Annotated in this window: 26 protein-coding genes and 2 pseudogenes (2 of these 28 cut by a window edge); 15 read left to right on the top strand and 13 right to left on the bottom strand. The window is 66.7% G+C overall.

Annotated features, from left to right (window positions below; translation table 11 throughout):
- Window positions 1–605: the end of an AsmA family protein gene (locus B4M43_RS08335; protein WP_296265976.1), read on the top strand. 1,459 nt of this gene lie to the left of the window's left edge; the window shows 605 of its 2,064 coding nt (coding positions 1,460–2,064); the start codon falls outside the window, past its left edge; it ends in the stop codon at window positions 603–605.
- Window positions 606–1,104: 499 nt separating this feature from the next.
- On the opposite strand, the gene B4M43_RS08330 is transcribed toward B4M43_RS08335, so the two are convergent.
- Complete coding sequence (locus tag B4M43_RS08330) at window positions 1,105–1,635, bottom strand: ferritin-like domain-containing protein (protein ID WP_296265974.1); 531 nt, start codon at window positions 1,633–1,635, stop codon at window positions 1,105–1,107.
- A gap of 51 nt (window positions 1,636–1,686) precedes the next feature.
- On the bottom strand, window positions 1,687–2,028 hold the full coding sequence (gene osmE, locus B4M43_RS08325; RefSeq protein ID WP_296265972.1) for an osmotically-inducible lipoprotein OsmE: 342 nt from the start codon (window positions 2,026–2,028) through the stop codon (window positions 1,687–1,689).
- A 228-nt stretch (window positions 2,029–2,256) separates the two neighbouring features.
- Here osmE and B4M43_RS08320 point away from each other — a divergent pair, with 228 nt between their 5' ends.
- On the top strand, window positions 2,257–2,511 hold the full coding sequence (locus B4M43_RS08320; RefSeq protein ID WP_414707833.1) for a PsiF family protein: 255 nt from the start codon (window positions 2,257–2,259) through the stop codon (window positions 2,509–2,511).
- Between the two features lie 365 nt (window positions 2,512–2,876).
- Complete coding sequence (locus tag B4M43_RS08315) at window positions 2,877–3,884, top strand: AI-2E family transporter (RefSeq protein WP_296265969.1); 1,008 nt, start codon at window positions 2,877–2,879, stop codon at window positions 3,882–3,884.
- Window positions 3,885–3,926: 42 nt separating this feature from the next.
- On the opposite strand, the gene B4M43_RS08310 is transcribed toward B4M43_RS08315, so the two are convergent.
- On the bottom strand, window positions 3,927–4,346 hold the full coding sequence (locus B4M43_RS08310; RefSeq protein ID WP_296265967.1) for a polyribonucleotide nucleotidyltransferase: 420 nt from the start codon (window positions 4,344–4,346) through the stop codon (window positions 3,927–3,929).
- Window positions 4,347–4,428: 82 nt separating this feature from the next.
- On the opposite strand from B4M43_RS08310, the gene hrpB reads away from it, so the two are divergent.
- Window positions 4,429–6,948, top strand: a complete 2,520-nt coding sequence (gene hrpB / locus B4M43_RS08305; protein WP_296265965.1) for an ATP-dependent helicase HrpB — start codon at window positions 4,429–4,431, stop codon at window positions 6,946–6,948.
- Between the two features lie 155 nt (window positions 6,949–7,103).
- Here hrpB and B4M43_RS08300 read toward each other — a convergent pair whose 3' ends face one another.
- The 5 genes and pseudogenes from B4M43_RS08300 to B4M43_RS08280 form a co-directional block, all read right to left on the bottom strand.
- On the bottom strand, window positions 7,104–7,481 hold the full coding sequence (locus B4M43_RS08300) for a hypothetical protein (RefSeq protein ID WP_296265963.1): 378 nt from the start codon (window positions 7,479–7,481) through the stop codon (window positions 7,104–7,106).
- Window positions 7,482–7,766: 285 nt separating this feature from the next.
- A pseudogene (locus B4M43_RS08295) lies at window positions 7,767–8,007 on the bottom strand (transposase); the annotation flags it as partial.
- Window positions 8,008–8,157: 150 nt separating this feature from the next.
- Window positions 8,158–8,721, bottom strand: a complete 564-nt coding sequence (locus B4M43_RS08290) for a TetR/AcrR family transcriptional regulator (RefSeq protein WP_296265961.1) — start codon at window positions 8,719–8,721, stop codon at window positions 8,158–8,160.
- Between the two features lie 152 nt (window positions 8,722–8,873).
- Window positions 8,874–9,575 (bottom strand): glutathione S-transferase family protein, encoded by a 702-nt coding sequence (locus B4M43_RS08285; RefSeq protein WP_296265960.1) that lies wholly within the window; start codon window positions 9,573–9,575, stop codon window positions 8,874–8,876.
- A 291-nt stretch (window positions 9,576–9,866) separates the two neighbouring features.
- Window positions 9,867–10,523, bottom strand: a complete 657-nt coding sequence (locus B4M43_RS08280) for a YciC family protein (RefSeq protein WP_296265959.1) — start codon at window positions 10,521–10,523, stop codon at window positions 9,867–9,869.
- A 155-nt stretch (window positions 10,524–10,678) separates the two neighbouring features.
- Between B4M43_RS08280 and B4M43_RS08275 the strand changes: the two genes are divergently transcribed.
- The 6 genes and pseudogenes from B4M43_RS08275 to B4M43_RS08250 form a co-directional block, all read left to right on the top strand.
- Window positions 10,679–11,425, top strand: a complete 747-nt coding sequence (locus B4M43_RS08275) for a DUF2076 domain-containing protein (RefSeq protein ID WP_296265958.1) — start codon at window positions 10,679–10,681, stop codon at window positions 11,423–11,425.
- Window positions 11,426–11,584: 159 nt separating this feature from the next.
- Window positions 11,585–12,064 carry an NYN domain-containing protein gene (locus B4M43_RS08270; protein ID WP_296265956.1) on the top strand — a complete coding sequence of 160 codons (480 nt, stop codon included), beginning with the start codon at window positions 11,585–11,587 and terminating at the stop codon, window positions 12,062–12,064.
- Between the two features lie 284 nt (window positions 12,065–12,348).
- Window positions 12,349–13,272, top strand: coding sequence for a drug/metabolite exporter YedA (gene yedA / locus B4M43_RS08265; RefSeq protein ID WP_296265954.1), 924 nt, complete (start codon window positions 12,349–12,351; stop codon window positions 13,270–13,272).
- A 54-nt stretch (window positions 13,273–13,326) separates the two neighbouring features.
- Window positions 13,327–14,649 carry a DEAD/DEAH box helicase gene (locus B4M43_RS08260; RefSeq protein ID WP_296265952.1) on the top strand — a complete coding sequence of 441 codons (1,323 nt, stop codon included), beginning with the start codon at window positions 13,327–13,329 and terminating at the stop codon, window positions 14,647–14,649.
- A 51-nt stretch (window positions 14,650–14,700) separates the two neighbouring features.
- A complete protein-coding gene (locus tag B4M43_RS08255; RefSeq protein ID WP_296265950.1) occupies window positions 14,701–17,103 on the top strand; it encodes a DUF3772 domain-containing protein in 2,403 nt (800 codons plus the stop codon).
- 188 nt (window positions 17,104–17,291) lie between these two features.
- Window positions 17,292–17,543: pseudogene (locus tag B4M43_RS08250) on the top strand (RHS repeat-associated core domain-containing protein); the annotation flags it as partial.
- Between the two features lie 635 nt (window positions 17,544–18,178).
- Here the strand turns inward: B4M43_RS08250 and B4M43_RS08245 are convergent.
- Both B4M43_RS08245 and B4M43_RS08240 read right to left on the bottom strand, forming a co-directional pair.
- Window positions 18,179–18,436, bottom strand: coding sequence for a hypothetical protein (locus tag B4M43_RS08245; RefSeq protein WP_296265948.1), 258 nt, complete (start codon window positions 18,434–18,436; stop codon window positions 18,179–18,181).
- A 378-nt stretch (window positions 18,437–18,814) separates the two neighbouring features.
- A complete protein-coding gene (locus tag B4M43_RS08240; protein WP_296265946.1) occupies window positions 18,815–19,072 on the bottom strand; it encodes a hypothetical protein in 258 nt (85 codons plus the stop codon).
- A 752-nt stretch (window positions 19,073–19,824) separates the two neighbouring features.
- Between B4M43_RS08240 and gabP the strand changes: the two genes are divergently transcribed.
- The 4 genes from gabP to B4M43_RS08220 all read left to right on the top strand — a co-directional run bounded on the left by gabP (window position 19,825) and on the right by B4M43_RS08220 (window position 41,693).
- Window positions 19,825–21,219, top strand: coding sequence for a GABA permease (gene gabP, locus B4M43_RS08235; protein ID WP_296265945.1), 1,395 nt, complete (start codon window positions 19,825–19,827; stop codon window positions 21,217–21,219).
- 272 nt (window positions 21,220–21,491) lie between these two features.
- The gene (locus B4M43_RS08230) at window positions 21,492–28,064 is read left to right on the top strand and encodes a non-ribosomal peptide synthetase (protein ID WP_296265943.1); all 6,573 of its coding nucleotides are present in this window, start codon (window positions 21,492–21,494) and stop codon (window positions 28,062–28,064) included.
- Window positions 28,057–38,250, top strand: coding sequence for a non-ribosomal peptide synthetase (locus tag B4M43_RS08225; protein ID WP_296265941.1), 10,194 nt, complete (start codon window positions 28,057–28,059; stop codon window positions 38,248–38,250). Before B4M43_RS08230 ends, B4M43_RS08225 begins: the two co-directional genes overlap by 8 nt.
- A complete protein-coding gene (locus B4M43_RS08220; RefSeq protein ID WP_296265939.1) occupies window positions 38,247–41,693 on the top strand; it encodes an amino acid adenylation domain-containing protein in 3,447 nt (1,148 codons plus the stop codon). Before B4M43_RS08225 ends, B4M43_RS08220 begins: the two co-directional genes overlap by 4 nt.
- 252 nt (window positions 41,694–41,945) lie before the next feature.
- Here the strand turns inward: B4M43_RS08220 and B4M43_RS08215 are convergent, their stop codons facing one another.
- Both B4M43_RS08215 and B4M43_RS08210 read right to left on the bottom strand, forming a co-directional pair.
- A complete protein-coding gene (locus tag B4M43_RS08215) occupies window positions 41,946–42,218 on the bottom strand; it encodes a bacteriocin immunity protein (protein ID WP_296265937.1) in 273 nt (90 codons plus the stop codon).
- 1 nt (window position 42,219) lies between these two features.
- A complete protein-coding gene (locus tag B4M43_RS08210; RefSeq protein WP_296267285.1) occupies window positions 42,220–44,079 on the bottom strand; it encodes an S-type pyocin domain-containing protein in 1,860 nt (619 codons plus the stop codon).
- Between the two features lie 567 nt (window positions 44,080–44,646).
- On the opposite strand from B4M43_RS08210, the gene B4M43_RS08205 reads away from it, so the two are divergent.
- Complete coding sequence (locus tag B4M43_RS08205) at window positions 44,647–47,202, top strand: TonB-dependent siderophore receptor (protein WP_296265936.1); 2,556 nt, start codon at window positions 44,647–44,649, stop codon at window positions 47,200–47,202.
- Between the two features lie 406 nt (window positions 47,203–47,608).
- Here B4M43_RS08205 and B4M43_RS08200 read toward each other — a convergent pair whose 3' ends face one another.
- A protein-coding gene (locus tag B4M43_RS08200) for a non-ribosomal peptide synthetase (protein ID WP_296265934.1) crosses the window boundary here: on the bottom strand, window positions 47,609–57,671 show its 3' portion. It continues 1,772 nt past the right edge of the window; the window shows 10,063 of its 11,835 coding nt (coding positions 1,773–11,835); its start codon lies off the right edge, out of view; its stop codon occupies window positions 47,609–47,611.

The following is a 57,671-nucleotide window of genomic DNA, read 5'->3' as shown; positions in this document are numbered from 1 at the left end:
AGACCAGTTTCGGCGAGCTGAACGGCGACGCCGACCTGACCGGCCGGGGCAACTCGGTGTCTGCCCTGCTGGGGACGGCCAACGGCGACCTGCGCATGCTGATCAACGATGGCGCGATCAGCCGTAGCCTGATGGAAATCGCCGGGCTGAACGTAGGCAACTACATCGTCGACAAGCTGTTCGGCGACGAAGACGTGAAGATCAACTGCGCCGCAGCCGATGTGGGCATCAAGGACGGATTGGGCAGTACCCGAGTGTTCGTCTTCGATACCGAGAACGCGATCATCTATGTCGAAGGCACGGCCAACTTCGCCACCGAGCGCCTGGACCTGAAGGTCACGCCCGAATCCAAAGGCTTCCGTCTGTTCTCGCTGCGTTCGCCACTGTACGTACGCGGTGCGTTCGCCAAGCCCAGTGCCGGCGTGCAAGCCGTACCGCTGGCCTTGCGCGGTGCTGGCATGATCGCCTTGGGCGTGGCGGCCGGGCCGGCTGCCGGCCTGTTGGCGCTGATCGCGCCGGGCGACAACGAAGACAACCAGTGCAAGCCGCTGTTGCAGCAGATGCGCTCGGGCAAGGCGCCGGCTGCGGTCAAGGGCAAGAAGTAAGTGGGGCGGTTAAGCAGGTCGCTGGGGCTTGGCTCCGGCGTTCTGCATCGCCGCTTGAATCAAGCACAGGTAGGGGCCGGCGCTGCCGGCCATCGCGGCTGAAGCCGCTCCCACATGAGCCCGCATGAACGACGAAAGTTACCCTCATACAAAACTTTAGGAGGGGGCGGTTCGGCGTTCCGATTAGCCGCGATGGGCTGCAACGCAGCCCCTGACCCAGGCAGCGCCGGATCTCCAAGCAAGCCCCAAGATTCCGAAATCCCGCATACAAAAAAGGGCCGCATTAGCGGCCCCAATCCAAGTAGAGCCGAGTCTCCAAGCAAACCCTACTTGTAGGAGCGGCCGGTTCGGCGCTCCGATCAGTCGCGATGGGCTGCAACGCAGCCCCAACCCAGGCAGCGCCGAATCTCCAAGCAAGCCCCCAAGATTCCGAATTTCCGCATACGAAAAAAGGCCGCATCAGCGGCCCTTTTAGGTACGACGTGGAAACACCCGACGCTTACAGCCCTTCGAGCAGATCCGCCATGTCGTCGGCGTGCTCTTCTTCCTGGGCCAGGATGTCTTCGAAGATACGGCGGGTGGTCGGATCCTTGTCGCCGATGTACTGAATGATTTCACGGTAGCTTTCGACGGCGATGCGCTCGGCCACCAGGTCTTCCAGCACCATCTCTTTCAACGTGGCGCCAGCGACGTATTGAGCGTGGGAGTTCTTGCTCAGGTTGTCGGGGTTGAAGTCCGGCTCGCCGCCCAGCTGCACGATGCGCTCGGCCAGTTTGTCGGCGTGCTCGGACTCTTGCTGGGCATGTTCGAGGAACTCGTCGGCAGCGACGGAAGCTTTGATGCCGCTGGCCATGAAGTAGTGGCGCTTGTAGCGCAGCACACACACCAGTTCGGTCGCCAGCGAGCCGTTCAGCAGACGGATGATCTCTTCACGGTCGGCTTTGTAGTCCTGGGTCACCGGACCGTCTTCGACGTTCTGGCGGGCGCGTTGGCGCAGGGTTTGCACATCGGTCAGTTCGGCGTGGCTCATGCGTATCTCCAAAAAGCTCAGGAATAGGTTTCAGGTGAGGGGGTGAGAGGTTCAGGCGCCAGGTGTGTTGCGGCGTTCCTCTTCGCGTTGTTTGCAGGTCTTGAAGCCCTTGGCATCGACATGCCCGGTGGCGTCAAAACGCACGTAATAGGGTTGCTGATTACCGTCGCGGTTGAGGATGTAGTCGTTGCAGGTGCCGCCGTTGGGCAGGTCCACCACGGTCGATGGGCTGCCGCCGATGGCGATGACCTTCTGCATGGTCATACCGTCTTCGACCTGTTTGACCAGCGGCTCGTGACGGAAGGTGACATGGTCCACCGGGTTTTGCGGATGGCTGCTGCAGGCGGCCAGGGAAGCGCCAACCAGGAGAAGTGCCAAAGTGTGTTTGTACATGGGTCCTGCTCCGTGATGAGGTCTATGTGTGTTTGGAACCGCACGGCGCGACGGGAGTTCGATCGAAATAGTGGCCCTTTGGTCAAACCCTTTAGATACCAAGCGTTTGGGGAAGGTGTTGCAAATCTTGTCTACACTCATTCTCAGCACGCGCATCCACGCGCGGCCTTCAGGAGACTCGCCATGAATCGGACATTCGCCCCCCAAGCCCTTGCCATCTCCGCGCTGATGCTGGCCATGCTCGCCAGCGCGCCCAGCAACGCGGCGACCCCGCAGCAGGAGAAAATGAAAACCTGCAACGCCGACGCCACGGCCCAGTCGCTCACGGGCGACATGCGCAAGGCCTTCATGAGCAAATGCCTCAAGGTCAAACCGGCCACCCAGCAGGAGAAGATGAAGACCTGCAACGCCGACGCCAGCGCGCAGACGCTCAAGGGCGATGAGCGCAAGGCCTACATGAGCGATTGCCTGAAGAAGAAGTGAATGTCCGGTCGCGGTTCCGGTACTGAATATCGGTAGGGCGCCATTCGGTGCGGCCGTAGACGCTAGCCGCCCTATACCTTCGACGCAGTGCCGACCGCAGCGCGAATTGGCGGTCGTCGGTGCGTACCGGTGCCACTGCCTCTGAAACGCGCACACGCCACACTCTCGCGCTTGGATCGCCGACAAGCTTTGCAGGCTTTGCGCAGGTGCCTCTCTGCAACATCGACCCAGTACGTGCGCGCACTCGTCGCACATGTCGCCAGACCCCGCCACATGACTTTCGCCCCAGCGTCCGGTGCTCACTATGTTTGCGGCCAGAACGCTGGCAGACTGCGGGTCTTTCCGATGTCTGCCGTCGAGGCTGTATGACCTTCACCCCCCGCCAGATCACCATCGCCAGTTGGCTCATCGTCTTCGCCGGGCTGTTGCTGGCACTCCCTTTGAAACTGCTTCCCAGCCTGCTCGCCGGACTGCTCGTCTACGAACTGGTCAACATGCTCACCCCGCGTCTGCAACCGTTGCTCCCCGGTCGGCGCGCGCGCTGGCTGTCGGTGGCGCTGCTCGGCACGCTGGTGGTGCTGACCCTGTCGCTGCTGATCGCCGGCGCCTTCAGTTTCCTCTTGCACGAAGCGGAGAACCCCGGCGCGTCGCTGGACAAGTTCATGGCCCTGGTGGACCGCGCACGTAGCCAGTTGCCGCCCTTCATCGACAGCTACCTGCCGGCCAGCGCGGCCGAGTTCAAGGTGGCCATCGGCGATTGGCTCAAAGGCCACCTGAGCGAGCTGCAACTGGTCGGCAAGGGCATGGCGCACATGTTCGTGACCCTGCTGATCGGCATGATCCTGGGCGCCATCGTGGCTTTGCAGAGGCTGCCCGACATTTCCCGACGCAAGCCCCTGGCCGCTGCCCTGTTCGAGCGCCTGAGCCTGCTGGTGCAGGCGTTTCGCAACATCGTCTTCGCGCAGATCAAGATTTCCCTGCTCAACACCGCCTTCACCGGCATCTTCCTCGCCGTGGTGCTGCCGCTGTTCGGCGTGCACCTGCCGCTGACCAAGACGCTGATCGTGCTGACCTTCCTGCTCGGCCTGTTGCCGGTGATCGGCAACCTGATCTCCAACACGTTGATCACCATCGTCGGCCTGTCGCTGTCGATCTGGGTGGCGCTGGCGGCGTTGGGCTACCTGATCGTCATCCACAAGGTCGAGTACTTCCTCAACGCGCGCATCGTCGGCGGGCAGATTCGCGCCAAATCCTGGGAGCTGCTGCTGGCGATGCTGATCTGCGAAGCCGCGTTCGGCCTGCCGGGGGTGGTGGCCGGGCCGATCTACTACGCCTACCTCAAAAGCGAGTTGCGGCGCATCGAGCTGGTCTGAGCCGCAGGCGGGCGCTTGACTCAGCCAGCTCGGCCGGGTGGATCAGGCGGCGGGCACCAGGCCATAGGCGGCCAGTTGCTCGACGCTGCCGCGGTGCTCGACCAGGCGCGGGTCGTTCAACGGCAGGCGCTGGCCCAGCTCGCTTTCCAGGATTGCCTGGAGCTTGGCCCGATTGACCTTGCCGTCGGCTTCGACGGCCTGACGCAGTTTCTCCGGCGCCACCTGCGCGGTCTCGCCGTCTTTGTAATAGACCGCGCCCGTGGCGAAGTCGACGCCCAGGGCGATCAGGCCCGGAATCACATAGAACAGCAGGCCCACGGCATCCAGCGCCACGATGCCCGGATCGATTTTGCCGTCGATCTGGCCGCGCCGGTCCGGGTAGAACAGCGTGCCGCAAGCGGTCAACTGGGTCAGCAAGGTGGCGATCACAACACCACCGACGAAACGAGCACGAACGCGCATACACACCTCCAAATTCGAAAACCTTACCCCAGGCATAGGCCTTGGTTGGCCGTTATACTCGCTGGCCCGCCCGAGGACCACCATGATTTCGTTGCCCATCGACGCCGTACTGCCGGCACTGCGCCAAGCCCTCTCCGACCGCCACGAGGTGGTGCTCGAAGCGCCGCCCGGCGCTGGCAAGACCACCCGTGTGCCGCTGGCCCTGCTGCACGAGCCATGGCTGGCCGGGCAGAGCATCCTCATGCTCGAACCGCGCCGGCTGGCCGCCCGCGCCGCCGCCGAGCGCCTGGCCAGCGAACTGGGCGAACGGGTCGGGCAGACGGTCGGCTACCGCATCCGCCTCGACAGCAAGGTCGGCCCCGACACGCGCATCGAAGTGGTCACCGAGGGCATCCTCGCCCGCCGCCTGCAGGACGATCCGGCGCTCGAAGGCGTGGGGCTGGTGATCTTCGACGAATTCCACCTGCGCAACCTCGACGCCGACCTGGCCCTGGCGCTGACCCTCAACGGCCGCGAGATGCTGCGCGACGATCCGCCGCTCAAGGTGCTGCTGATGTCGGCCACCCTCGAAGGCGAGCGCTTGTCGCGCCTGCTCGACGACGCGCCCATCGTCACCAGCCAGGGCCGCATGTTCCCAGTGCAGACCCGCTGGGGCGCGCCGTTCCAGAGCGGCGAGTTCATCGAACCGCGCGCAGTCGCCACCTGTTTGCAGGCGTTGGACGAGCAGCCGGGCAGCGTGCTGGTGTTCCTGCCGGGCCAGGCCGAAATCCGCCGCGTCCACCAAGGGCTGGCCGAAGCCTTGGGCGAGCGCGCCGACATCCTGCTGTGCCCGCTGCACGGCGAACTGGACCTCGCCGCCCAGCGCGCTGCCATCGAACCGGCGCCCGCGGGCGTGCGCAAAGTGGTGCTGGCGACCAACATCGCCGAAACCAGCATCACCATCGAAGGCGTGCGCGTGGTGGTCGACGCCGGCCTGGAGCGGGTGCCGTGCTTCGACCCGCGCAGCGGCATGACCCGCCTGCTGACCCAGCGCATCGCCAAGGCCAGCGCCACCCAGCGCGCCGGCCGCGCCGGGCGCCTGGAGCCGGGGGTGTGCTACCGGCTGTGGTCCGAAGCGCAACACGAACAACTGGCCGCCTATGCCGCGCCGGAAATCCACCAGGCCGACCTCGCGGGGCTCGCCCTTCAGCTGGCGCGCTGGGGCGTGCGGCCCGACGACCTGCGCTGGCTCGACGCCCCCCCGGCCGCCGCCTTCGCCCAGGCCCGCGACCTGCTGCGGCGCCTCGGCGCGCTGAAGGCCGGCGGCGGCCTGACCCGCCATGGTCAGGACATGGCGCACCTGCCGGCCCACCCGCGCATCGCCCATCTACTGCTGCGCGGCCAGCATCTGGGCCTGAGCGCCCTGGCCTGCGACCTGGCCGCGCTGCTCGGCGAGCGCGACATCCAACGCGGCGCCGAGGGCGCGGACATCCACAGCCGCCTGGCCCTGCTCGGCGGCGAACAGCGCGCGCAACGCGGCGAGCAGGGCGGAGTGCAGCGCGCCCGGCAACTGGCGCGCCAGTACCGCAGCCAATTGCGCGGCACGCCTGGCACCCCAGTGCCCGACCCGCAGCACCCGCGCTGGGTCGGCGCGCTGCTGGCCTTCGCCTACCCCGACCGCATCGCCCAGCAACGCCGGCCCGGTGGCGGCGAGTACCGCCTGGCCAATGGCCGCGCCGCGCTGTTCGCCAACCCCGACGCGTTGATGAAACACCCTTGGCTGGTGATCGCTGACCTGGGTAGCCGGCAGGGGCAGCGTGAAGAGCGCATCTACCTGGCGGCCGATTTCGATCCGCAGTTGCTGGACGCTGTGTTGAGCGAGCAGGTCAGCCAGGTCGACGAGCTGGAGTGGGACGAGCGCGAAGGCGTGCTGCGCGCCGAGCGCCAGCGCAAGGTCGGCGAACTGGTGCTGTCGAGCGAGCCGCTGCGCGACCTCGACACCGCCACACGGGTGCAGGCGCTGATCAACTACGTGCGGCGCAAGGGCCTGGAGCTGTTGCCCTGGACCCCGGAACTGCGCCAGTGGCAGGCCCGCGTGGCGCTGCTGCGCAGCCTGGAGCCGGAAGAGGCACGCACCTGGCCGGACCTGAGCGACGCTGCCCTGCTGGCTACCCTGGAACACTGGCTGGCGCCTTACCTGGAGCGCGTCGGCCGGCTCAGCCATTTCGGCCAGCTCGACCTGTCCAGCATCCTGCGCAACCTGCTGCCCTGGCCCTTGCCGCAACAGCTCGACGCCCAGGCGCCACAGACCTTGCCGGTGCCTTCGGGCTCCAACATCCGCATCGATTACAGTGAGCAGCCGCCGGTACTGGCGGTGCGCTTGCAGGAACTGTTCGGCCTTGCCGACACCCCACGCATCGCCAACGGCCGCCAGGTACTCAAGCTGCACCTGCTGTCGCCGGCACGCCGACCGGTGCAGGTGACGCAGGACCTGGCCAACTTCTGGCGCACGACCTATGCCGAGGTGAAGAAGGATCTGAAGGGGCGGTATCCGAAGCATTACTGGCCGGACGATCCGTTGGTGGCGGAGGCGACGGCACGGGCGAAGCCGAGGAAGGGGTGACTAGGCTTGAGCTTTACCGAGGTCATTTGACGGCGTAAGTAGTCAAATCCCGCGACTCCCTTCCTCTCGACAGGTGTCTACGAAACGAGGGGCGATTCAGTGATGAGTCCTCATTGCCTCAAGACAGCGGTGTTAATAGCCTACGTAGGGCTATATCAAAGCTCAACAGGGTACAAGGTTACATTGTCCGTGCTTGTGAAAAAGCAAACGTGTCTACTTGTGCTTGGTGCAGAGCTTACATTGAGAAATATTACGTCGCCGCCTAGGGAGATCGTTAATATCCTGTCGCTTTCGTAAGTTAAAGCCTGAGCAACAAAAAATAGGGTGCTGCCCACCGTCTCGATGGCGGAGGTAGCCTCCAACGCATCCTGTATATTTATTCCCCACTCAAAATCGTCATCCACATCCCATTCAACGTCATAGCAAGCACCTATTACCGGCGATTCAACACCCCACTTAGCCCACCCTGTGCCGAGTGGACAGGAAAATTTCACTTGATTTCCCTCGGTGTCAATTATCTTTATGCGCGTCATTTTAATATCGAGATCCTTACAATAACGTTGTCCGTATGCATTGAATTATGTGGGGATTCAATGTCCCTGTTTCCTCATGGCCGCGATGCTGGGTGGGTGTCCTGTTGATCTGATGGGTGCTGTAGCGAATGCTTCTTCTGCCATCAGTTGATACTGTCCTGGTTTGATCTGGTAGTCCCGTTCCTGGATGGGTATTTGTATGTGGGGCGGCCAAGCAGGCGCTGCACGTTTTTGAAAGTGGCCAGGGGGCAAGCAGTAGTTACTGCTTGGTGACAGGCCTGGGATCTAGGGTTTGTCTGAACAGTCAGCCCGCAAGCACTTCTCGATGCAAGCCAGCGTGACCATGGCGTTGAAGCTACTCGTCAGCTTGTCGTATCGGGTGCAGATCCGACGTTTTTCCTTGAGCCAACTGAACGCGTTCGATCACGTTGCGCTTTTTAGACTGCGGCCTGTCGAACGGCCGGGGCAGGCCCGGTCGAGGTTTGCGATGCATATTGCGCAAAGGAATGATCGGCTGCATGCCATAGCCCTTCTAGCAACCAGAGTGGGTCATTTTAGCCAAAGCGACTTTTCAGACAAACCCTAGGTCGGTTCTGTGTCCGCGCCAACACTCGGCAACATCTAGCGTGTCACTGCTGGCTTACGTCTTCATGAGACAGACGCTCAGTCAGCTCCCTTAGGCAACCAACGGCCCTGACACGCGGTATGCATTTATCAAGGTATCGAACAGTGAGATGTCTGACCGACTCCTGGCAATGAGTTGAGCGCCGGCGACGGCTGCAAATATGGCGCATGCCCGTGTCTGCGCGTCTTGCGGACTGCACACTCCAGCGGTCGTAAGAAGCTTGGCTATCCAGGCGATATTGACGTCCGCAAACGCCTGAATTTCCTTGGTCATTTCGCTTGGAAGATTGTCAGTCTCGGCGCCCACGAAGCTGGCGAGGCAGAGGCGATTATCAGCTTCGAGCGATCGACGAAAAATCTCGGGAAAGCGACGCAGGGCGTCCATCGGGTTCGGGTCTTCTGCAGAGATCGTCTCCAGTGCCGCTGCGCCATCCTGCCAATAGCGCCTGGCAACCTCTACGCCCAGATCGGCTTTGCTGGGGAAGTGATAGTAGATGCTCGCCGCTTTGATCCCGACAGCTTTGGCAAGGTCGCGAAAGTTCAAGCCGTTGTAGCCCTGTGATTGGGCAATTTTGGTAGCGGCCAACAGGATGGTTTCTCGGGCATTGCTACTCATTGTGATGTCTTTGCCATGGGGACGATGTCTGGAGGATTTTGCAGCAATGCTATCTCAAAAGCCTACCGTTGGTTAGGTAGATGCCAACGCGGTGCCGTCAGGAACGCCATGGGGCAGCGATCCCGACGGTTGCGCAAAGCCGCACCAAACCGTTATTCGACAGGCGAATCCAGTTCCGGAATGCCACTGTTGCGATCTGCGTAGGCAGCCTGGAAGCTAGGACGTTTTTGCCAGCGCTTCCAGTAGGCGTCCAAGAACTCGAAACGCTCGTCCAGCGGGGTCGCGTTGACCGGGAACTTGGAAAAGGCGATGGCGGTGGCCAGGGTTATGTCAGAGAAAGTTGGAGCTTCCCCCCCCAGCAGCCATTCGCGTCCGTCGGCCAGATGACGGTTGACCAGCGCCGCATGGGTTAATGCTTCCTTGCGGCAATGCTCGCCCCAGGCCTCGTTTCTGGTCAGTTCGAGCTTGAACCCCAGCCCGGTGTGAAGCACATGAAATGCGGTGACGATGCGGTACAGGATGTGTACCCAAACTCGGTTGTCCCACATGTTATCGAGCCCTTGCTCCAGCGCGCTCTCGCCCATGATCTTGCGGCCGGGATGGAGTTGGTCGAGATAGCGAACGATGGCGGCAGTCTCAGAAATGAAGCTCCCATCTTCCAGTTGCAGCGTAGGCGTCTCGCCCCACGGATTCATATTCAGGTGACGCCAGCCACGCTGCTCGCCCTTCGGAGACATGTCGTAGATAGTCTCGTCGAACAGATGAGCGATGCCTTTTTCGTGCATGAACAGGCGCAGACGCTGTGGATTAGGGAAGGCCGACGGAGACGTGAAAAGCTGGAGTTTAGTGGTCATGGGGCATCCTCTTCAGGGGTGGGCTAGATATCTGGCTAACGTTAGTTAGGTTGACATTAGCTGTGGATCCCCGTCACGTCAACAGTCTGCCTAACGTTCGTTAGATTCTTTGGGTCGGCTCGAGGTCGATTGAGGGTTCAGAGGATTCGGTCAGGGCGACCAGCTTGGTAGACAGATGATGGAATTGAACGCAGCTTGCCCAGCCGCAGGTACGATGGAAGCCGAGAAAAGCGTGTAAACGGCAGGCCGGCGTCGTAGCTGGGTGGTGGAGCCGGCCCTGTCGACGAACCGTTACGCCGGCAACTGCGCCTCGCGCAACATGAACAACCGAAACAGCACCACCGTGCTGAACAACTGCAAGAACCCACCCACACTGTCGATCGCGATCATCACCCCAGCCTGCGCATCGGGAAACGCCATCAGCAGCAAGCCGTCGATCAACCACAGCGGCGCCAGCACCGAGAGCATGCAGATCAGGATCGTCAGCAAATGCCCGCTGGTCAGGTTGGCGCTGTCGCGCATCGCTTGCAGCACCGGCCGCCCGCGCAGCACCACGAGGAAATCGGCGAAAGCCAGTTTGAGCATGATCCACACGCCCGGCAGGATGAACAGCGTCAGCCCCGCCATGATCAGCAACGAGCCGAGCAGCACCAGCAGCGCCATCTGCGGCCACAGGTGCACGGCGCGGGCGAACAGGTTGCGCAGGGCGATTTCCTGACCCTGGCTGCGGGTGTCGAGGTAGAGGATCAGCCCGGCGGTGTACAGCGGGTAGAACAGCAGGCTCACCAGCATGCCGTAGCCGTAGCCGGCGTTTTCGCCCAACTGTTGCAGCACCAGGTGCGTGCACAGGGCTTCGAGAAACACCACCGGCAGGCACAGCTTGGCGATGCCGAGCAGGTGCAGGCGGAAGAAATACAGGGAATCGCGCAGAACGGTGAAGGGTTTCATCAGTCGATATCGCATGGCCGAAAGCAGGCGCCACTTTAGCCCACCGGGGCCGGCGGCTGAAGAAAGTTTCATCGGCCGGGCGATTGAACCGGTGGGCATTACCCCCCACCTTGAGCGGGTCCGACAGCCCACTCAGTTTCTGTGAGGTAGCCCAGATGAACAGTGAAGAACAACGCCTGATCGACGGTCTGTTCGACCGTCTGCGCCAGGCCGAAGCGGCCGCCGAGCCGCGCGACGCCCAGGCCCAGGCGCGTATCGAAGAGCACCTGCGCCGGCAACCGGCCGCCGCCTATTACATGGCCCAGGCGATCCTGGTCCAGGAAGCGGCGCTCAAGCGCTTGGACGAACAGAACAAGCAGCTCGAAGCCGACCTGCGCCAGGCCCGCGCGCAGTCCGGCCCAGCTAGCGAGAGTGGCAGTGGCGGCGGCGGTTTCCTGTCCAGCTTGTTCGGGGGCAGTACCAAACCTGGCAACCCTCCGGCGCAGTCCCGTCCCAACAGTCCGCCCGTGGGCGCTGGCGGCTGGCGCGAACCGGTGCCCGGCAGCGCCCCGGCGCAACCCTATGCCAACCCGGCCCCCGCCGGTAACGCCGCTCCGGCCCGTGGCGCTGCGGGCAGCTTCCTCGGCGGCGCCATGCAGACCGCCGCCGGCGTGGCCGGTGGAGTGCTGCTGGCGCAGGGCATCAGCAGCCTGTTCGGCCATGGCTCGCAGCCGCAGGACGTGGTCGAGGTGATCGAAGAGCAGCCCGCGCCGGCCAGCGATGGTGGCGGCTGGCAGGACTCGGGCGGCCAGCAGCAGGTGGCCGACCAAGGCGGCTACGACCAAGGCAACGACGGCTTTGCCGACGCCGACTACGGCAGCGACGACGGCGGCGGTTTCGCCGACGACGACTCGTTCATCTGACAGGTCTGGCATACTCCCTGGCCGTTTGCGGGCGCTTGGCGCCCGTTCGATTCGTGCCAAGGCTGCCCCACGAGCCGGTAAGGTCGGGCGACCCACAGCGCAAGCCGCCACAGGTCGCCCAGCCCCGGCGACCGCAGCCCCCGCCCCAGGAGCCCCCAGGTGAAGAAGATCGCGCTGTTCGCCGATGTGCAGAACCTCTACTACACCGTGCGCCAGGCCCACGGCTGCCACTTCAACTACGCCGCGCTCTGGGCCGAGCTCAGCCGCGAGGGCGAGATCGTCGAAGCGGTGGCCTACGCCATCGACCGCGGCGACGCCAAGCAGCAGCAGTTCCAGCAGATCCTGCGCAACCTGGGGTTCCAGGTCCGCCTCAAACCCTACATCCAGCGCAGCGACGGCTCGGCCAAGGGCGATTGGGACGTGGGCATCACGTTGGATGTGGTCGATGCCGCTAGCCGGGTCGACCAGGTGGTGCTGGCCTCGGGCGACGGCGACTTCGATTTGCTGCTGGACCGGGTGATCCAGCGGCATGGCGTGGAGGCGGTGGTGTATGGCGTGCCAGGGTTGACGGCGATGTCGTTGATTCGGGCCGCGAGCCGCTTTCAGCCGATCGAGGGACGGTTGTTGTTGCGGCATTGAACACGGCTTGGGCGTTCGATACGCAGTCGCTGGGTACCAGGGCAGCAGGTTGGCTGGCCGCAGACCGCTCAGCCGTCCTTGGCTTAGGCGCTGTACGGTTGAGCCAGTGCGTACCTCACCTTGCCGAATGATGAGTGTTGGCTTGGTCGCTCTTGAAACCTGCAACTGACAAGCAGCGATCCAAGCGCCAAGGTGTACGGGCCACTTCGTCGGCAATTGTTACTAAGAATTTCCCAGAGCAAGTCGTAGACTCGAACGCCCCGAATGGACTTCGAGCTGCCACCATGCCTGCCCCCCGTCGTTTCCCCTTGCTATTGATCGGCGCATTCCTCGCCCTGTACCTGGTCTGGGGCTCCACCTACCTGATGATCCGCATCGGCGTCGAATCCTGGCCGCCGCTGCTCATGGCCGGGGTGCGTTTCGTGGTCGCCGGGGCCTTGCTCTACGGGTTTCTGCGCTGGCGTGGGGTGGCCAATCCGACGTGGCCGCAGTGGCGGGCCGCGGGGGCCATCGGCTTTCTGCTGCTCAGTTGCGGCAACGGTGGCGTGACCTTGGCCGAGCATGCCGGCGTGGCCTCCGGGGTGGCGGCACTGGCGATCGCCACGGTGCCGCTGTTCACCTTGCTGTTCGGGCTGTGGTTCGGCCAGCGCAATTCGCGGTTGGAGTGGGCCGGTATCCTGCTGGGGCTGGTGGGCATCGGCCTGCTCAACCTCGGCTCCAACCTGCAAGCCAGCCCCCTGGGCGCGTTGCTGATCCTGTTCGCGGCCGCCGCCTGGGCCTTCGGCTCGGTGTGGAGCAAGCGCCTGCCGCTGCCGCAGGGGGCCATGGCCGCCGCCTGCGAAATGCTGCTGGGTGGCGCCATCCTGCTGGTCGGCAGTGTGCTGAGCGGCGAGCGCATGACGCACCTGCCCACTGCCGCCGGCTGGGGCGCGTTGGCCTATCTGGTGCTGTTCGGTTCGATCCTCGCCTTCAGCGCTTACATGTACCTGCTCAAGCACGTGCGCCCAGCCGCAGCCACCAGCTACGCCTACGTCAACCCGGCAGTCGCGGTGTTGCTGGGCATCCTCTTCGCCGGCGAGCGGATCGGCGCCGAGGAATGCCTGGCCATGGCGGTGATCATCGGCGCGGTGGTGCTGATCGGCGTACCGCAGTGGCGCAGGACGCCGCCGCCCGAGGCCGCACCGCTGGCCGGCAAAATGTGCAAGTAGGGCAGGGCGTTGCGGTAAACTCGCCGCCTTCGCTGAACCCCTGACGGTATTGCCATGACTTTCGCCACCCTCGGCCTGATCGAACCCTTGCTGCGTGTCTTGCAGGAACTGGGCTACACCACTCCCACCCCGGTCCAGGCCCAGGCCATTCCCGCCGTGCTGGCCGGCCGCGACCTGATGGCCGCGGCGCAGACCGGCACCGGCAAGACCGCAGGCTTCGGCCTGCCGGTCTTGCAACGCCTGACCCTGGAAGGGGAGAAGGTCGCCAGCAACAGCATCCGCGCCCTGGTGCTGGTGCCCACCCGCGAGCTGGCCGAGCAGGTGCACGAAAACCTGCGCGCCTACGCCGAGCACCTGCCGGTCAGCACCTACGCGGTGTACGGCGGGGTCAGCATCAACCCGCAGATGATGCGCCTGCGCCGTGGCGTCGACCTGCTGGTGGCCACCCCCGGCCGGCTGCTCGACCTGTTCCGGCAGAACGCAATCAAGTTCAACCAGGTGCAGACCCTGGTGCTCGACGAAGCCGACCGCATGCTCGACCTGGGCTTCGCCGAAGAGCTGCGTGCGGTGTACGCCGCCTTGCCGCGCAAGCGCCAGACGCTGCTGTTCTCCGCCACCTTCTCCGAACAGATCCGCTTGCTCGCCGGCCTGGCGCTGCACGACCCGCTGAGCATCGAAGTCAGCCCGCGCAACGCCACCGCCAGCACCGTCAAGCAGTGGCTGGTGACGGTCGACAAGAAGCGCAAGGCCGACCTGTTCTGCCACTTGCTGCGCAAGCAGGGTTGGGGGCAGGTGCTGGTGTTCGCCAAGACCCGCAACGGCGTCGACCAACTGGTCGAGCGCTTGCAGGCCGAGGGCCTCAAGGCAGACGGCATCCACGGCGACCGCCCACAGGCCACCCGTCAGCGCGCCCTGGACAGCTTCAAGCAGCGCGAGATCCAGGTGCTGGTCGCCACCGACGTGGCGGCACGCGGGCTGGACATCGACGACCTGCCGCTGGTGGTCAACCTCGACCTGCCGATCGTCGCCGAAGACTACGTGCACCGCATCGGCCGCACCGGCCGCGCGGGCAATACGGGCGAGGCCATCTCGCTGGTGTGTGCAGACGAAGTACAACTGCTGGCCGCCATCGAAACCCTGATCCGCCAGACTTTGCAGCGCCGCGACGAACCGGACTTCATCCCCGACCACCGCGTGCCGCAGACCGATGCCAGCGGCCAGGTGATCAAGAAGCCGAAAAAGCCCAAGAAGCCGAAAGAGGGCGCCGCCAAACGCGGCCTGGGCAAGTGGATGGACAGTGGCGCTGACGCCGCCCCCGACCTCAAGCCCGTACGCAAGGCGCCGAGTTTCAACGGTGGTCCACGCAAGAAGAAATGAGGCACGGACGCGAGCGACCCCCTTTCACCACGTAGTAAAGAGGACACCCCCATGAGGCGCACCCGCCTTGACCGTTTCTGCATCGGCCTGCTGGCCCTGTTGTTGTGGGTTGCCACGCCCGCCTGGTCGGCCACCGACGACCCCGCGCCAAGCCTGGCCGCCGTCGAGCAGCAGACGCTCGACGAGAACGCCAACCTCGACCAGCTCAATGCCCGGCTCGACCAGATCCGTCAGGGCGTGACCAGCAACGCCAACGACGACCTGCTCGCGCAATTGCGTCAGGCGGCCTTGCAGGTGCAGCGCCAAGCTGCCGACCTCGCCACCCAGCGCACCACCGACGTGCAGCGGGTGGTCGACCAGCTCAGCGTGGTCGGCCCGGCCCAGGCCGACGAGGCCGACAGCCTCAAGCAGCAGCGGCGCCAACTCACCGCCCAGCAGAAGTCGCTGCAAACCGAGCAGAAGCAGGCCACCGAGCTGGCCCAATCGGCCCGCGACCTCTCCACGCAGATCGTCAACCTGCGCCGCAGCCTGTTCAACTCGCAGATCAGCAGCCGCGCGGCCAGCCCGCTGAGCCCGGCGTTCTGGTCGACCCTGGTGCGCCCCACCGACGAAGACATGGCGCGCCTGGACGGCTTGCGCAGCGACGCCGCCGACGCCGTGGCCAGCGCCTTCAGCGCCGAGCACCGCTGGTTGTTCATTTCCAGCTTCCTGGCCGCCCTGGCGCTCTGGACGGTAGGTCGCGGCCTGCTCGAGCGTTTCCTGGGTTACTTGGTGGTGCGCTGGCTGCCCGAGGGTCGCCTGCGCCGCAGCGCCCTGGCCCTGGGCGTGGCCCTGGCCACCCTGAGCACCATCGGCGGCGCCGTGTCGCTGGTGCGCTGGGGGCTGGAAAGCAGTGCGGAACTGAGCAGCGACTTGGCCAGCGTCACCAACCACATCCTCACCCTGGTGGTGTTCAGCGCCTTCGTCGCCGGCCTCGGCCGCGCCATGCTGATGCTGCAACGCCCGTCCTGGCGCCTGCCACCGATCCCCGACCAGGTTGCCAGCGCCCTGGGCTGGTTCCCGCAGGTGCTGGCCCTGGCCTTGATGCTGCTGCTGACCGTGGAGCGCATCAACAGCGTGATCGGCACCAGCCTGGCGCTGACCCTGGCCACCAACGGCCTGACCGCGCTGGTGGTGTCGATCCTGTTCATCGCCGCCCTGGTCTGCTACCGCCGCACCCGTCGGCAGCACAACCTGCCGCGCCCGACGGGCCTGGCCGGGCTGATCCCGTTCGTGATGTCGGTGTGGGTAGCGGCGATGTTCGTCGCGCTGCTCACCGGTTTCCTCACCCTGTCGTACTTCCTCACCGCCAAGCTGCTGTGGATCAGCGTGGTCGCCACCTGCGCCTACCTGATGATCACGGTGTTCGGCGACCTCTGCGAAGCCTTGCTGTCGCCGCGCCAACCGGGCGGCCTGGCACTGGCCTCGGCCCTGGGCCTGCACCAGCGCCACCAAGCCCAGGCCAGCACCATCCTGGCCGGGGTCGGGCGCACGCTGATGCTGTTCGTCGCGGTGATGTTCGCCTTCCTGCCGTCGGGCACCAGCCCCGGCGAATTGCTGCTGAGCCTGGGCGACTGGGACGGCAACGGCGGCAAGGTGCTGGGCAACCTCAACCTGGTGCCGCAAGACATCTTCCTTGCGGTGGCGATCTTCTTCGCCGGCCTGTTCGCCATCCGCGTGCTCAAGCGCTGGCTGGGCGAGCGGCTGCTGCCTGACACCGAAATGGACGCCGGCATGCGCGCGTCCCTGGTGACGCTGGTGGGCTACATCGGCTTTCTGTTCCTCGCCTCGGTGGTGATGTCGACCCTGCACATCAACCTCACCAGCCTGACCTGGGTGGTCAGCGCGCTGTCGGTGGGTATCGGTTTCGGCTTGCAGCAGATCGTGCAGAACTTCATCTCCGGCTTGATCCTGCTCACCGAACGGCCGGTCAAGGTCGGCGACTGGGTGAGCCTGGCCGGGGTCGAGGGCGACATCCGCCGCATCAACGTGCGCGCCACCGAGATCCAGATGTCCGACCGCTCCACGGTGATCGTGCCCAACTCGCAGTTCATCTCGCAGAACGTGCGCAACGTGACCATGGCCAACGCCCTGGGCGTGGTCGGCATTACCCTGACCCTGCCGCTGGACACCGACGCCACCCGCGTGCGCGAACTGCTGCTGGCGGCCTACCAGGCCCACGAAGGCATCCTCGACGCCCCGGCGCCGTCGGTGACCTTCAAGGACATCACCGCCACCGGCATGGTCCTCGCGGCCAGCGGCTACGTGGCCGGCCCGCGACAGGTGGGTGGGGCGCGCAGCGATCTGCTGTTCAGCATTCTCAATACGTTGCGGGAGGAGGGCATTGCGCTGTCGTCGCCGCAGAGCATGGTGTTGTTGAAGAATGAGTCGCCGACGACGGAGCCCCAGGCGTAAGGCGTCTCAATACCCCAAGGATCGCGCGTCGGACTCTGCCCTATAAGATGTCCAACTGACCCGCGCGGAGCGGGCAAGCGGCCGCACCCGCCTGGCCGCTCAGCCACGGCCGGCAACTGGCAATATTGTCAGTTGCCGGCCGTTTGGAAACCGCCGACGCTGCAGGCTTTACATTCAGGAGGCTCGAGATGAAGCCTTTGACGCTGCAGTCCTACACTCCATATGGGTTTCAAGAAGCTGGAGCCCGCCGCGCGTCGGTAGTGAACTTCAATGGTCAACGTCTGGATCGTTGCACCGGTGTGTACTTGTTGGGCAATGGTTATCGAGGTTTCAGTCCTGCTTTGATGCGGTTCGTCGCGCCGGACAGCTGGAGCCCTTTTGGTGCGGGCGGAGTGAATAGTTACGCGTATTGCACCGGTAATCCTGTGACAGGTTTAGATCCAAGCGGGCATGCGGATTTGAGGCGTAATCCAGCAGCTTCAGCCCTGCTTGCCAAATCCAGACGTATCACCCGACCCCAACCCCAACCCCAACCCCAACCCCAACCCCAACCCCAAGCACGAACCCAACCCCAAGCACGAACCCAACCCATAGAGCGGAGACTACTAGTTGATCGGGGTCGAGCCTGGGCCGCAGCGATAGCCGAGTCCAACGCGCTAAACGTGACCGTAGGCCAAGCCTGGGCAACGGATAGAGTCCGAGCTGATTTATCACCAACCCTTAGAACTCCGTTGGCAAACGATACCGTTCGCGGTCGGTTCGATCCCTCAACCCCAGAAAACGGTGCAGTAACGGGTGCAATTCCTATTCCGACCAACGCCCGAGAGCAAGGACCGAGAGCAGACCTCGGTGCGATGAGTCACTTTATACGGGCACCTCGATAGGCTGTCGTATATACGACTGGGCACCCGGTTCGGAGCACAGTACGACTAGGTCAAGTGGTCGGCCTTCGGACGTGCCCGCGAAGTACGCGGTCTTCTTGGCCGGGATACGCCCAGATGATTCCGTTTCCGGGCCTCTTCTGACACCTAGGTAGTGGCGAATGTGGAACCTATGCTCGCCTCGACCAGCCACCTCAGGGTTTGACAGGGTATCGCCCCAGCGCATGCGTCAGTAATGCCTGGCCACTCCGTGCGGCATGGGCCGCGCCGATCAACAGGCCCAGCTCCGGCGCGCCAGCATTGGCCATACAGTATTCGTCGAGGGAAGCTTCGATGGCGTGCAGCAATTGCTCTGCGTAGGTGAGGGCGTCTTGTGGGCTGAGGTCGGCGTGGACGGCGAGGTAGGGGGTATGGATGATTTTGCTGGGTGGGTCGGGGACTGGTTTTTTCATGGCAAGGCTCCGTGTTCGCAGTGGTGTCTGCCAGACAGTTCCTCTCACAGAAATGGGTGGCAGCCGTTCGCAGGGTGAGAGACCGGCGAACATCGGAATTCCGGCCAGACCGAAGTCTGCCCACGAACGGCTGCCATGACAGCGCTCCGAAATTTCGCTGGGCTCTCACACCCGATCGTCAGGTAGACGACCCGGGGAAATTAGCCCCCTTGCCTCGGATCAACAACGTCGAAACGGCTGCAGCGTGTGTAGGATAAGTCGCTCTAGAGATCAAGCTGAAGCATTCGGTTAAATTTCGGAAATGTCCGACAGGCGCTATCGGCTGCGAATTGAAAGCCAGTGCCTGAAGAATTCCGAAACCCAGCCCTAATTCGTTATCTAAGGCCGACCTTCCTCCCCCACCCCCCGCCCCATCACATGCGCCAACAACGTCTGCCCCGTACGCGCAGCGCGCACGGCGCTGAGCACGTTGTGCATCTCCGGCGTATCGGCATTGGTCGTGCGGTATTCGTCGAGCGAGTCTTCGATGCCTTGCAGCAGTTGCTGGGCGTACGCGAGGGCATCTTCACAGGTGAGTCCGCTGTGGATGGAAAAGTGAGGGGCATTGATCAGAGTGGCAGGGGCAGCTTTTTTCATGGCAGGGTCCATCAGCTTGGCGATCAACTGTCAGGCAGCCCGCTACCGAAAAGTGTGCAGAGGGCCGCCAGCGGGACGAAGGCCGGTGAACGTTGCGAGCTGTCCAACGGGCACCTTGCATTCAATGCTTTGGTACGCCGAATGCCCACATTCCACCGCCTGGTGAATAAGCTGGGGAAATTATTCACTCTGTCCTACAGCTGAAAGTAGAAAAGCCTACAACTCTCGTAAGATAAATCCGCATCGCCCCGGCCGTCAGTGTCTGACAAGATCGGCAATAGCGCAGCTGCGTCGCTCCAAGCCTTGCACTGGACGCGTTGCATAGGTCAGCACCAGCAGCTTTCAAACGTCTGCCAGACCCGTGACCGTACAAGTAACCGATCAAGTAACCGACCAAGTAGCTGCCCGGTCGTGGCCCAACCCGTGCACCTAATCGCTCAGCCAACGAATCGCCCTACACCCGCAATCCCCACATCGCCCCCCATGACGCAAACAGACATGCCAATCACGCCATGTGACGCGAACGGACATCCGTCGTCGTAATCACGCACTCCCAAGGCGTTCTCGCATAAATTCCCACAGCCTCACGGGGCTTAAATGGGCACCGTCATCCGCCACGCGGCACCCCGATCCACGGGCTAGAACCTCAACAAAATCCCGTGCGTGCCCCGTTATCCACCCTCCGACCAAGGAGCCTCGTTCGCCTACGCCTGCCCGTCCTTTCCTGTGTCAGCAAAAAGAGAACAATATCAATGAACACCGTGGGATCTGATGGTAATGCCCTTGCGCAAGGGTTCAAGCCACGTCACGTAACGATGCTCTCCATCGCGGGCATCATCGGCGCCGGACTGTTCGTGGGTTCCGGCCACGCCATCGCGGCGGCCGGTCCGGCCACCATAATTTCTTACTTCGTGGCCGGGACCCTGGTGGTGCTGGTCATGCGCATGCTCGGCGAAATGGCCGTGGCCCACCCCGACACTGGCTCGTTCTCCACCTACGCCGACCAGGCCATCGGCCGCTGGGCCGGCTACACCATCGGCTGGCTGTACTGGTGGTTCTGGGTGCTGGTGATCCCTATCGAAGCCCTGGCCGCGGGGCATGTGCTCAACGCCTGGTTCCCGCACATCGACAGCTGGATCTTCGCCCTGGCCTCGGTGCTGCTGCTGGCCGGCACCAACCTGTTCAGCGTGGCGAAATACGGCGAGTTCGAGTTCTGGTTCGCCATCCTCAAGGTCACCGCCATCCTCTGCTTCATCGGCGTAGGCGCCGCCGCCCTCATGGGCTGGTTGCCCGAGCGCGAAGTCAGCGGCCTGAGCACCCTGGTGGCCGAACACGGCGGCTTCGCCCCCAACGGCTGGTCGGCGGTGATCGGCGCGTTCATCACCGTGATGTTCAGCTTCATCGGCACGGAAGCGGTGACCATCGCCGCCTCCGAGTCGAGCGACCCGTCGCGCAACATCGCCAAGGCCACCCGCTCGGTGATCTGGCGCATCAGCACTTTCTACATCCTGTCGATCTTCGTGATCATCTCGGTGGTGCCGTGGAACGATCCGCAGCTGGCGGTGGTGGGTTCCTACCAGCGCGCACTGGAGATCATGAATATCCCCAATGCCGCCTTCATGGTCGACCTGGTGGTGCTGGTGGCGGTCACCAGTTGCATGAACTCCTCGATCTACATCGCCTCGCGGATGATGTACTCGCTGGCCAAGCGCGGCGACGCGCCGGCGGTGCTCAAACGCACCAACAAGGTCGGCGTGCCCTATGCCGCCGTGTTCGGCAGCACCTTGATCGGCGCCGGTATCGCCGTGCTGAACTACTTCGCCCCCAAGGGCGTGTTCGAGTTTCTGCTGGCAAGTTCCGGGGCCATCGCGCTGCTGGTGTACCTGGTCATCGCCATCTCGCAACTGCGCATGCGCCGTCGCCTGGAGCGCGAGAACACCGAACTCAAGTTCCGCATGTGGCTGTTCCCCTACCTGACCTGGGGCGTGATCGTATTCATCAGCCTGGCCCTGGCGGTGATGATGTTCACCGAAGCGCACCGCGCCGAAGTCAGCGCCACCCTGGGCCTGGCGATCGTGATCTCGTTCCTCGGCATCGTCACCACGCGCGGCCATGCGCAGCCGGTGGGCGCCCGCTCGCTGGGCTGACCGCTCGCAGGCCTGGCGCGTGACGCGCCGGGCCGCTCGCTCAGGTTCGATCACGCCTTGCAACGACACGCGCCGCATCTGCGGCGCGTCGTCGTGTCCGCGCCTTCGAGGCCCACGGGAGGCCGCCCGAACGCGCGCGCCCGGCCCGACTGTCCGAGGCCTGCCACCCGCCGTCGGCACGGGCCCGCCCCCGCTAATTTTTCCTTTCCGGATTCGTTCTATAGGGACGACACGCCTGTGCGCCTCCCGCCCCCGAATCCGGACGCCTCGAAATGAATGCTGACCAATCCCTCAAGCTCGCCGGCCGTTTCATCGGTCTGCCCCTGGACAAGCGGCGTGCGTTTCTCGCCGCGCTGGCAAAGGAAGGGGTCGGTTTCCAGCAGTTGCCGATTCCGGCGGGCGTCGAGGCGCCGGACCGCCATGCCTTGTCGTTCGCCCAGCAGCGCATGTGGATGCTGTGGGCGCTGGAGCCGGACAGCGGCGCCTACAATCTGCCGGCCGCCGTGCGCCTCAAAGGGGCGCTGGGCCATGATGCGCTGGCCCAGGCCTTCGCTGCATTGGTCGAGCGCCATCAGACCCTGCGCACGGTGTTTCACCGCGATGCCGAGGGCCAGGTGCGCTGGGCCTTGTCGGACGCGCCGCTAGCGGTCGAGCGCCACAGCCTCGCGCACCTGCCCGAGGCCGAGCGCGAGGGGCAGGTGCTGGCGCTGGCCGAAAGCATGGCCGTGGAGCCGTTCGACCTCGCCCGTGGGCCGCTGCTGCGGGTACGCCTGCTGGCGCTGGCGAGCGACGAGCACGTGCTGCTGCTGACCTTGCACCACATCGTCGCCGACGGCTGGTCGATGGGCGTGCTGATCGACGAATTCATCCAGGCCTACGCTGCGGCCCTGAGCGGCCAAGCGCCGAACTGGGCGGACCTGCCGATCCAGTACGGCGACTATGGCCTGTGGCAGCGCCGTTGGCTGGAAGCGGGGGAAGGGCAGCGTCAGCTCGACTACTGGCTGGCCCAGTTGGGCGGCGAGCATCCGCCGCTGGCCCTGCCCACCGACCGCCCGCGCCCGGCGCAGCCCAGCCAGCGGGGGCGGCGTTGGGCCTTCACCGTCGAGCCGGCCCTGGCCGAGCAGCTGCGCGCCCTGGCCCGGCGCCAGGAGGTGAGCCTGTTCGTGGTGCTGCTGGCGGCCTTCAACCTGTTGCTGCACCGCTACAGTGGCCAGACCGACATCCGCATCGGCACGCCCATCGCCAACCGCCACCGCCGCGAAACCGAAGGGCTGATCGGATTCTTCGTCAACACCCAGGTGCTGCGCAGCCAAGTGGACGGCCAGTTGCAGGTCGACGACTTCCTGCGCCGCCTCAAGGGCGTGGTGCTCGACGCCCAGGCCCACCAAGACCTGCCGTTCGAACAGCTGGTCGAAGCGCTGCACCTGGAGCGCGACGCCAGCCGCACGCCGCTGTTCCAGGTGATGTACAACCACCAGCCGAATGTGGCCGACCTCGGCCGCTACACCCTGCCCGACGGCCTCAGGCTCGAACAGGTGCAGTGGCAGAGCCGCACCGCGCAGTTCGACCTGACCCTCGACACGTTCGAACAGCCGGGCGGCGAGCTGCATGCCGCGCTGACCTATGCCAGCGACCTGTTCGACGCCAGCACGGTCGAGCGCCTGGCCGAGCACTGGATCGCCTTGCTGCATGGGCTGGTGGGCGGCGAGCGACGGCGGCTGGCGGAGTTGCCGATGCTCGATGCGTCGGTTTGCGCCGCTCAGTTGCAGGCTTGGAATCCGGCACCGGCCGAGTACGCGGTGCCGCAATGCCTGCACGAGCGCATCGCGCAGCAGGCCCAGCTTCACAGCGCCGCCGTGGCCGTGACCTGCGACGGGCAGCCTCTGACCTATGCTCAACTCGATGCGCGTGCCAATGCGCTGGCCCATACGCTGGTCGCGCGTGGCGTCGGCCCGGAAGTGCGCGTGGGCCTGGCGGCCGAACGCAGCGTGCAGATGCTGGTGGGGTTGCTGGCGATCCTCAAAGCGGGCGGCGCCTATGTGCCGCTCGATCCGGCGTACCCCCGCGAGCGCCTGGCTTACCTGATGCAAGACAGCGGCATCGCCTTGCTGCTGGCCCAATCGGATGTGCTGGAGCAGTTGCCGGTACCGGCGCAGCTTCCGGTGTTGTTGCTGGGCGAGGAAGGACAGCGTGAAGACGCTCCGCTCACTAGCGTTGGTCCAGACAACCTGGCCTACATCATCTACACCTCCGGCTCCACTGGGCAGCCTAAAGGCACCTTGCTGACCCACCGCAATGTGCAGCGCCTGTTCGCCGCCACCGAGCAGTGGTTCGCCTTCGACCGGCACGATGTCTGGACCCTGTTCCACTCCTACGGCTTCGATTTTTCCGTATGGGAAATCTTCGGCGCACTGCTTTACGGCGGTCGTCTGGTGGTAGTGCCGCATGACGTCAGCCGCTCGCCGCAGGCGTTTTACGAACTGCTCTGCGCCGAGCGCGTCACCGTGCTCAACCAGACTCCTTCGGCGTTCAAAGCGCTGATGCCCGTCGCCTGCGCCGGTAGTGAAACCCTGGCCCTGCGCCAGGTGATCTTCGGCGGCGAAGCGCTCGACGTGAAGAGCCTGCGCCCCTGGTTCGAGCGTTTCGGCGATACCCAGCCGCAGCTGGTGAACATGTACGGCATCACCGAAACCACCGTACACGTCACCTACCGCCCGCTGACGAAAGCGGACCTGGAGCAGGACGCCAGCAGCCCCATCGGCCAGCCGATCTCCGATCTGACCTGGTACCTGCTCGACGCCGACCTCAACCCCGTGCCCAAAGGCTGCATCGGCGAGCTGTACATCGGCGGCGCGGGCCTGGCCCGTGGCTACCTGAACCGTGGCGGCCTGAGCGCCACCCGCTTCATCCCCAACCCCTTCGCCGGCGAGAGCAGCCGCCTGTACCGCACCGGCGACCTGGCCCGCTATCGCGCCGACGGCGTGATCGAGTACAGCGGCCGCATCGACCATCAGGTGAAGGTCCGCGGCTTCCGCATCGAGCTGGGCGAGATCGAAGCGCGCCTGCTGGCCGACCCCGCCGTCGCCAGCGTGGTGGTGCTGCCCCACGGCAGCGACGAGTCGTTGCAGTTGGTCGCCTACGTCGTGCCCCACGACCCGGCCCTGGCGAACGCCGACCACGACGCCCAAGCCCAGGCCCGCGACCACCTGAAAGACGGCCTGCGCGGCGCGCTGCCCGAGTACATGGTGCCCACGCACCTGCTGTGGCTGCCCGCACTGCCCCTGACCACCAACGGCAAGCTCGACCGCGCCGCGCTGCCCGCGCCCGACGCCAGCCTGCTGCAACACCGTTACGTGGCCCCACAAGGCCACCTTGAACAGACCGTGGCCCAGGTCTGGGGCGAAGTGCTGCAACTGGCCGAAGTCGGCGCCGAAGACGACTTCTTCGCCCTCGGCGGGCACTCGTTGCTGGCCACGCAAGTGGTCTCGCGTCTGGGGCACGCCCTGGCCCAGGACGTGCCGCTCAAAGCCCTGTTCGAACACCCGACCCTGCGCGCCTTCGCCGCTTGCCTGACCCAGGCCGGCCCGCAGCGCGCACCCTTGCAGGCGGTTCCGCGCGACCGGCCATTGCCGGTGTCCTACGCCCAGGAACGCCAGTGGTACCTGTGGCAGCTCGACCCGCAGAGCAGCGCCTACCACATCCCCACCGCGCTGCGCCTGCACGGGCCGTTGGACGGCGTAGCGCTGCAACGGGCCTTCGACCTGCTGGTGGCCCGTCACGAAACCCTGCGCACCACCTTCCACCACGACGGCCAACGACTGCTGCAAGCGATCGCCGCACCCGCGCCGCTGCCACTGCATCACCAGACCTTGGACGCCGACAGCGACTGCGAAGCCTGGGTGCAGGCCTTCGCCCGCCAGCCGTTCGACCTGGGCCAAGGCCCGTTGCTACGTGTGGCTTTGCTGCGCATGAGTGAAGAAGAACACGTGCTGGCACTGGTGCAGCACCATATCGTCTCCGATGCCTGGTCGATGCAGCGCATGGTCGAAGAGCTGGTGCTCGGCTACCAGGCCTTCAGCCAGGGCCATGCCCCGCAACTGCCAGCCCTGCCGGTGCAGTACGCCGACTATGCAGTGTGGCAGCGCGCGCGTCTGGCGGACGGCGAAGGCGAGCGGCAACTGGCCTACTGGACGGCCCAGCTCGGCAACGACCATAGCGTGATCGAACTGCCTCTGGACCAAGCCCGTCCGGCCCAGGCCAGCGGCCGTGGCGCCACCTTGGCACTGACCCTCGACGCGCAACTGACCGCGCAGCTCCGCCACCTTGCGCACATGGCCGGCACCACGCTGTTCACGGTGCTGCTGGCGTCGTTGCAGGCGCTGCTGCACCGCTACAGCCGCCAAGAGCGCATTCGCATCGGCGTGCCCGTGGCCAACCGCCAGACCCTGGAGACCGAAGGCTTGCTGGGCTTCTTCGTCAACACCCAGGTGTTGCAGGCGCACTGTGAGCCGCAGATGCGCGTCATCGACCTGCTGTGCCAGGTGCGTCAGGCCACCCAGGAGGCCCAAGCGCACCAGGAGCTGCCGTTCGAGCAACTGGTCGAGGCCTTGCAGCCCGAACGCAACCACGGCCACCACCCGCTGTTCCAGGTGCTGTTCAACCACCAGGCCCAGGCCCGTCAAGGGGCGGCGCAACGCCAGGTCGGCGCGCTGCGCCTGGAAGCCTTGAGCCTGACCGGCAGCACCAGCCAGTTCGATCTGATGCTCGACACCTTCGAGGCCGGCGACGGTCTGGAGGCGCTGTTCACCTACGCCACCGACCTGTTCGCAATGGCCACGGTCGAGCGCCTGGCCGGGCATTGGCAGGCGCTGTTGCAAGGCATGGTCGCCGCGCCGGAACAGCGTCTAGCGGACCTGCCGTTGCTGGGCGAAGGGGAGCGCCAGGCGACCTTGCAGGCGTGGAATGGCGAATCGCAGCGCTACCCGGTCGACCGCTGCTTGCACGATGACATCGCGGCGCAGACTCGACTTCGGGGTGACGCGGTAGCCGTGACCTGCGACGGGCAACACCTGACCTATGGCGAACTCGACGCCCGCGCCAACGCGCTGGCCCATACGCTGGTCGCGCGTGGCGTCGGCCCGGAAGTGCGCGTGGGCCTGGCCGCCGAACGCAGCGTGCAGATGCTGGTGGGGTTGCTGGCGATCCTCAAAGCGGGCGGCGCCTATGTGCCGCTCGATCCGGCGTATCCTCGCGAGCGCCTGGCTTACCTGATGCAAGACAGCGACATCGCCTTACTGTTGGCCCAACCGGATGTGCTGGAGCAGTTGCCGGTACCGGCGCAGCTTCCGGTGTTGTTGCTGGGCGAGGAGGGGCAGCGCGAAGACGCCCCGGCCACCCACGTCGGCCCGGACAACCTGGCCTACATCATCTACACCTCCGGCTCCACCGGGCAGCCCAAGGGCACACTGCTGACCCACCGCAACGTGCAGCGCCTGTTCGCCGCCACCGAGCAATGGTTCGCCTTCGACCGACACGATGTCTGGACCCTGTTCCACTCCTATGGCTTCGATTTCTCGGTCTGGGAAATCTTCGGCGCACTGCTCTACGGCGGTCGTCTGGTGGTGGTGCCGCATGACGTCAGCCGCTCGCCGCAGGCGTTTTACGAACTGCTCTGCGCCGAGCGCGTCACCGTGCTCAACCAGACCCCTTCGGCGTTCAAAGCGCTGATGCCCGTCGCCTGCGCCGGTAGTGAAACCCTGGCCCTGCGCCAGGTGATCTTCGGCGGCGAAGCGCTCGACGTAAAAAGTCTGCGCCCTTGGTTAGGCTGTTTCGGCGACACCCAGCCGCAACTGGTGAACATGTACGGCATCACCGAAACCACCGTACACGTCACCTACCGCCCGCTGACGAAAGCGGACCTGGAGCAGGACGCCAACAGCCCCATCGGCCAACCGATCCCCGACCTGGCCTGGTACCTGCTCGACGCCGATCTCAATCCCGTGCCCAAAGGCTGCATCGGCGAGCTGTACATCGGCGGCGTGGGCCTGGCCCGTGGCTACCTGAATCGCGGCGGCCTGAGCGCCACCCGCTTCATCCCCAACCCCTTCGCCGGCGAAGGCGACCGCCTGTACCGCACCGGCGACCTGGCCCGCTATCGCGCCGACGGCGTGATCGAGTACAGCGGCCGCATCGACCACCAGGTGAAGGTCCGCGGCTTCCGCATCGAGCTGGGCGAGGTCGAAGCGCGCCTGCTGGCCGACCCCGCCGTCGCCAGCGTGGTGGTGCTGCCCTACGGCAGCGGCGAGTCGTTGCAGTTGGTCGCCTACGTCGTGCCCCACGACCCGGCCCTGGCGAACGCCGGCCACGACACCCAAGCCCAGGCCCGCGACCACCTGAAAAACGGCCTGCGCGGCGCGCTGCCCGAGTACATGGTGCCCACGCACCTGCTGTGGCTGCCCGCGCTCCCTCTGACCACCAACGGCAAGCTCGACCGCGCCGCGCTGCCTGCGCCCGACGCCAGCCTGCTGCAACAAGCCTACGTCGCCCCGCGCGACGACCTGGAACAACGCCTGGCGCTGATCTGGGCGGAGCTGCTGGAGGTGCCGCAGGTGGGCGTGAACGACGACTTCTTCGCCCTCGGCGGGCACTCCCTGCAAGTGGTGCGGCTGCTGTCGCGCATCCGCAGCGAGTTCGGCCTGGAGCTGAAGATCCGCGACTTCCACGGCCTGCGCACCCTCGGCGAACTGGCCGAGCACCTGCGGCACGACGCCTCGACCCAGGCCCGCGACAGCGAGCTGGATCAGATTTTCGGCGTGCTCGACGAACTGGAGATGGACAATGTCTGACAACGCCGCACGCAACCAGCAACTGGTCGAGCGCATCCGCGGGCTGAGTGCGGGCAAGCGCCGGCAACTGTTCGCCAAGCTGCACGAAATGGGCATCGACGTGGCCCGCCTGCCCATCGTCCCGGCGCTGGCGGACGAGGCCTTGCCATTGTCCTACGCGCAGCAGCGCCAGTGGTTCCTCTGGCAGCTGGAGCCGGACAACAGCGCCTATCACATCTTCAGCGCACTGCGCCTGCGCGGCACGCTCGACCGCGCACGCCTGCAAGCCGCCTTCGACGGGTTGCTGGCGCGCCACGCCAGCCTGCGCACGCGCTTCGTGGAACGCGATGGGCAAGTCGTCCAAGTGCTCGATGGGCCCGCCATGCAGACCATCGAAACGCTGACCCTGGATCGGGACGAACATCCCCTGACGCAGCGCCTGCAAGCCTGTGTGCAGGCCTTCGCGGCGCGGCCGTTCGACTTGCAGCACGGCCCGCTGCTGCGCGTCGGGCTGGCGCGGGTGGCCGACGATGAGCACCTGCTGGTGCTGGTGCTGCACCACATCGTCACCGACGGCTGGTCGATGACGCTGATGATCGAGGAACTGCTGGCCGCCTATGCCGATCCTGCGCAAGCCTGGCCGCCGCTGCCGGTCCAGTATGGCGATTTCGCCGCCTGGCAACGCCAGTGGATGGAATCGGGGGAGGGCGAGCGGCAACTGGCCTACTGGAAAACCCAGTTGGGCGACCCGCAACAGGTGCTCGAACTGCCCACCGACCAGCCGCGCCCGGCGAGCATGAGCTTTGCCGGCGGGCGTCTGCCGGTAGTCCTGCCCGCCGCCCTGACGCAAGGGCTGCGCACGCTGGCCAAGGCCCAAGGCGTGAGCCTGTTCGCTTTGCTGCTGAGCAGTTTCCAGACCCTGCTGCACCGCTACAGCGGCCAGGCGCAGATCCGCGTCGGCGTGCCGGTGGCCAACCGCAACCGCCTGGAGACCGAGCGTCTGATCGGCCTGTTCGTCAACACCCAGGTGATCGCCGCGCAGATCGACGGCGGCGAACCCTTCAGCACCCTGCTGCAACGTGTGGCGCAACAGGTGCGCGACGCCCAGGCCCACGAAGACCTGCCCTTCGAGCAACTGGTCGAAGCGCTGCAAGTGCCGCGCAGCCTGAGCCACAACCCGCTGTTCCAGGCCCTGCACACGCACCAGGACGGCGTACGCCAGGCCGGCAGCCTGAGCGTGCCGAACCTGACCGCCGAACCCTTGCACAGCGAGGGCGAGACCGCGCAACTGGACCTGACCCTGGAAACCCAGGACGACGGCCAGCAGCTCGGCGCTGCCCTGGTCTACGCCAGCGACCTGTTCGCCCGCACCAGCGTCGAGCGCATGGCCCGCCATTGGCTCAACCTGCTGCACGGCATCGTCGCCGAGCCGAACACTTCGGTCGCAACGCTGCCCCTGCTGGACGCCGCCGAACGCACGCAGATCGTCGAGCGATGGAACGCCACCGCCAACACTGACTACCCCCTGCACCTGCCGGTGCACCGGCTGATCGAGCGGCAAGCCCAGGCCACCCCCGACGCGCCGGCGCTGCGCTTCGGCGACTGCCACCTGAGCTACCGCGAGCTCGATCGCCGTGCCAACGGCCTGGCCCACCATCTGGCAGGGCTGGGCGTCGGCCCTGACGTGCTGGTCGGCATCGCCGTGGAGCGCAGCGTGGAGATGGTGGTAGGCCTCTTGGCGATTCTCAAGGCCGGCGGCGCCTACGTGCCGCTGGACCCGGAATACCCAGCCGAACGCCTGGCCTACATGGTCGACGACAGCCGCATCGCCTTGCTCCTGACCCAATCGCACCTGCACCTGCCGTGCCCCGCGCAGGTACCGCAACTGGCCTTGGACACCCTGGTGCTGCCGCTGGACGTGCAGCAAGGGCCGGACGTTACGGTCGACCCCGAGCACCTGGCCTACGTGATCTACACCTCCGGCTCGACCGGCAAGCCCAAGGGCGCCGGCAACCGCCACCGTGCGCTGACCAACCGCCTGTGCTGGATGCAGCAGGCCTACGGCCTGGGCGCCGAAGACCGGGTATTGCAGAAGACCCCGTTCAGCTTCGACGTGTCGGTGTGGGAGTTCTTCTGGCCGTTGATGACCGGCGCCTGCCTGGTAGTGGCCGGGCCGGGCGACCACCGCGATCCGCAGCGCCTGGTCGAGCTGATCCGCCAGCACGACGTCAGCACGCTGCATTTCGTGCCGTCGATGCTGCAGATGTTCCTGCTCGACGAAACGGTCGGCACCTGCCAGAGCCTGCGGCGCATCGTCTGCAGCGGCGAAGCGCTGCCCATCGACGCCCAGGAGCAGGTGTTGGCGCGGCTGCCCCAGGCGGCGCTGTACAACCTCTACGGCCCCACCGAAGCGGCCATCGACGTCACCCACTGGACCTGCCGCGACGAGGGCCGTGACGCCGTACCCATCGGCCAGCCGATCGCCAATCTGCACACCTACGTGCTCGACGCCGAGCTGCAACCGGTGCCGCCCGGCGTGGTCGGCGAGCTGTACCTGGGCGGCGAAGGCCTGGCCCGCGGCTACCACCGGCGCCCGGCGCTGACCGCCGAGCGCTTCGTCACCAGCCCCGTGGGCGATGGCGTGCGTCTGTACCGTACGGGCGACCTGGCCAGCCAGCGCGCCGACGGGGTGATCGAATACCGTGGGCGCATCGACCACCAGGTGAAGATCCGCGGCCTGCGCATCGAGCTGGGCGAAATCGAAGCGCGCCTCATGGAGCAGGACTCGGTGCGCGAAGCCGTGGTGCTGGCCATCGACGGCGCGCTGGTGGCCTACGTGGTGCCCGGTCAGTGGCCCCTCGCCGACGAAGCGGGCCAGCGCGACGCGCTGCGTGCGCCGTTGCGCCAGGCCTTGCCCGACTACATGGTGCCCGGCCAGGTGCTGTTCATCGAACGCATGCCGCTCAGCCCCAACGGCAAGCTCGAACGCAAGGCCCTGCCAACGCCCGATGCGCCGCAGGCGCAGGCCGCGTACGTGGCGCCGAGCAGTGACCTGGAGCAGCGCTTGGCCGCCATCTGGCAAGCGGTGCTCAAGCACGAGCGGGTGGGCCTGAACGACAATTTCTTCGAGCTGGGCGGCGACTCGATCGTCTCCATCCAGGTGGTCAGCCGTGCGCGCCAAGCCGGGATTCGGTTCAGCCCCAAGGACCTGTTCCAGCACCAGACCGTGCAGGCCCTGGCGGCGGTGGCGCAGCTCGGCGAAGCGGCCGAAGCCATCGACCAGCGGCCGGTGACCGGCTCTGCGCCTTTGCTGCCATTCCAGCAGTGGTTTTTCGACAACGTGCAGGCCGGGCCTGCGCACTGGAACCAGTCGGTGTTGCTGGCGCCTCGGCAGCCGTTGGACGCCCAGGCACTGGACACTGCGCTGCACACCCTGGTGCGCCACCACGATGCCTTGCGCCTGCGCTTCCACGGCGGCCATGCGCAATTCGCCGCCAGCGAGTCGGCGCCGCTGCTGTGGCAACGGGCGGTGCGCGACGATGCCGAGCAAACGGCCGTCGCCGAACGTGCCCAAGCCAGCCTGAACCTCGAACACGGGCCGCTGCTGCGCGCCGTGCTGATCGCGCGCGCCGACGGCCAGCAGCGTCTGTTGCTGGTGATCCACCATTTGGTGGTGGACGGCGTATCGTGGCGCATCCTGCTCGAAGACCTGCAAGCCGCCTACCGCCAGCGCGCCTTGCCGGCCAAGACCCACTCGGTGCAGGCCTGGGCCGAGCAGTTGCAAGCCGATGCCCAAACCCCGGCCCTGCACGCGCAGTTGCCCTACTGGCAGGCCCAGGCGGTGGACCTGGCGCTGCCGGCCGCGGCCCTCGACACACCCTTGCTGCAACGCGACGCCTGCCACGTGCAGACCCGCCTGGATGCCGTGCTGACCCAGCAACTGCTGCAACAGGCCCCGGCCGCCTACCGCACCCAGGTCAACGACCTGCTGCTGACCGCGCTGGCCCAGGTGGTCGGCCGTTGGAGCGACAGCGCCTCGATCAGCGTGCTGATGGAAGGCCATGGTCGCGAGCCGCTGTCGCGCGAGCTTGACCTGACCCGCAGCGTCGGCTGGTTCACCAGCCTGTACCCGGTCAAGCTGACCCCGGCCGCGACCCTGGGCGCGTCGCTGCGCCAGATCAAGGAGCAACTGCGCGCCGTCCCCAACAACGGCCTGGGCTACGGTGCCCTGCGCTACCTCGGTCAAGCCGAGGTGCGCCAGGTGCTGGCCGCGCAACCTGCGCCGCGCATCACCTTCAACTACCTGGGCCAGCTCGACGGCAGCTTCGACCAGCCCGACACGCTGTTCCAGCCGGTCGGCGAGCCGCGTGGGCAGGAGCAGGCCGATACGGCGCCGCTGGGCAACTGGCTGACCCTCAACGGCCAGGTGTACGGCGGCGAGCTGCTGATGGACTGGCAGTTCAGCGAGCGCCAGTTCGACCGCGCCACTCTGCAAGCCCTGGCCGACGACTACGGACAGGCGCTGGCCGCGCTGATCGCCCATTGCTGCGCGCAGGGTGCAGGCGCGCTGACCCCGTCGGACGTGCCGCTGGCCGGCCTCGACCCGGCCGCGCTCGACGACCTGGCGCTGGACCCGCGCCGCGTGCAAGACCTCTACCCGCTGTCGCCGATGCAGCAGGGCATGCTGTTCCACAGCCTCTACCAGCCGGGCGACGGCGCCTACATCAACCAGCTCGCGGTCGGCGTCGGCGGCGTGGAACCGGCGCGCCTGCGCGCGGCCTGGCAGGCGGCGATGGATGCCCACGACAGCCTGCGCAGCGCCTTCGTGCAAGGCCAGAAGCCGCTGCAAGTGGTCTACCGTCATGCCGCGCTGCCCTTCGTCGAGCACGACTGGCGCAACCGCGCCGCGCCCGATGCCGACCTCGCGGCGCTGGCGCAGCAGGTGCGCGACCAAGGCTTCGACCTGGCCCAGGCGCCGCTGCTCAGCGTGCACTTGGTGCGCCTCGACACTGAGCGCTACCACCTGATCTACACCTGCCATCACCTGTTGCTGGACGGCTGGAGCAACGCCCGACTGCTCGCCGAGGTGCTGCAACGTTATCGCGGCGAGCCGGTGGCCACCCACCCGGGCCGCTACCGCGACTACATCGCCTGGCTGGCGGGCCGCGATGCGGCGGCCACCGAGGCGTTCTGGCGCGAACAACTGCAAGGCCTGACGGCGCCCACGCGACTGGCCGACGCCTTGCCCAAGCCGGCTGGCGATACGGCATCGCCGAGCGGCCAGGGCGAATACCTGTGCGGCCTCGATAGCGCGGCCTGCGCATGTTTGAAAGCCCTGGCCAGTACTCACAAGGTCACCCTCAACACCGTGCTGCAGGCCGCCTGGGCACTGCTGCTGCAGCGCTACACCGGGCAAGCGAGCGTGGTGTTCGGCACCACGGTGTCGGGGCGTTCGGCGCCTTTGCCGGGCATCGAGGCGCAGGTAGGGTTGTTCATCAACACCTTGCCGCTGATTGTGCCGCTTTCCGGTGAGCAGTCGCCGGGCACGCTGTTCGCCCAGTTGCAGGCGCGCAACCTGGCGCTGCGCGAACACGAACACACGCCGCTGTTCGACGTCCAGCGCTGGGCCGGGCAGGGCGGCGACGGCCTGTTCGACACCTTGCTGGTGTTCGAGAACTACCCGGTGGCCGAAGCCCTGCAACGAGGCGCACCACAAGGTTTGCAGTTCGATGCGGTGGCGACCCGCGAGCGGACCAGCGTGCCGCTGACCCTGCTGGTGGGCGTCGAAACGGGCCTGAGCCTGCACCTGCAATACGACCGCCAGCACTTCGCGGCGGCGCAGGTGGAGCGCCTGGCCGGACACCTGCTCAACCTGCTGCGAGGCTTGGCCCAGGCGCCCGCCACGCTGGACGCGCTGAGCCTGTTGGGCGCCGAGGAACGCCGCCTGCTGCTCGACGACTGGAACCGCGATGCCGTGCCCGCCGTACCGGCGCAGAGCATCGCCGCGCTGTTCCAGGCCCAGGTCGAGCGCGACCCCGAGCACCTGGCGCTGATCGACGGCGACACCGCCTGGACCTACCGCGACCTCGACCTGCGCGCCAACCGTTTGGCCCGCCACCTGGCGAGCCTGGGCGTCGGCCCCGAAGTGCGCGTGGGCATCGCCTTGCCACGCACCGCCGAGCTGATCGTCGCTCTGCTCGCGGTGCTCAAGGCCGGTGGCGCCTACGTGCCGCTCGACCCGGACTACCCCGCCGAGCGCCTGGCCTACATGCTCGACGACAGCCGCGCCCAGGTGCTGATCGGCACCCAGGCCGGGCTCGACGGCTTAGCGCTGCCTGCGGGCATACAGGTGGTCGACATGGACACGGCCGACGCACTGCTGGCCGCCTATGCCAGCACGCCACCGGCCGTGACGCTCAGCCCCGACAACCTGGCCTACGTGATCTACACCTCTGGCTCCACCGGCCTGCCCAAGGGCGTGGCCATCACTCACCGCAACGTGCAGGCGCTGCTCGACTGGTCGCAGCGCACCTTCACCCAAGATGAGCTGCAGGGCGTGCTGGCGGCCACCTCGGTGTGCTTCGACCTGTCGGTGTGGGAGATCTTCGTCACCCTGGCCAGCGGCGGTTTCATCGTGCTGGCGCGCAACGCCCTGGCCTTGCCCGAACTGCCGGCCCGCGACCGCGTGAGGCTGATCAACAGCGTGCCCTCGGCTGCGGCGGCGCTGCTGCGTGCCGGGCAGATCCCGGCCGGTGTGCGGGTCGTCAACCTGGCCGGCGAGCCGCTCAAGCAGGGTCTGGTCGATGCGCTGTACCAACTGCCGGGCGTGGCGCGGGTCAACGACCTGTACGGCCCCTCCGAAGACACCACCTACTCGACCTGGACCCAGCGCCAGGCCGGTGGCGCCGCCAGCATCGGCCGGCCTCTGCCGGGCACCGGCGCGTACCTGCTCGACGCCCACCTGCACGCGGTGCCGGTCGGCGTCGGCGCCGAGCTGTACCTCTCCGGCGCCGGCCTGACCCGTGGCTACCTCGGCCGCCCGGCGCTGACCGCCGAGCGCTTCGTGCCGCACCCGTTCGGCACGCCGGGCGAACGCCTGTACCGCACCAGCGACCTGACCCGCTACCGCGACGACGGCGCGCTGGAATACCTCGGCCGCCTCGACCACCAGGTGAAGATCCGCGGCTTCCGCGTGGAGCTGGGGGAAATCGAAGCGTGCCTGCTGGCGCTGCCTGCCGTGCGCGAAGCGGCGGTGCTGGCCTGCGAGCTGCAAGGCGGCGTGCAGCTGGTCGCCTATGTGGCGCCTCTTGCGAGCGGCGAGGCGCCGGCGGCACAGGCGGCCTTCGGTACGGCGCTGAAGGCGCAACTGGCCGAGCGCTTGCCCGGCTACATGGTGCCGGCCTTCGTCGTGTGCCTGGCACAGTTGCCGTTGACGCCCAACGGCAAGCTCGACCGCAGCGCCTTGCCCGCACCGCAGGCGCCCGAACACGACGCCCAGCGCCCACCGCGCAACGCCTTCGAACGGCAAGTCGCGGTGGTATGGGCCGAGGTGCTCGACCTCGAGTCGGTCGGTCTGGACGCGCAGTTCTTCGAGCTGGGCGGCCATTCGCTGCTGGCCACGCAAGTGGTGGCGCGCCTGCAAGGGCTGCTGCCGATGCCGGTCGGCCTGCGCGACCTGTTCGAGCGACCGCGCCTGGAAGATTTCCTCGACCGCCTGCAAGCCTGTGACGGTCAACGCCAGGCGCCGCGCGCGGCCCTGGTGGCGGCGGGCGAGGGCGCCGCGCCGGTGCTGTCGCTGGCCCAGCGCCGGCTGTGGGTGGTCGAGCAGTTGTCCGGTGGCAGCGGTGCCTACGGCATGCCGTTGGCGCTGCGGGTCAAGGGTGCGTTGCAGGTGTCGTTGCTGGAACGGGCGCTCAATGAGGTGATCCGCCGCCACGAAGTGCTGCGCACCGCCTACGTGGCCGACGACGAAGGCGATCCCCAGGCTGTGGTGCTGCGCGATGCGCCCGTCGAACTGCCGCTGCGCGACCTGTCGCACCTGGGCCGCGCCGAGCGCGAGGCGCAGGTAGCCCAGGCGGTGCTCGACAACGCCCGCATCGCCATCGACCTGGCACGCGCGCCGCTGCTGCGCGGCCAAGTGCTGCGCCTGGGCGAGCGCGAGCATGTGCTGCTCTACGCCATGCACCACATCGTCTCCGATGGCTGGTCGATGTCGCTGCTGGTCAACGAACTGGTCGCCCTCTACGACCTGCTGCAAGCCGGTAAGCCCGCACGGTTGGCGCCGCTGCCGGTGCAGTACGGCGACTACGCGCGCTGGCAGCGGACGTTGGAGCGCGACGGCGTCTTGGCCGCGCAGGGCGACTACTGGCGTCAGGCCCTGGCCGGCCACAGCGGTGTGTCGGCCCTGCCCACCGACCACCCGCGTGGCGCACAGGCCTCCAACGCCGGTGCCGAACTGCACCTGCACCTCGACGGCGAACTGGTGCGCGGCCTGCAAGCCTTGGCCGGGCGAGCCGGGACCACGCTGTACAGCCTGTTGCTGGCCGCCTTCCAAGTGCTGCTGCACCGGGTGACGGCGAGCGACGATGTGCTGGTCGGCGCCGATGTCGCCGGACGTGCCCAGCCCGAACTGGAGCCGCTGATCGGCTTCTTCGTCAACATCCTGCCGCTGCGCTCGCGCTACGCCGCCACCCAGCGCTTCGGCGAACTCCTTGCGCAGACCCAGGCCACCACCCTGGCCGCCTTCGAGCACCAGGAGCTGCCCTTCGACATGATCGTCGAGGCCGCCGGCGTGGCCCGCCAGCTTGGCCTCAACCCCTTGGTGCAGGTGCTGTTCGTGATGAACAACCTGCCGGTGCGCGACCACAGCCTGGCCAGCCTGGACGTGGAGGTCGTGCCGGCCACCGGCAGCTATTCGAAATTCGACATGGCCCTGTTCCTCGACCGGGACGGCGACGGCCTGCGCGGCACCTGGCAGTACGCCAGCGAGCTGTTCGCCCGCGAGCGCGTCGCCCACCTGGCCAGGGACTGGACCGGCCTTTTGCAGCAGATCCTGCGCGAGCCGGACATCAGACTAGGAGACCTCACCATGAGCACGCCCCCCGCCGTTGCCACCGCCCCGGCCATGGCCGCGCCCAAGGCCGACAAGCTGGGCAAGTTCCTGAAGAAACCCAAGGCCGGCGTCGCGCAGCCCGGCGCGGCGGTGCGCGAATCGCTGCTGGCCGCGCCGCAGGTGTTCCCGCTGCTGATCGAGCCCAACGACCCGGGCCTGGACCTGGTGAGCTGGATCGAGGCCAACCGCGCCGAGGTGGAAGCCAAGCTCTCGCGCCACGCCGGGCTGCTGTTCCGCGGCTTCGCCATGCACGACATCCACGCCTTCGAAGCCTTCGCCGAGGCGGTGCAGCCCGGTTTGTACGGCCAGTACGGCGACCTGCCGAAGAAGGAGGGCGGCAAGAACACCTACCGCTCCACGCCGTACCCGGAAAACAAGATGATCCTGTTCCACAACGAGAGCTCGCACCAGGACACCTGGCCGCGCAAGCAGCTGTTCTTCTGCGAACAGCCTTCGCCGGTCGGCGGTGCCACGCCGGTGGTCGACTGCCGCCTGATATACCAGCGCCTGCCACAGGCACTGCGCGACACTTTCGAGCGCAAGGGCCTGCTGTACGTGCGCACCTTCGCCAGCAACCTCGACGTATCGTGGCAGCACTTCTTCAAGACCGACGACCGCGCCGCGGTCGAGGCGCGCTGCCAGGCCGCCGGCATCCAGTGGACCTGGTTCGACAACGACGAGCTGCAGATCCGCACGCCGTGCCCGGCGATCATTCGCCACCCGGTCACCGGTGAGAAGACCTTCTTCAACCAGGTGCAGCTGCACCACATCCACTGCCTGGACCCGGACGTGCGCGAAGACCTGCTGGCGCTGTTCGGCCCCGAGCGCATGCCGCGCCACGTGTACTACGGCGACGGCACGCCCATCGACGATGCCACCATGGCCCTGGTCGGCGAGCTGTACGAGGCCTGCGCAGTGCGCTTCGACTGGCGCAAGGGCGATGTGATCCTGCTCGACAACATGCTCGCCGCCCATGCCCGCGACCCCTTCGAAGGGCCGCGCAAGATCGTCGTGGCGATGGGCGAAATGATCGAACGACGTACCCTGGAAGCCGCCCCGCGCACCGCTTCCCTGACCCAAGAGGCTGACGCATGAGCGATTCCCACGTGCAACTTCGCGGCGCCGGCCTGGCGCTGCTCACCGAACAGCAACACTGGCGCGATGCGGCGGGCGCCCCTGTGCCCGCGCAGTGCATGCAGGTGCGCATCGACGGCGCGCCGGATGTGCCTGCCCTGCAAGCGGCCCTGGACGATGTGGCGCTGCGCCAGCCGGTGCTGGCTACGGCCGTCGCGGCGGTGCCGGGTTACCACGGTGTGCGCCAGTTTCCGGGTGCCCATGGCGGGCCGGTCGCGTTGCGGGTAGAGGCTTCGGCGCAGTCGCTCGAAGCCGCCGACGCGCAATGCCGGCAGTGGCTGGCCCAGGCCACGCCCGAGCAGGCGCCCTTGCGCGCATTGCTGCAACGCCTGGACGGCGAGACCTGGCGACTGACCTTGGCGCTGGCCAGGGGCTTGGCCGATGCCAGCAGCCTGACGTTGTTGTTCGAGCAGGTGCGCCAAGCGTACGTGCACGGCCCTGCCGGGGCTGACGAGGAGCTGGCGCAGTTCGAGCAGTACCTGGAATGGCGCGCCGAGGTGGTGCTCGACGAAGACGCCGGGCAGGCGGCGCAGTATTGGCAGGCGCACCTGGGCAGCCAGGCGGGGTTCCAGGCGGACTTGCCGTATCGGCGTGCAGGTGAGGTGGCCGGGCAGGCTGCCTCGGGTGCGGGGCGAGCGAGTGCCAGCGAGGCGGATGGCATCGGCTTGGCTGGTGTGGACGTGGCCGAGGAAGGCGGGGCTGTTTTGGTGGGTGTGAGTACCGGCGAGGCGAGCCGAGCTGGTTTGGCTGGTGTGAGCGTCGGCGAGTCAGGCGGGACCGGCTTGGCGGGTGTGAGTGTCGGCGGAGCGCAAGGCGCTGGGTCGGCTGGTGTGCATGGCGGCGAGCGGGATGGCGCTCACCAAGCGGTCGCCGCGCACCCGGTGTGGGCCATGAGCGGCCTGGCGTCGGTCGAGCAGGTCGAAGCCCCCTTGTCGCTTGAGCTACGCACCGGCCTGCAAGCCTTGGCCGAGCGTCACGGCACTGACCTCGACACCGCGTTGCAAGCCGCCTGGTGGCTGTTGCTGGCGCGCATCGGCGGACGCTCGGCCTTCATCGCCGGCTGGCGCCACGACAGCCGCGCCGACTACGACTTCTTCGAACACGGCCTGGGCCTGTTCGAGAAGACCCTGCCGCTGCAACTGGCGTTCGACCCTCAAGCCTCGTTCGAAACGGGCTTGGCGCAACTGGCCAGCGCGTTGACCCAACACCGCACCTGGCAGGAGTACTGCCCGGCGGCGACCCCGGCCACCCAGCCACATTGTGGCTTCGCAACAGGGCGTCTGCCCTCGCAGGACGGCGACTGGACCGCGCAGGTCCATGCCGAGCTGCCGCCCGGCTTCGAATTGCTGCTGCACGCGGGTCAGGATGCGAGCGGCACCGTGCAGCGACTGAGCCTGGTGTTCGACAGCCGCCGCTACGGCGCACAGGCCATGGCCGGCTTGCTGGTGCAATATCAGGTGCTGTTGGGCAGCCTACTGGCCGCGCCCTGCGCGCCAACCGCCGAGCTCAGCCTGCTGGGCGACGCCGAGCGGGAGCGCCTGCTGGCGTTCAACCCGGCGCCTTTCGCCCTCGATCCGGCCCTTAACCTGTCTGCGCGGATCGCGCACTGGCACGCCCACACCCCCGACGCCCCGGCGCTGGTCAGTGGCGATGCCACCTTGAGCTACGCCGAACTGCACCGCCGCGCCCAGCGCTTGGCTGCGGCCATGACGCAACGCGGCGTCACTGCCGGCCAGCGCGTCGGCCTGGCCCTGCCGCGCTCGGCGAACTGGCTGGTGGCGGCCCTGGCCACCTGGCAGGTAGGCGCGGCCTGGGTCGCGCTCGACCCGCAGTGGCCCGTCGCGCGCCTGGCGCAGCTGTTGCAAGAGGCGGGCGCGACGCTGTTGCTCGCCGAGCAGACGCTGGCGTTGGACGTCGCGCAGTTGGCGGTCGACGCATTCGAATTCGACGCGCCGGCTGCGTCCTTGACCGAACCTGCTGCCCTAAAGACCAATGACCTGGCCTATGTGCTGTTCACCTCCGGCTCAACCGGCACGCCCAAAGCCGTGGCCGTCGAGCATGGCGCGCTGGCCAACTATGTAGCCTCGGCCAGCGCGGCACTGGACCTGGCGCGCTGCCGCCGCTTCGTCTTCAGCGCCAGCGTGGTCGCCGACCTGGGCCACACCGCGCTGTTCGGCGCGCTGTACAACGGCGCGGCCCTGCACCTGGCCGATGACGCGACCATGCAAGACGGCCAGGCCTTCGCCCGCTTCGTCGAGGCGCAGGCCATCGACTGCCTGAAGATCGTGCCTTCGCACCTGGCGGCACTGCTCGACACCCCGGCCCCGCGCCTACCGGCGACGTTGGTACTGGGCGGCGAGGCGCTGCCGCCTGCAGTGGTCGAACGCCTGCTGCACCTGCGCCCGGACCTGCGCCTGTTCAATCACTACGGCCCGAGCGAGGCCACGGTCGGCGTGCTGGTGCATGCGATCGACGCACGCGATGCGCAAGCTGCCGCCGTGCCCCTGACCCAGGTGCTGGCCAACAACCAGGCCTGGGTGCTCGACAGCAACCAGCGACTGGTCGCCACCGGCGAACTGGGCGAGCTGTACCTGGCCGGCGCGCAATTGGCCCGCGGTTACCTGAACGCCGCCGAGCAGCAGGCCCAGGCCTTCCTCGACGCGCCGCAGGTGGCGGGCGGGCGCCTGTACCGCACCGGCGATCTGGCACGCTACCGCCCCGAGGGCGGTATCGTCCTGCAAGGCCGCGCCGACCAGCAGGTCAAGCTGCGCGGCTTCCGTGTGGAACTGGGCGAAATCCAGGCGCACCTGGCGGCGCTGGAAGGCGTCGGCGAAGCGGCCGTGGTGCTCGACGCCCAAGGCGAAGCGCAAGCCTTCGTCACCGCCGTGGGCCAAGCGCCAGGCGAGTGGAGCAGCCTGCTCAAGGCCGAGCTCGAACGGCGCCTGCCGGCCGTGATGGTGCCGCGCAGCGTGCAGGTGCTGGCACGCATGCCGCGCCTGGGCAATGGCAAGATCGACCGCCAGGCCCTGAGCGCAATGGACCTCGCTGCCGCGCAACAGGCCTACGTCGCCCCGCGCGATGCCCTGGAGCAGGTACTGGCCACGCGCATGGCACAGTTGCTGGGCAACGAGCGCCTGAGCGTGGAACAGGATTTCTTCGCCGCTGGCGGCCATTCGCTGCTGGTGATCAAGCTGGTGGCCGGCATCCGCAAGCTGCTGCAATGCGAAGTGCACCCCGGCGTGGTGTTCGACAACCCGAGCCCTGCGGCCCTGGCCCAGGCGCTGCGCTTGCAGGAGGTGGCGCCGGGGCAGTTGGAGAAACTGGCCCAGGCGCGTGTGCGGCTGGACGCCATGAGCCCCGAGGAGAAGGCGCGTTTGCTGGAGAAGGCGCAGTCGTTGGGTTGAACGGATGGGTTTGGTGGGCGGCTGATGTGTCCTGAGTGGGATTGTCGGTCGCCTAGCGCCAACCATGCCAGAGTCGACAGCAGACGTGGGCCCGATGGTTGTGGACGTTGCGGCGCTTGAGTCGCCTTGATTGGAAACCCCCACTGCAACTAGAGCGTTTCGCGGCTGCACGAGTCGCCAGAGCGGTCAGCCGCGATGGCTCTGCAAGCGGCCCTGGTTTTCAGGGCAACCCGATTGAACGCGGAACAGGCATCACTCGGGTTTGAAACCGGGTTTGCCGTTCTCGATCATCCAGTGTTTGATCTCGGCTAGCCAACCTTCGGGGGTGCAGTCGGCATCGGGCTCAGGGTAGAAGATCAAGTTTGTTCCAGCGGGGTGTTCAACAACTTTTTTAAATTGTCGTGCAAGCTGGTAAATATGGGTGCCATATTGATCCCCTTCCAAATGCTCACCTTCTTCGAAACCTTTCAGAAAGGAGAGGAATTCGGATTCTGTATAGTCTTCGATTCGATTTTTGAACATCATCTCATCGCGCCTTCTTTTTGCTGTGAATTTTGACGTGTTGTCTTGGGGTCATGATTCTCAGGTTGTCTATATCGTAAACGGCACCACCTTTGCTGATGGGTACGATGTGGTGAATCTCGAACACCATTCTTTCGCCAACCTGCTCTGTTGGGATTACAAACGGGGCGTTACCCTTCAGTAATAGACGTTGGTTAGCGAGCTTGAATTGTGGAGCTAGAATCGGATCTTCTGCGATCGCAGACCATATGAGATTTCTCGCTTTATCCCAATTCGACGCCTTCATTCCCCTCAACTTATCCGCAATCCTCGGTGGAATGGCCGCGCCTTCGGCAGTGCTGGCTGGCGCCAACCAGATCGGCCTGTCCGGCATGCCCTGGCCCATGAGAATACCCGGCTCCTTGCGCCGGTCATTGAACACAATGTAGAGCGGCGGTAAGCCTGCGTCCGCTGGGAAAATGATGATGTAGTCGTCGAGGCTGGCATCGGCCAGACCCGGAAACTCATCGATCCGCCCTTCCTGCGGAGTCGGGGGCGCACCTTCGTAGATAGGCGACTGGCCTTGTTCACCCGGTAGCGTCGTAGAGGAATCGCCCGGGGTGACCACAGGGGTCCAGAGCAGCGTGCGTCCAGACGTGCCTGGGGTGGTGACGCCATAGGCGTTGAGTGCGGCGTTGAACTCCGCCCGTAAGACGCGAACGCCTGCCGGCAACGATTGCCCGTCGCTGCGCAATACCAGCAATTCGGTCTGGTCGAGGGTCTTGCTCGTGCTGTGAAGACGGTAAGGCAGATCCACCAGCGTGGTGTTCTGTGCATTGGCCAGCAGATCGACCGAAGGGTTCGGCGCAAGGTCCGATAGTGGCATTTGCAGGTGGTGCCGCTCCGGTAGCTCGCCATTCCCTAGCTTCGGCGAATAGGCCAGTGCGGATACGCCTACCAACACACCCTGGCCTACACCGGCCAGCACGCTTATCGCCGAGCCGATGGCGCTACGCACCGCCGTTTGCAAAGCCGCTGACGTGAGTATGCCCTCGACCGTGATGATCGCCGCACCTGAAAGGGCATGTGCACCTTGAGACCGATAGATGGACTCCCCAAGGAGGTGGTCATCGATTCCCGGCTCAGGCTCAGGCTCCGGTCCGGTTTGGGGTCCGTTGGGCTGTTCAGGCGTTGGATCAGGTTGCGGCCCAGGCTCCGGTCCGGTTTGGGGTTCGCGAGGCTGCTCAGGTGTTGGTTCAGGTTGCGGCCCAGGCTCCAGTCCGGTTTGAGGTTCGCGAGGCTGTTCAGGTGTTGGCTCAAGGTGCGGCCCAGGCTCCGGTTCGGTCTGGGGTTCGTGGGGCTGTTGCGGCGTTGGCTCAGGCTGTGGCGCAGAGGGCTGTTCCGGCGTTGGCTCGGGTTGGGGTTCGGCAGGCTGATCGATTCTGGGTTCCGGGGCAGGCGCAGGAGCCGGCGGGGGCTCCATGGCTTTTGCTTCGGCCAGCGCCGCTTCGAGAGCAGGAAGCCGCTGCGCCAGGCGCTCGATTGTCATGCGCAACAGGCGCGCCTCATACGCGGCCGTATACGAGATGTTCCATTCGTGCAGAACATCCTCTGCCCTCACCGGTTCCTGACGGGGCCTGTACAGACGGCTCACGATGGCATCCGCCGATTTATCGATCGGGTCCTCACCGGGGAAGAAGCGCAGCGCGAGTTCGGTCTGCCTATTCAACTCGGTAGTCTTTTCGCTGATCAGCGTGTGGTGACGTGCAAGTTCCGCTGCTCGCTGCGCTGTCGCTGAGTCATTATCGGGCAGGATGCGTTGTCGCAGGATTTGCAGCTCGGATTCAATCGTGGCATCGAGGTTGTCAGTTGCGGTAGTAATCATGTTTTGCAAGTTGGCCTTCCTGTTCTGGAAGGGACGATAAGCTGCCGCGTTCCACCGGGCGCCACCCGGCTTGTTCTGTGGGTCGTGGCCTATTATTTCTTCAGCCGATGGCAACGAGCCGAAAGGGCCTTCCCGCGATGCCCAGACGCTTCCGATGATTTTGTCTCGTGACGCGGTGATGAATTGATTCTCAAGATGATAAACGTTCCCTGATTTAAGGCGCGGCAGCCGGGATAGCGCTGCCCCCTCGGTCACTGCATTGCGGGGTAATACGCCTCTCTTTGTGCTTTTGTGGGAGCGGCTTGAGCCGCGATGGCCGGCGCAGCCGGCCCCATGCAGGCGAAACGGCTCCCTTGGGAAATTGCGGGGGCCCTCTTCGCGTCACATACCGTCGCAGTGAATGCAAAATATTTTTAATTTCAGTTGGACCCCCGTCGTTTAGTGACCGAGCAGGTGCGACTTGAGTCGTCTACTTGTAGGAAATCGCTTTGCAAGGACTGCGAATTTCGACCAGCTGCCAAAAGAGCCGGCGGTCATCCAGATCACAACGTACGGAGTAGGTCAGATATGAAATCCGATCAGGTCAGGCTGGGGAGCCTCGGCCGCTGGGACCGCACCCAGTGGCGTTCTTGCGCATCGATCGTGGTGCTGGGGTTGGCGCTGGGCTTCGGCACGCCGGCCCAGGCCGAGGCGGCCCGGGTGGACATCCCCGCCAGCTCGCTCAACGACGCCCTCACCGCACTGGGCCGCCAGACCGGCTTGCAGTTGCTGTTCGAGCCAGGCTTGGTCAGCGGCAAGCGTTCGGCGGCGGTGTCCGGCACCATGGAGCCGACCCAGGCACTGGACCTGCTGCTGCGCAACGCGGGCCTGTCGTATCGGATCGAAAACAACACGGTGATCATCACCCCGGCCAGCGCGGCCTTGGACCTGGGCGAACCGGGCGCCATCGAGCTGGGCGCCACGAGCATTTCCGGGCAGGGCATGGGCGAGGCCACGGAGAACTCCGGGTCCTATACCACGGGCCTGGTGTCGGTCGGCTCGAAGACCCCGGTCAGTCTCAAGGACACGCCGCAGAGCGTGTCGATCGTCAGCAAGCAGCTGATCGACGACACCCGCAGCACCAGCCTGCCCGATGCGATGAAACGTGCGCCGGGCATCACCGTGCGCAACGCCAACTACAACACCCAGGCGTTCTATTCGCGCGGCTTCGGCATCGACAACGTGCAGATCGACGGCGCCGCGCCGATGGACATCGGCACCGGCGTGGGCACCTTCTACAGCGAGCGCCAGTACGACTTGGCCGGCTACGACCACATCGAAGTGCTGCGTGGGGCGACCGGCCTGCTGGGCGGCACCGGCGACCCGGGCGGCATCCTCAACCTGGTGCGCAAGCGCCCGATGGACCAGTACCAGCTCAAGTTCGAGACCTCGGCCGGCTCCTGGGACAACTACCGCAGCGAAGTCGACGTGACCGGGCCGCTGGCCTTCGACGGCAAGCTGCGCGGCCGCATGGTGGCCGCTTACACCGACCGCCACTACTTCCAGGATGTGCGCGCCACCGAGCGGCCGTTCCTCTACGGCATCCTCGAGGCGGACGTCACCGACGACACCATGCTGACCTTCGGCGGCAGCTTCGACAAACAGAAGGAAACCGGCACCGGTGACGGTCTGCCGCGCTACCCCGACGGCAGCGACGCGCACTTGCCGCGCCACACCTGGTACACCACCAAGCAAGGTTGGGCCGATAGCGCCACGCGCGAGTGGTTCGCCAAGGTCGACCACCACTTCAACGAAGACTGGAAGCTCAACGCCTCCTGGACCGACTCCTACAACTCGTCGAACACCGAGGGCGTCAACCCTTACGGCTGGATCGACCAGTCCAATGGCAGCCCCTACTGGTGGGGCAGCTACGTGCGCAGCTTCAGCAAGCAACAGGTGTTCGACATCAACCTGTCCGGGGCCTTCGAGGCCTTCGACCGCCGCCACGAACTGCTGGTCGGCGCCGACTGGCAGAAAGTGTCCAGCCGCTGGCGCGCGGCAGGCGGCATGGTCGGCAAAGGCGGCCTGATCGACATCTGGGACCCGCAATCCACGCCATTGACCAGCGACGAATCGAACCATTCGTTCTGGCGCGACTATTCGCCCAACGGGCGGGTGCAGTACGGCCTCTATTCGACGCTGCGCCTGCAACTGACCGACCCGCTCAAGCTGGTGATCGGTGCCCGTGCGCAGCGCTACAAGTTCGAGCAGGACTACGCCATGCGTGATTCGAGCGGCGTCGGCGATTGGGTCAAGGACCCAGGCGACTATGTGTTCGATCGTGTGCCGACCAAGGTCGTGCCGTTCGGCGGCCTGATCTACGCCCTGGACGATCAGTGGTCGACTTACCTCAGCTATGCCGAGGTCTTCAAACCGCAATCGTTGAAATACAAAGGCCCTGAAGACGCCAAATCGCCCATCGAGCCCATGGTCGGTAAGACCTACGAAACCGGCATCAAGGGCGAGCTGTTCGGCGGCCGCATGAACGTCAACGCTGCGCTGTTCTACATCCAGCGCGAAAACCAGGCAGAGCTGGACCCGGCCTATCAAGGGACGGGTGCGATGTACAGCGGCGCCTGCTGCTACCAGGCCCAGGACAAGGTCGTCAGCAAAGGCATCGACCTGGAAGCGACCGGCGAGATCATGCCCGGCTGGGAAGTGTTGGCGGGCTACACCTACAACCGGGTGGAGAACAGCACCGAAGAAACGCTCTACAGCAGCATCACGCCCAAGCACCTGTTCAAACTCTGGACCACTTACACCTTGCCGGACCAACTGTCCGACTGGCGTGTCGGTGGCGGTGTGAGGGCGCAGAGCGCCGCGTACGTGAACGGCACTTCCTACGACGTCGATCAGAACACGGGCAGCGTGCTCAACGAGCGCTCGTTCAAGTTCAACCAGGCCGGCCATGCCCTCTACGACGCGATGGTGGAGTACCGGGTCGACGACAACTGGAGCGTTGCCCTCAACGGCAACAACCTGTTCGACCGTCGCTACTACTCGGCGGTGTACAGCAGCCAGTACGGCAACTACTACGGCGAACCGCGCAACTTCATGCTGACCCTGCGCGGCACCTTCCGCTAAGCCCCTGCACAGCCCGCTCCGGCCTATCGGTCGGAGCGGCAGTCTCTCCCGACAAACAGTCTTCCAAGCGCCGGCATGAGCGCAAAGCCGCGTCACCTCGGGCGCAGTCCCTCCCGACAAACACTCTTCCGAACGCCTGCATGGGCGCAAAGCCGCGTCACCTTGACCGCACCCCTCCCAGACAACATTCCCCTGAGCGCCGGCATGAGCCGGCAGCCTGCGTTGCGCTTTGCGGGTATTGGTCGGGCCGCGCAGGTCGGGCCGCGCGGGACACGCCCTGTGGGCTAGACCCCGGTAGCCTGGATCCCATAGGCGAAGCAGCGGTTACAGCCGCCAGCGCGTAGAACCGGCATACCGCATCGGCCGTGGCAGGACCGCAACGCAGCCCCACCCCCAGCCCTTGCCGTCAGGGCAGCACCTCCTCGGACTGCGGCAAGCACCGCAGCACCCCCTCGATGAATGCCGGATGGCCGAGGATCGCGTAATGGTCGGCATCGATCACGCCATGCTGCCGGCTGTCGGCGAAGGCCGGATCGCGGCCAGGCGTCGCATCGCCCGCCCACCAGCAATGGCTGTTGGGCACGCATGGCGGCATCTGCGTCAGGCGCTCGGACAACGCCTTGAGCCGCATGCCGGTACGGAAGGTGCGGGCCAGCTCTTCGGAGCGCATGTCGCGCCATTCGCCTTCGGCTTCGTGCAGGCCTTGACGCGCCTGCTCGATGACCGCTTCCAGGCGCGCCAGGTCGTCGTCGGCGCTCACCTGCATCGCCGGCAACGCCTGCGGCGCCACGCCCAGAACCACCGACAGCAGCGCACGCAAGTCGTCCGAGCAATCGTCGTCGGCCGCCTGCGGCTGTGCCTGCGGCACGAAGCTGTCCACCAGCCCGGCGAATTCCACGCGTTGACCCTGGCCGATCAACTCGTGGGCCACCAGCGCCACCAGCGGCCCGCCCAGCGACCAGCCGAGCAGGCGATACGGCCCTTGCGGCTGCTTCTGGCGGATGTACTGGGCGTAGTCGATGGCCATGGCTTCGAGGGATTCGTCCTGCCACAGGTCGTCGAGCAGCATTCGGCACTGCAGCCCGTACAGGCTGCAACGCCCGTCCAGGCGGCGGGCCAGGGCCTCGTAGTCGAACACCGTGCCAAAGCCTGCGTGCAGGCAGAACAGCGGGGCACTGCCCGGCACCGCTGCGTTGAGCAGCAGCACCGGGTCCAGGCTGCGCTCGGGTGCCGCATAGCCCGACAGCTCGGCGATGGTCGGCTTGCCCATCAGGTCGCGCAGCTTCAGTTGCAGGCCTAGCTCCGGTTGGCTGCGCACCTTGGACAGCACCTTGAGCACGCGCAGCGAGTCGCCGCCGAGCTCGAAGAAGTTGTCGGTGACCCCCACCCGCTCAACCTCCAGCACCTCCTGCCAGATCTGCGCCAGGCCCGCTTCCAGTGCGCTGCGCGGGGCGACGAACTCGCGGCCTTCGAAGCGCGGCGCCGGCAGGGCCAGGCGGTCGACCTTGCCGTTGGGGTTGAGGGGCAGGCGCGGCAGCACCTGGATCTGCGCCGGCACCATGTAGTCGGGCAGTTCGGCGCGCAGCAGCTCGCGCAGGGTGTCCGCCAGGCGCGGCTCGGCGCTGGCCGCCACGTAGCCGATCAATTGCTTGCCGGTGTCGCTGCTGTGGGCGACCACCACCGCGTCCTGCACGCCGGCGCAGTCGCGCAGGCGCGCTTCGATTTCGCCCAGCTCGATGCGGAAGCCGCGAATCTTCACCTGGTTGTCCAGCCGCCCGAGGTAGTCGAACACCCCGTCGGCGCGCTGGCGCACCAGGTCGCCGGTGCGGTACAGGCGCCCGCCCTCGGCGAACGGGTCGGCCACGAAACGCTCGGCGCTCAGGCCCGGGCGCTGGTGGTAGCCGCGGGCCAGGCCCTGGCCGCCGATGTACAGCTCGCCGGCGACGCCTGCAGGCACCGGGTTCAAGGCCTCGTCCAGCACGTACAGGCTGCGCTCGCCCACGCGGCTGCCGATGGGCGCGTAGACCGCGTCGCAGGTAGCACTGGCCTCGACCTTCCACAGCAGCGGGGTGACCACTGTTTCGGTCGGGCCGTAGCCATTGGTCAACCATTGCGGTTTCAGGGCCTGCTTGACCAGTTCGAAGTTGGCCTCGGCCACCGCGTCGCCACCGAAGCAGTAGATCGACACCGGTGGCGGCGCCTGTTCCTGGCCGAGGGCGAACTCGCCGAGCTGTTGCAGGTACGCCGGGGGGAAGCAGGCAATGCTGATGCGCTGGGCGTGCAGCACCTGCCAGGTGTCTTCCGGTGTCCACAGGCGGTGGTCGCGCAGCACCAGTTGCCCGCCGTGGGCGAGGGTGGTCAGCCAGCGCTCCTGGGCGCCGTCGAAGGCGAAGGACATGAACAGCAGTTCGCGGGTCTGGCGGTCCATGCCGTAGCGCTGGGCGATGGCCTGGCAGTGCATGCGGATCGGCTCGTTGGCCACCGCCACACCCTTGGGCTTGCCGGTGGAGCCGGAGGTGTAGATCAGGTAGGCGAGGTTGTCGCCGTGCGCCCGTGCAGGCGGGCAGACGTCCGGCAGGGCGTCGAGGGCCAGGCGGTCGAGCGACAGCACCTCGACCGAGGAGGGGCAGGCCAGCCGTTCGACGACGCTGTCCTGGGTGAGCAGCAGGTCCATGCCGGAATCTTCGACGATCCAGTGCAGGCGCTCGCGTGGGTAGTCGATGTCCAGCGGCACATAGGCCGCACCGGTCTTCATCACCGCGTAGAAGGCGACGATCACCTCCACCGAACGCTCCAGGGCCACACCGATGCGCACCTCGGGCTTGGCGCCCAGACCGATCAGATGCTGGGCCAATTGGTTGGCCCGGCGTTCGAGCATCGTCCAGGTGAGGTCGTGCCCGGCGCAGGTCACCGCCACCTGTTCGCCGCCGGCCAGGGCATGGGCGCGGATCTGCTGCGCCAACAGCGGCTGCGGCGCGGCCTTCGCGCAGCGGTTGCGCTCGGCCAGCAGCGCCTGCCCGGCGGTGTCCAGCATGGGCAGTTCGCCCAGGCACGCCTGGGGCCTGTCGAGCATGGCCGCCAGCAGGCACTCGAAGCTTTCGACGATCAGCCGCACCGAGGCCTCGCTGAAACGCTCGCGCAGGTAGAGGAACTCGACGTTCAGGCGCGAACCCAGTTGCACCGCCAGGTCCATGGCGAAGTTGGTGACGTCGCGGCCTTCGCTCTGGCCGAAGCGCAACTGGCCGTCGCCGGCCTGTTGCAGGCGTTCGTCCACGGGGTAGTTCTCGAACACGACGATGCTGTCGAACAGCGCCTGTCCGGCGCTGCCGGCCCAGCGCTGCACGTCGGCCAGCGACGCGTGCTCGAAGTCGCGCACATCGACGTTGTAGGCCTGCAACGCGTGCAGCCATTGCGCCAACGGCTGCTCGGGGCTCGGCCGCTGGATCACCGGCAGGGTGTTGATGAACAGGCCGAGCATGTCGTTGGCGTGCGCCAGGCTGGCCGGCCGCCCGGCCACGGTGGCGCCGAAGCACACGCTGCGCTGGCCGGTGAAGCGTTGCAGCAGCAACACCCAAGTGGCCTGGATCAAGGTGTTGGGCGTGACCCGCAAACGTTGCGCCTGCTCGCGCAGGTGCTGGGTGCGCTCGGCGTCCCAGTCCAGATACAGCGCGCTGTGGCCGGGCGTCACGCCTGCGTCCACGGGGGGCAGGCTGCTGGCGAGCATGGTCGGGCTGTCCAGTTCGGCCAGGCGGGCGCGCCAGAACTGCTCCAGAGCATCCTGCGGCTGCGCCTGCAACCAGCGGATGTAGTCGCGATAGCGGCCGCGCACCGGGCTGGCCGGCTGGCCGTGGTAGGCCTCCAGCACCTCGCCCAGCAAGCGCGAGGTGCTCCAGCCGTCGACCAGGATGTGGTGGCTGGTCCAGATCAGTTGCAGCGGGTGGTCGTCGCGCTCGACCAGGGTCAGGCGCATCAGCGGCGCGTGCAGCAGGTCGAACGGCTGGCGTGCGTCGGCTTCCAGCAGACGCGCCAGGGCCTGTTCGCTGTCGCTGCGGCCGCGCCAGTCCAGGCGCGTGACCGGCAAGCGGGCCTGGCGCTGGACGATCTGCAGCGGCTGGGCCAGGTGCTGCGCGGCCCAGAAGCCGGTGCGCAGGATGTCGTGGCGGGCGATGACCTGCTCGAAGGCGGCCAGGAAGGGTTCGACCTGCAAGCCTTCGACCGGCACGCTCATCTGGTTGATGTACAGCCCGCCGTCGCCGGCTTCGAGCGAATGGAACAGCATGCCCTGCTGCATGGGCGAGAGCGGGTAGAGGTCGTCGACCTCTGCGACCGGCACCGGCAACTGCGAAAGACCCGCTTGGTCGAGCCCGGCCAGAGGGAAGTCGGAGGGGGTGAACCCGCGCGGGCCCTGGGCGCAGCAATGCTCGATCACGGCCAGCAGCTCGCGTTCGAAGGCGTGCGCCAGGCGCTCGATGGTGGTGGTCTCGAACATCTCGTGGCTGAAGGTGAAAGTCAGGCCCAGTTGGCCGTCGAACACCTGACCGTTGATGCTCAACCAGTTGTCCAGCGGTGCCTCCGGGCTCTGCTCGTCGCCGCTGCCTTCGCCCGATGGGCTGAACAGCGCGCCCTCGTCGCCATCGAAGCTGCCGTCGAACTGGCCCAGGTAATTGAAGGTGATGCGCGGCGTCGGCAGGGCGGCGAGCGCCTCGCGTTCGGCCAGGCTGCCCAGATGGCGCAGCACGCCGTGGCCGAGGCCGTTGTGCGGCACGTTGCGCAGCTGTTCCTTGACCGTCTGGATGGCCGTGCCCAGCGCATCGCCCGGCGTCAGCGCCAAGGGGTAGAGGCTGGTGAACCAACCCACGGTACGGGTCAGGTCGATGTCGTCAAACAGCGCTTCGCGCCCGTGGCCTTCGAGTTGGATCAAGACCTTGGGCTGCGCCGTCCACTGCGCCACCGTACGCGCCAGGGCAGTCAGCAGCAGGTCGTTGATCTGCGTGCGGTATGCGCTGCCGGCGTCTTGCAGCAGGCGGCGCGTGGCTTCGGCGGGCAGGCCGACGCGCACGTGGCGGGCCTGGCGGTTGAGCAAGCGACCCTGCGGGTGGTCGCAGGGCAGGTCCTGCGGGGCGTCGTGCAACTGCTGGCGCCAGTAGGCCAGCTCTGCGGCCAGGTGGCCCTCGTCGGCCCAGCGTTGCAAACGCTGGCTCCAATGCGCCAACGAATGGGTACGCGCCGGTAGGCGCGGGGCCTGGCCGTCGCGCAGCTGTCGGTAGGCCTGTTGCAGGTCGTCGAACAGGATGCGCCACGAGACGCCGTCCACCACCAGGTGGTGGACCACCAGCAGCAGCCGTTGGCTGCCGTCTTCGAGGCTCAGCAGCAGCGCACGCAGCAGCGGGCCGTGGGCCAAATCCAGGCTGCGTTGGGCTTGGTCGGCATGCTGGGCCAGGTCTTGCGCCGCAATGGCGCGTCGCTCCAGCACGGGCTGCTCGGACCATTCGGTTTGCAGTTCGGCAAGCTCGGTGTAGTGGCCTTGCCAGCGGCCGTCCGCCTGCTCGGCGAAGCGCAGGCGCAGGGCATCGTGCTGGCCCAGCACGGCGCGCAGGGCGCGTTCCAGCAGCGCCGCGTCGAGGGATTGGGCGGGACGCAGCAGCACCGACTGGTTCCAGTGGTGGCGCTCGACGACGACTTCCTCGAAGAATGCCTGCTGGATCGGCAGCAGGGTCAGCGCGCCGCTGGCGGGGGGCAGTTCGATCAGCGCCTGGGCGTCCTGCTCGCGGGCCACGTTGGCCAGTTCGCGGATGCTCTGGTGCAGGAACAGCTCGCGCGGGCTGAACTGGATGCCCGCCTGGCGCGCACGGCTGACCACCTGGATGGAGATGATCGAGTCGCCGCCCAGCTCGAAGAAGTTGTCGTCCAGGCCGATGCCCTGGCGTTTGAGCACGGCCTCCCAGATGCCGGCGATGCGCCGTTGCAGGTCGCTGCTCGGTGCTTCGCCCGGCGCTGGCTGGTCGCCGCGCTGCGGCGCGGGCAGCGCCTTGCGGTCGACCTTGCCGTTGGGGCTCAGCGGCAGTGCCGCGAGGAACACGAACAGGCTCGGCACCATGTAGTCGGGCAGGCCCTGGCGCAGCTCGGTCTTGATGTGTTCGCGCAGCGTGGCGCAGGCGTCTGCGGCAACGGGCGCGGGTACTACGTAGGCGACCAGCTGATGGACGTGGCCATGGCGCTGGGCGACCACCACGCAGTCACCGACCGCATCGAGCGCCAGCAGGCGGCTTTCGATTTCCCCCAGCTCCACCCGTAGGCCACGGATCTTCACCTGATGGTCGGTGCGGCCGACGTACTCGATGTTGCCGTCGGCGCGGTAGCGCACCAGGTCGCCGGTGCGGTACAGCCGGCCACCGCTGGCGAACGGATCGGGCAGGAAGCGCTCGGCGGTCAGCGCCGCGCGGCCGTGGTAGCCGCGGGCGAGCAACTCGCCGCCGATGGTCAGTTCGCCGACGACGCCGACCGGCGCCGGTTGCCCGTGCGGATCGAGGATGTACAAGGCGCGGCCTGGCAGCGGTGTGCCGATCGGCACGCTGCCGCTGCTGCCGGCCAGACCGCGCACCCGTGGGCTGCAATCGAAGGTCGAACAGGTAACGGTGGCTTCGGTCGGGCCATAGGTGTTGACCAACGCCACCGCCTGCAAGCCGGCTTCGGCCCAGGCGGCCAGGGTTTCGCCGGCCAGCGCCTCGCCGCCGGCGTGCACGCGGCGCAGCGGGGCCAGGTCGCAGGGGCCGGCCTGGGCGAATTCGCGGGCCAGCATGCTGACGTAGGCGGTGGTCAGGTCGGCCATGGTGATGCGCTGTTCGCGCACCTGGGCCAGGAAGGTGGGCGCGTCCCACAGCGTTTGCCCGCGCAGCACCAGGGTGGCGCCGCAGGTGAGGGTGCCGAACAGCTGCTCGACGAAGCCGTCGAAGTTGATCGTCGAGAACTGCAGCACGCGGTCGGCAGGGCCGATGTCGAAGAAACCCTGGGTGACCCGGCTGTGCCGGGTCAGCGAGCCGCGGTCGATGGCCACGCCCTTGGGCAGACCGGTGGAACCGGAGGTGAAGATCACATAGGCCAGGTTCGCAGGCACGGTGCTCGGCGCGGGGGCAGTGGCCGGCAGCGTCTGCCAGGCGCTCGGGTCGTCGAGCAGCAGGGTGTGGGTCTGCGCGGGCAGTTCCAAGGTGGCGAGCACGTCGGCCTGGGTCAGCAACAGGCCGATGCCGCTGGTCTGGATCATGTGCCGCAGGCGTTCGGCGGGGTAGGCCGGGTCGAGCGGCACATAGGCACCGCCCGCCTTGAGGATGGCCAGCACGCCGACCACCATGTCCAGCGAGCGCTGCACCGCGATGCCCACCAGCACTTCGGGGCCGACCCCTTGGGCGATCAGATGGTGGGCCAGGCGGTTGGCCCGGTCGTGCAGTTGCGCGTAGGACAGGCTCGCGCCGTCGAGCACCACCGCCGCTTTGTCGGGGACGAGCTGGGCCTGGCGGTCGATCAGGGCGATGACGTCCGGCTCGAGCGGTAAGGCGCTGCCCACCCCGCTCCAGTCGTGCAGCAGGCACTGGCGCTCGTCGGCGGGCAGCAACGACAGTTCGGCGATGCGTCGCTGCGGCGCCTGGGCGATGGCTTCGAGCAGCGCCGTCCAATGCCGCCCCATGCGCACCAGGGTGGCCGGCTCGAACAGGTCGGTGGCGTAGGTGAACACACACTCCAGGCCTTGCGCGGTTTCGCGGGTGTCCAGGCTCAGGTCGCATTGCGCCGAATGGTTTTCCCAGGCGATGGGCTGCACCTCGAGGTCGCTGGCGGCCGGCGTGGTGGCCGGGCGCGCGCTGTCGCTCTGGCTGTTGAACATCACCTGGAACAGCGGGTTGTAGGCCAGGTTGCGCTCCGGTTGCAGGGCCTCGACCAGTTGCTCGAACGGCAGATCCTGGTTGGCCTGGGCGTCGAGGGCGTGCTGGCGCACCTGGGCCAGGAGGGTGGTGAAGTCCGCCTGGGTATCGATCTGCGCCTTGAGCACCTGGGTGTTGACGAAGAAGCCGATCAGGCGCTCCACCTCCAGGCGATTGCGGTTGGCGATGGGCACGCCGACGCGGATGTCGGTTTTGCCGGTGTACAGGTGCAGCAGGGTCTGGAACGCCGCCAGTTGCAGCATGAAGGGCGTGGCGCCGTGGGCGCTGGCCAGGCGGGTGAGGCGCTGATACAGCGGGGCCTCGATGCGCAGCGCATGGCTGGCGCCGCGGGCGCTCTGCTCGGCCGGCCGCGGATGGTCGCCGGGCAGTTCCAGCACGTAGTCGTCCGGGCCCAGGTGCTGCAACCAATAGGCCAGTTGCCGCGCGCGCTCGCCGTCGCGCATGCGCTGGCGCTGCCAACTGGCGTAGTCCACGTACTGGATCGGCAGCGCTGGCAGGTTCGCCGGGACGCCTGCGCAGCCGGCGGCGTACAGCGCCACCAGCTCATCGACCATGACCTGCATCGACCAACCGTCGGAGACGATGTGGTGCTGAGTCACCAGCAGCACATGGTCGTCGGCGGCCACGCGCAGCAGGCCGACGCGCATCAGTGGCCCGCGGCGCAGGTCGAAGGGGCGTTGCGCTTCGGCCTGCACGTAGTCGCGCAGGCAGCGCTCGGGGTCTTCGCCGGCCGGCACCTGGGCGTTGGCGAACTGCACCGGCGCGGCCGCTTCGACGACCTGCAGCGCGCCGTGCTCGGTCTCGACCAGGCGCGTGCGCAGGCTTTCGTGGCGCTGCACCAGGGCGTCGAAGGCCGCTTGCAAGGCCGGCAGGTTCAGCGCACCGCGCAGGCGCAGCGCCTGCGGAATGTTGTAGGCGGCGCTGTGCGGTTCCAACTGCCAGAGGAACCACTGCCGTTCCTGGGCGAAGGACAATGGCAGCGCGGCGTCGCGGGCCACCGGTGCGATAGGCTCCAGCGCCTGCGGCGCCTCTTGCTCCAGCGCCGCGGCGAAAGCGCCCAGGGCGCTGTGTTCGAACAGCGTGCGCAGCGGCACGTCCAGGCCCAGGTCGCGGCGGGCGCGGCTGGTCACCTGGGTGGCCAGCAGGGAGTGGCCGCCGAGCTGGAAGAAGTCGTCGTCCAAGCCCACCCGTTCGACGTGCAGCACCTCTTGCCAGATCGCCGCCAGGGCCTGTTCCAGGGCGCTAAGGGGCGCGCGGTAGAGCGTTTGCGCCTGGCTCACGTCGACCGCCGGCAGGGCCTTGCGGTCCAGCTTGCCGTTGGTGGTCAGCGGCAGGCGGTCGAGTAGCAGCACGTGCGCCGGCACCATGTAGTCCGGCAGCGAGGCCTTCAAACGTTGCTTGAGCTCGGCAGGGTCGGGCTGTTCGCCCTCGGCCACCACGTAGGCGACCAACTGGTCGCCGCTCGGGCCCGGTTGCGCCAGCACCACCGCGTCGCGGATGCCGTCCAGCGCCTGCACACGGGCTTCGACTTCACCCAGCTCGATGCGGAAGCCGCGGATCTTCACTTGGTGGTCGATGCGGCCGATGTACTCGATCACGCCCTCGGCGCCGAAGCGCGCCAGGTCGCCGGTGCGGTACAGACGGCTGCCGTCGGCGTCGAAGGGGTTGGGCACGAAGCGCGTGGCGCTCAGGCCGGCGCGGTTCAGGTAACCGCGCGCCAGGCCCGCGCGGCCGACGTACAGCTCGCCGATGCAGTTGTGCGGCACGGGGTTGAGCTGGGCGTCGAGCAGGTACCACGACAGGTCCGGAATCGGCTCGCCGATGGGGCTCGACGTCGGGTTGCGCAGGTCGGCCAGCGACAGCGGGCGATAGGTCACGTGCACCGTGGTTTCGGTGATGCCGTACATGTTAACCAGGCGCGGCGCCTGGTCGCCGAAGCGTTCGAACCAGGGCGCGAGGCTGCCGATGTCCAGGGCTTCGCCGCCGAACACCACATGGCGCAGGTGCTGCGGCTGGGCATCGTCGGCAGCCGCGCAGGCCGCATGCATCAACTGGCGGAACGCCGAAGGCGTCTGGTTGAGCACGGTCACGCCTTCGTCGCGCAGCAGGGCGTGGAAGTCTTCCGGCGAGCGCGTCACGTCCTGCGGCACGATCACCAGACGGCCGCCGTAGAGCAAGGCGCCGAAGATCTCCCACACCGAGAAGTCGAAGGCGTAGGAGTGGAACAGGGTCCAGACATCCTGCGCGCCGAAGTCGAACCACTGCGCGGTGGCGTCGAACAGCCGCAGCACATTGCGGTGGGCGAGCAGCGTGCCTTTGGGCAAGCCGGTGGAGCCGGAGGTGTAGATGACGTAGGCGAGGTTGTCCGGCGACAGGGCGACGTCCGGGTTGTGCTCGGGCGCTTCGACGACTGCGCCCTCCAGCGCCAGGGTCGTCAGCCCGGCGGGCAGGGCCAAGCGCTCCAGCACCTCGGCCTGGCCCAGCAACAGCACCACGGCGCTGTCATCGAGGATGTGCGCCAAACGCTCGGCCGGC

This window comes from Pseudomonas sp. UBA6562 (assembly GCF_002434265.1).
In the GTDB taxonomy this organism is placed as follows: domain Bacteria; phylum Pseudomonadota; class Gammaproteobacteria; order Pseudomonadales; family Pseudomonadaceae; genus Aquipseudomonas.
Note: the sequence above shows the minus strand (reverse complement) of the source record. Positions and strands in the feature narration are given on the sequence as shown.

Coding starts and splice junctions, on each gene's coding strand:
- B4M43_RS08285 (WP_296265960.1), bottom strand. CDS start 9,575: ATGACCACTAAACTCCAGCTTTTCACGTCTCCGTCGGCCTTCCCTAAT.
- B4M43_RS08245 (WP_296265948.1), bottom strand. CDS start 18,436: ATGAAAAAACCAGTCCCCGACCCACCCAGCAAAATCATCCATACCCCC.
- B4M43_RS08230 (WP_296265943.1), top strand. CDS start 21,492: ATGAATGCTGACCAATCCCTCAAGCTCGCCGGCCGTTTCATCGGTCTG.
- B4M43_RS08205 (WP_296265936.1), top strand. CDS start 44,647: ATGAAATCCGATCAGGTCAGGCTGGGGAGCCTCGGCCGCTGGGACCGC.
- B4M43_RS08290 (WP_296265961.1), bottom strand. CDS start 8,721: ATGAGTAGCAATGCCCGAGAAACCATCCTGTTGGCCGCTACCAAAATT.
- B4M43_RS08240 (WP_296265946.1), bottom strand. CDS start 19,072: ATGAAAAAAGCTGCCCCTGCCACTCTGATCAATGCCCCTCACTTTTCC.
- B4M43_RS08210 (WP_296267285.1), bottom strand. CDS start 44,079: ATGATTACTACCGCAACTGACAACCTCGATGCCACGATTGAATCCGAG.
- gabP (WP_296265945.1), top strand. CDS start 19,825: ATGAACACCGTGGGATCTGATGGTAATGCCCTTGCGCAAGGGTTCAAG.
- B4M43_RS08315 (WP_296265969.1), top strand. CDS start 2,877: ATGACCTTCACCCCCCGCCAGATCACCATCGCCAGTTGGCTCATCGTC.
- B4M43_RS08215 (WP_296265937.1), bottom strand. CDS start 42,218: ATGATGTTCAAAAATCGAATCGAAGACTATACAGAATCCGAATTCCTC.
- B4M43_RS08330 (WP_296265974.1), bottom strand. CDS start 1,635: ATGAGCCACGCCGAACTGACCGATGTGCAAACCCTGCGCCAACGCGCC.
- B4M43_RS08320 (WP_414707833.1), top strand. CDS start 2,257: ATGCTGGCCATGCTCGCCAGCGCGCCCAGCAACGCGGCGACCCCGCAG.
- B4M43_RS08310 (WP_296265967.1), bottom strand. CDS start 4,346: ATGCGCGTTCGTGCTCGTTTCGTCGGTGGTGTTGTGATCGCCACCTTG.
- yedA (WP_296265954.1), top strand. CDS start 12,349: ATGCCTGCCCCCCGTCGTTTCCCCTTGCTATTGATCGGCGCATTCCTC.
- B4M43_RS08255 (WP_296265950.1), top strand. CDS start 14,701: ATGAGGCGCACCCGCCTTGACCGTTTCTGCATCGGCCTGCTGGCCCTG.
- hrpB (WP_296265965.1), top strand. CDS start 4,429: ATGATTTCGTTGCCCATCGACGCCGTACTGCCGGCACTGCGCCAAGCC.
- B4M43_RS08275 (WP_296265958.1), top strand. CDS start 10,679: ATGAACAGTGAAGAACAACGCCTGATCGACGGTCTGTTCGACCGTCTG.
- B4M43_RS08280 (WP_296265959.1), bottom strand. CDS start 10,523: ATGAAACCCTTCACCGTTCTGCGCGATTCCCTGTATTTCTTCCGCCTG.
- osmE (WP_296265972.1), bottom strand. CDS start 2,028: ATGTACAAACACACTTTGGCACTTCTCCTGGTTGGCGCTTCCCTGGCC.
- B4M43_RS08220 (WP_296265939.1), top strand. CDS start 38,247: ATGAGCGATTCCCACGTGCAACTTCGCGGCGCCGGCCTGGCGCTGCTC.
- B4M43_RS08300 (WP_296265963.1), bottom strand. CDS start 7,481: ATGACGCGCATAAAGATAATTGACACCGAGGGAAATCAAGTGAAATTT.
- B4M43_RS08225 (WP_296265941.1), top strand. CDS start 28,057: ATGTCTGACAACGCCGCACGCAACCAGCAACTGGTCGAGCGCATCCGC.
- B4M43_RS08260 (WP_296265952.1), top strand. CDS start 13,327: ATGACTTTCGCCACCCTCGGCCTGATCGAACCCTTGCTGCGTGTCTTG.